Raw genomic sequence first — 57,671 nt, 5'->3', positions numbered from 1 at the left:
CCGAAATATGTCTGACCTGGCACAGGATGTGCACGACTGCCAGACACGGAAGATCGATTCGCTTTCCATGGGAACGAAGGAGTATGTGGATCCTGAACCGGTGTCTTTCCGGGTGGATGACTACTTGAAGGTGTTGCGTGACCAGAAGGAGAAGGTGGCACCCAGACAAAGGCAGGAGAGTTTCGCCGAGAAACTGGAGCGCATTGCGGCTAACTACACGGAGAACGGACGGATACGGATTCGCGTATATAACACTCAGTCCCGCAATGACGAAAACTGGTTTTATCTCCAGACAAAGAAATATGCGATGGATGCGCTGTCTCCGGAAGAACGCAGGCTGATAGACCGGCTGAAGTTTGATCAGTATGTGCCGCCAGAGAAGAAGGAACAGATTGAATTGGACCGTTTCATAAAGAACTTCAAGCTGCACCATCAGGACATCAGCAGCATGTCCATCGTGGATCAGGCTTACTATAAAAGATTGGCTTTCCAGTTGTCGGCCAACAAGCTGGATTTGGCCGTTTACCGGAAACTGTCTGACGCGGGCGTGGCCTTTGTCGGATATAAGGTTCCCGTAAACTACAAGATAGCCCAAGCCTACAAGCTGGATACACCCGAAGAGGTGATGGCTCAGATGAAGGAGTTGGAACGGGCTAACCGTAAGGTCGTGAAAAGGCAGCCCCGTGTGGTCAAGACCCAGGAAGAGAAGGACCAGAATAAGCTCCGCAAGGTAGTCGCTTCCAAAACTGAAGGGGAGTCATACAAGGTGAACGGGGGTGAGCGTAAGTTCGGCGGGGTGAAGTCACGCGAGGAGATAGAGGCACTAAAACGGAGTGCGGCAACTGCGTTCATGAACAATACGAAAACGGTTTCCCGGCGTATCCATAAATAAGGATTCATTAACTAAAACCAAATATTATGGCATTCAATGACACAGAGAAAACAGATGCGAAAATCGAACAGGCGTATCTAGATTTGCTGGCCAAGACCTTGTCTGCCGCAAAGGAAAAATGGTCTGAACCTTGGCTTAGAAGTATCGTGAACTTTAATCCTCAGGGATTTGACGGTGCACGCTACTCAGGTATGAACAACTTCTTCCTTGCCCTTTCGGATATGGCGAATGGGTATTCTACACCCATCCATGTGACTTTCGCATGTGCACAAAACGAAGGATTCAGAGTGAAAAGGGGAGAGAAGGGTGAACCAATCCTCAAATTTTGCCCGTATTACCTGCCGGATGACGAGGGCAAAAAGAAGGGTATGAAATATGCTTCCGAAGATGATTACCTAAAGATGGATGACGAGACAAAAGCTTATTATCATAAAGTGGCCAAAACGGTGGGGTATACCGTGTTCAATCTGGACCAGACAACTATCCAGGCCGAGAACCCGAAACTCTACAAGAAGATGCTGGACAGATTCTCCAAATTGACCGGCGAACGGGACAACGTTCAGAAAACAGCCATAGCCGGACTGGACGAGACTATCCGAAACAATACGTGGATTTGTCCGATCAAGACGGACTCTATCGGTAAGGCTTACTGGAACTCCAAGGCAAATATCATCAAGGTGCCCGACAAAGCGGATTTCCGATCGGATGTGTCTTTCTATCGTACACTGGTACATGAGATGATTCATTCCACCACGCTGCTGCCTAAACATCCGCTGACTCCCGAAGAACAGGAACTGTTGGCTTCCGAAAATTGCCCGGATGCAAAACGCGAGGCATTGCTCAAAAAGCAAGGCGAGCAGATGCGTACCTATGACTACGGTAACCTGCCTGAACGGGCACGTGAGGAAATGGTAGCGGAACTGGGTTCGGCTATGGTACTGACACAAATCGGCATAGATGCCACGTTCGCTCCGGAGAACAAGGCATATCTCCAGAATTGGGGCGAATACCTGGGAATAAAGGTTGAGACCGGTATGGTCGAGAATCCGGAGTTCAGGGCTTTCGGTTTGATGTTGCAGTCAATGGGTTGGAGAGGAAACTTGCAAGAGTTGATCAAGGATGTCGCTGAAGTGGAAAAAGGGAAGTCTCTCAAAGCTGTGTACAAGTACCACCATATACCTGATAATGCCCTGGCGCATAATTTCCTTGAAATGGTCCGTGACGGGGTAAAGCCTTTGAAGGTGATGGGTGAGAAGTATGTGTCCATGACCGAAGCGGAACGCATGCAGTCAGGCATATCAAAAACGATACTGAGTGACATCGTGAAGGATGCCTGGCAAGCCGCCAAGGTTGTCATGGCTGAAGGGATAAAGATCGATCTGAAAAAGGAACTTGGACAGGCCGAGAATTTCAGCAAGATAAACGACAAGCGCCGGACGGAACCGGAGAAGAAGGGTAAGTCAAAATCCGGCGGCTACAAAAAGTCCAACACGGCAGTTGCCAGGAAAACAACAAAGAAGTATGGCAGGTAGATCCAAACGCTCCCCTGATGCGGAACTGCGTAGCCGGACAAGATTTGACGAACCGCAACGAATCAGGCTGTATGTCTTCGAGAGATACGCCATCATTCACAAAGTGATGCTGTCCCGGAGCAATGCGTTTGTCTCTTTCTCGGTAAAGTCGCGCAAGTTCCGTTTCCAGGAGACGGACATCTATTACTATAGGATGTCGCTTGTAATTACCAAGGACGAATTCCTGCAGATGAAGAAGCTTTTGGCCCTGATGGATCCATTAACGGGGCTCTCACAGATTTGGTTCAACTTTGAAAATACTAATAAAATGGGGGAATCTTTGAAATCTAATGGATAATTGGTTACATTTGCGAAAAAGAACGTGACGACACACGTAAAAACGACAGTATATGAAAAAATTAATCGAAAAGGAACCCCTTGTTCCACTGTTTGTGGACATGGGAGAGTCCGTATTATTGGCTGTCTCTATTGGTGACGGTGGCATGCAGCGTTTTATGAAGGATGATGCAGGTCATTTGCTAGCTCCAACAGGAATATTTGGGTTGGCCCAGTTTTCTGTGGATGAGATAGCCTTGAAAATCCGTTTCCTTAAGCAACAGGATGATCCTTGGTTGCTTAAAACCGCTGAGTGTCTACAATTAGCTCTTGACAGCCGTTATCAACTGAATGACTTGCCCACACGAAATGCAGAACTGGTGTTCTGTCTCATTTACCGTAACTCTCCCGAGTGTGTCCCCCCATGCGGTTTCACGCTTATTCCTATTAACAATTCTGCCCAACTGATGAATCTGGAAGCTGATGCTATCCGTCATGGTGACAGCTATTACTGTTTCCTTCGTAAAATCAATGATCCCGCATCGTTCTCGCTGACGGATGTACGCCGGTTTCTGATTGAGACGGAGGAGGGGAGCTATTTGCGGGATGTCAATGGTGGAACTGTCCATTGGACTAACCGGAGGAATAAGGCGGCACGACTTTCCAAACCTCGCTCGAAATTACTTTTGAAAAGGCTCAATGGAATGTACCCGGATCTGAAATTGCATATAGTAAAGTTTAGTACAAAACCTTATAAGATATAACTATGGCAAATAAAGTAAAAACAGATGTGCCTAAACACAGAATCAGAAATCCATACGAAGGCTACCCGATAAGTTTTTTCTACCCTGTCACCCAGGATGCAGACAAGGCTGACGATGATGACAGTGACGATATGATCCTTATCCTGCGTAAGTTGAGACAGGCTTTGCGTGAAACCGGATATCATATCGGATGCGAGCTGGGCCAATATGTCCTGCTGGACGAGAACGAATCCAAACTGAAAGACGGAAATCCGAAATCTCTGGCACGCTATTGCCTATTGTCCCAGATAATTGATGCGGATACTTATCATTCCATTATCGCAAATGAATAGCTATGGCTGAACTGTTGGATTTTATGGTGGTACGCTCGGACAGGTCTGAAGCTGTAGCCAAATATACCGTTCTATACAGACCGGCTGATTATTTCTGCAAAAGGCTGAACTTTGAGTTCGACAACTCGGAAGAAGCCGAAGCGGTGGCCTTCTATTTCCAGTACTGGATGAATGCCGGAGGGCGGGTCAGATATACGGGAGCTCCGGATATACCCGGAGTGTTGATGTCCATGGACGGTTCGGACATGACGGACTGTCCCATGGACCTATCCAAACAGTTGTACTGTCTGTTCAGCTCAGGAGGATACTGCCCGTTACCACTGGTCGAATACCTGCTCAATCTTCAACCGAGATGTCTCGATTATCTGTTTACACAACATGCCATATCGTTCAAGGCGGCTGGAAAAATCAAACTGGTGCGCTTGAGTGATATCAATTCCCTATTCCGGTTTTCTGAGACGAAAAAGCGGTATAAAGAGGATTTGGCGGTTTTTCATGAAAAGGTTGTAGGACTCAGATGTGAGTATAACAGGATGTCACTGTTATTGCCGGCTCTTCGTCAAATCGGTGAATTGGCAAATGCTCATGCCAAAGACGAACGTAACAACCGGATTCTGTTGGATTATATCGAAGGCAAGGAGAATGCAGAGTTGGCGGCAAACTGGAACCTTTCTCCGGAACGCATCAGGCAGATTCTGGTCGAGCAGGTGAATGCACTCTGCTATCAGATCTCACAAATAATGGTTGTCCATAGCTCTATTCTGGAAGAACGGGCTCGTAACATACGGATGGAGCACGAATTGGTCAGACTGCGGGCAGAAGCCAAACTGACTTTAGCGGGGAATCTGTTCAATGTAAAGCCAGACAAGAAAAAGTGGGAATGGATTAAGGATATCTGCCGGTTGTACTCGACTCCTATATCCGAAATGGGTTTCTCTACCCGAACATACAATGTGCTTACCCATCTGGGCGTACAGGATATATTCGGATTAAGCAAGTTGGACGAAACAACACTGCATCATGCGCAAAACTCCGGCAAAAAGACCGTTCATGAGGTGATGGAGTTTAAGGAACAGTTCAACCTGAAGATGCTATCTGACCCGATATACATGCAGTATGTCGAATGGCTGGCACACAAGTTGTCGGAACAGGAACGTGACTGCTTGGGCGAATGGATTGTAAGTATGGACAGTGAGGGGAATGTCTGGACCAAGAACAGCCGGTCGGAACTGGATCTCTCTAAAGTGGATCTGTTCATTCATCCGGATGTTGTGGAGACAAGCATACTCCATATCTGCTTCCCGGAACTGGGGAATTTCAGACAGACGGGTACCACAGAAGTACAAACCCCGAACTCGAATAAACGCAAATAAGGATATCTTTAACTATGAAGTAGGAGGGGTGTCACCCGGTCAAGGTTTTCCACACATTTATTTCATACCAAAACCAGCCTTGCAAAGACTTCCCGGACTGCCCAGATGGACGGTTCCGGGTTATTAATTTCGGGTAAGTGGTTTGACACTGACCACACTGTCCCCGACTGGGAGGATGATGCCGCTCTTGGGCTTGGGTACTTGGGGTATCTCATCCGTCTTATCTGACTCGCCTGTCTTTGACGGTTTTGTCATGGTTACACTTTGTTGCGCTTTCCCTGAATAATGGATGATTCCTCCTGTCTCCGGAACTGGGTTCAGATCCGTTTCCTCTTTCTTCTTATCGATATAGTGGATTCTGGGGTCTCCATCATTACCACGGCCAGAATTTCCGGACTGTACGTTCTGTCCTTGGATGTGTATTTCCCCCTCTGTGTTCTCCTTTTCGTCTTCAGCGACTAGCATCATGCCGGAAGTACGCTTGGATGGAACTGTATCCTGTGACATGGTGGCTTCCTTTGGGGTATTCACCATATCCTTCACCACTGGTTTTTCTTTATCTGATCCTCCATCCTTCAATTCCTGATAGCTGGGCAGGAAGAACTCTTCATCCGTGGGTTGCTCTTCTGCCAGGATACTGGAGAGGTAATCCAGCATCGGTACCGGGTCAATGTATTTGCCTTTGTTCATGATACTGAAGTGCAGGTGCTCGCCGGTGGAACGTCCGGTAGTGCCGGATATGCCGATAGGCTCCCCGGCTGGGACAGGCTGGTTACGCTTGACGAGGATATAGCTCAAGTGGGCGTACAAGGTATGGATGTCACCATGTTTCAGCTCGACACAATAACCGTAACCGCCACGATAACCCGCATAGACCACGAGCCCGGGAAGGACAGCGTAGACGAAATTGTCATGGGCGGCAAAGTCTATTCCGTTGTGGAACTTCATGGCTTTGGTGAACGGATCTTTACGGTAACCGAAGTAGGAGGTCGCCTTCAGCTGGTCCATTGGCATGCTGACCATCGACTTACGCTTGAGGACCTGATACCTTCGCTTAATCAGTTCGTATTTGATGGAGTCCAGATACTTTCGTTCGTCAGCTTCCGTAAAGATAAACGATCCGTTCCCCTCGACTTTATCGTAGGAAAATTGAGTAGGATCGATTGGGACGGTATCTTTCACTGCTTCGTCTTTTTTCAGACCTATCCATTTGCCAATCCGGTCGAATAGCCGGCCGATGCCTTTGCGCCGTTTTTTTTTGACAGTATCGTCTTCATCATCATCTTCTTCATCAAAATCATACTGATCAGTGGGATTGAAATCTGTGCTGACGGTATCATTGACTACCGTTTCGGTTTCTCCCATAATCGTTACAAACTGTGCTTGGACCGTGATGGCAAGCATACAGAATAATTCGGCTAGTAATATTTTTCTCATAGGGTATTGAAAGTTTTGGTACAAGGCAAGAAAGTCCTAATCTTAATACTTGCTCAGCTGGGTTTCTTTCAGGATGACTTTCCCGTTCTCCCGAACTTCCAGCACGTTCTTCGTTTTATCACAATGGATGATGTACTTATACCTTCCATTCTCAAACACATAGCTACCGTTAGCCAATTTCCCACCTTTAAGAATCAATTCGGGTTTCTCGGACATTGGAACGCCTCTTTCCCAAGATGCATATCTGAACATGCTGTCCTTCATCTTGTCTATGCGGACCCGATAGTGCTTGGTCTCGAACAACAGGCACAGTTCGTCAAATTCCCGCAGTCCGGGATAAATCCAAAAGGGACCACTCTGCCCGCACAATGTGAATTGCTTTCCGTCAAAATGCCAGACCTGATATTGATCCGTGAAACTCTGCATGTCATTGGTAACAGGCATATATAAATCTTGGTTGGCGGTATCATAGCGGTTCAGCCAGTCCCAACCTTCTCCCAGATTCGTGCTGAAGTACCAGTCGGATATGGTATGCTCGGTTCCTATGGAGGCAATCTTATCGCCATCCTTATTGAAGCACGGGTATTCTTTGAGTTTGCCGTTCTGAATGTTCAGGGCCATCACTCCCGTATATGCCAAGTTACCGCTTTCCCGGAAATATTCATCCACCAGATAAATGGCCTGGCCATTGTCGGTATAGAGGGTTTTTATAGTGTCAATATGGCTGCCAAAATCCATTTCCGAATCACCGGATTCATTGGGATGAAGGACAGCATAAAGGGATTTGTGCTCGGCCTTCACCTTCTTGCCGGAACGGTATTGGATGATGTTCCCCCAACAAATCATGGTGCCGCCATCCCCGGTGTCCCAGGTATAGACCCGTAGATTGCCGTCCGCAGAGGTGGCGATGGTCACATACTCATTTTGGATAGAGGATGTGAAGGGATAGGAGAGGGTAGCCGTGTCCTGCTGTACCCATTCGATCAGAGGGGTTCTGTCTGAACGGTAATAATCCTTGATTGTCTCGCCGTCTTCCTCATACTCTGACGGATTGCTGGCAGCAAGGACTTCCTGCTCTTTTTGGACCGGATCAATCCGAACTGGTTCATTGCAGCCGGTCAGGATATGAAGGAGACAAATGGAATAAATGATAAGTTTCAGTTTCATAATGGGTCGTTTAATTCTTTGCAAAGATAATGCTTTTCAGGGAGATACGGATTTTATCGACCGATTTCTTCCGACGGTTTCAATGATCTGTTTTTATTATTAGCCTCTAATTATAAATGTATATTAAAATAATGTCTTTATAAGTTAATAATCCCTTGTTGGCTTTTCTTAATTTGGCAGGGAAAACGATTTACCGGGCTAAAATTATATATTTGCAATAGTTATAAACCAGAACATTAGACTATGGATAAATTGATTGAGACCATAAACATTAACCAAATACCTTTTGAGGATATTGAGCGCAAAATGGGTGTTCCACCATCAGCTTTTCTGAATGCGCCGGATTCAGAAGATATCATTGATGCATTAACGACATTGACCAACGGACGGAGTTGTCTGACCCCACAGGTTGATTTGGGAGACTACAACTTGGGATTCCGATATGCGAGATTCAGTTTGTATGCAAAAAACGGAAGATATTGCTTCAGAGTCCATCCGGTCCGTGACCAGGAAGAGTTCGTGAATGAGTTCAATTTGGATGCCCGTGAGATAGAACTGCTGTACAAAGGTGAGAAGATAATCAAAATGGCTGATTTGGAACAAACCGGCCAACCGGTTGAGTGCCTGATTCAGCTGATTCCCGGCACCAACGCGCAAGTGGCTTGCCCTCGTTACACGATTGACATCCCTAACCGTATCGGCGGCCAGGAAATCACCCACGAGATGAAGGCCGAACTTACTTCAGGGGCAAAAATGACCATTACGAATAAGGACAATGTGCCTTTTGATATCCAAATTGACCTTGTCAGCCACAATATGCTTAAGATAGCGGAAAATAAAGACCGGTTGTTACGCTCTGCCGGCTCTATCGGACAATCTCAGGAAACGAGGGGCATGAGCTCTGTTCTCGGTGGGGGAAAGAGCACGAAACCGGCCACAAGCAAGTCCAAAGGCAAAGGAAGCCAGGCCGGGAAGAATGTGGCTGCGGAACAGGCATCCGCTCCATCGCAAGGACAGTCACAACAAAGTGAAGGACATCGTGGTGGACTTAAACGCTGATAATTATGGAACTACTGGATATTCAAATAGATTTGTTTCACTTTAAGGGACTGCTGGATTCTATCGGAACGGAGAACCAGGAGAATACGCATGAGCAGCTAAGCGGACGGTTGTTGTATTATATTTCCAAATACAAGAATTCCCCCTCAGTCACGATGCAGCAGGCAAACCTTATGCTTTCCCATGTGGAGAGGCTTTTCAAATTGATGATTGTCTACAAGCCTGAAGAGTTTATGGAATGTCTCTTGAACACCAATGCGGGAAACGAACTGCGCAAGAAAGGGATTGGAGCTGTCTTGGAAAGGAAGTTTGCCACACTGATCCCACTGGACAAGCTGTATCTGCTTTATCTGGAATACTACTGCAGGGAGCTGGTCATACAGGGCAATTTGTCCGAGAGCGTCCGGAGTGACACGGAGAAGGTGCTCAGAACAGTTGACGAAATACGTGAAGCCGAACGTATTTATGCGGAGCAGATGCCCGTTGACACCCTGCTGCTGAAAGTGTTTGACAAAATGTTTGAAGGCAAGATAAAGCTGGAAACGTCGGAACGGATCGATCTGTTGGCCGGACGGGGAAGATTGAGCTTGACAGTAGTGCCGCAATCGGAAAATAACAACAAGCAGTTGGCGCAAATGAAGATCGCCTGCAAGCCGATATCGGAAGGAGTGGCACACCTAAGCAAGATTGGTGTCTATGATAACTTAGGTGTTGATGCCGTTGCCAAGAACGAACGATACATGGTCGCTCGAAAAATACCCTTTGCGGTCAACGAGAAGTCATACCTGATAGGAGACACCAAACGGAATATGTTGATGTCTCTTTCCTACAGGGATCTGACAACCTTATGGCCTTCTGTACGCTATTTCATCGTATCACAATATGCGCATACGGGTGAGGACGAACAGCAGTTCAAGAACAGAAAGGACTTTTGTCATGCGCTGGCACAGGAAGACTGCCTTTCCCCTTTGGGAGGACCTGTCAGTATGGAGGTCAGCATCTGATTATAATATAAACGGAACCAAATAAACGGAATAACTATGGAGAAGAAATCAGTACGTGAGAAAATCGAGGAAATCTGCAATGGCAGACTGCCTTCGCTATATGATGTGGCCACTAAGATAGGGTTCAAAAAGGACCCGATGGAGTGCAGCCAGCGTTCTGTCTGTATGCGTATCGGAGCGGCAGGCGGTGGTGAGAAAATTCTGATTTACGATAACGGACAGAAATATAAGAACTTACGCTCCGGTAAATGCGGGGATGTGGTGGCCATGTCCATCGAGTTCATGGACCGTTTCAGCAACTACTCCCATAACTGGACCTCGTTCTACAAAGAATGGCAGGACTACTACGGTTCAGTCCAGAACATGTTTGTGGAACGGCATGCGGCATCGAACTTCCAGGAAGAGACAAGGGCATACATCCCCTTTACTCCGGAAAGATGGGAAACCAAACCGTTCGGACCGACCTCAAACGTATCCCTGAAATCCTATCTGCAATACATACGGTGCATCGACCGGGATACACTGGCCGAGATGTGCGGATTCTTCAATACAATCAAGGACACCAAGTACGGCACTCATAATGGAAAGGATATCGTGAACATCGGATTCCCGCTATATAGGGTGGGTGAGGATACTCCCTGCGGATTCGAGATCAAGAATGTGGGATACAAACGTACCGCCCCGGGTTCCGATGTATCCATGGGCATGTGGTCAGCAACCCGTGCGAATCTTCAGGATGTCAAGCGCATTTTCTTCTTCGAGTCGGCGATAGACGCTATCTCATACGTGAGCGTTGACCGCATGAAGGCGGCAGAGACCGGGACCCCAAGGAAGATTAATCTCGATACGGATTTGCTGGTGTCATGCGCCGGCGGCCCTAAAATCGGACAGGTTGTGTCATTGAAAAAGGCTTGCCCGCAAGCACAGGTTATCGCAGAGTTCGATTTGGACAGGGCCGGACACAAGCATGATATAATCCTGAATAACATCTGGAGCAACCAGACTATACAGATTAGCAATGTCAACAAGCGTGAAGAAAAGCTGTTTACGGCAGAAAAGGTTTGTACTGAAGAAGGTAAGAAGGAAATACAGGACTTGAAAGATGCCGGATGGAGTTCTTACTTCAGGAAGGACGGTTCCACACTGATGTACAGAAGTAACTTGGTGGGTCACGAGGTTAAGTTCAACGGACAGACCGTAAATCTCGGACTGGATGAGCTGACCCTGCCCAAACTGGCCAATTCGTTCCGGGATTACCGTATCATGATAGATCGCGAAAAACCGATTCGTGGCAACTACATCAAAGTGGTAAATGACCAGCAGGTGTCTGTGGCTGTCAAGGACTGGAACGACCGGGCCATTGCCGACAAACAGCAACGTCGGGCGGGTTTGCAACGCTCTGTTGAGAAGATTGGTGTCATCAAGCAGCACCAACAGGAGAAGGAGGCGGTCGAACAGGCACAGCGTGACGCTCAGATCGCCAAGGCAAACGAGCGTATACAGAACAAGAGTGGCAGAAAAATCTAAAGAGTGAGATATGGGTGCAATGTTTGACAGTTACAAGTTAAGGATTCCAATTACACGGGCAGCCGAGTATATTGGTTATGTGCTTCGTGCCGACAAGGGACAGGGACGCTCGGTTACTATGGGTATCCACGACGGGCACGGCAGATGGGGTGACCAGATTGTGATTGTCAACCACAGAAATCCTGGCACCAACTACTACTTCAACCGGAACGAGGACAGCCGGGACAAGGGGGATCTGATATCTTTCATCAACAATCACATGGCTGATTTCCGTGAGGTGTTGGGGCTGACCGGAAATTCCTCCAGGGGTAATTATGACATGGAGGGGATCAAGGCTGTCCTCGAAGCATTGTCGGGTATCCAGTTCTCGGAACCTCTGAAGTCCGTAAACGGTTCTTTTTCCGCTAACAGGACGGATTCGGAATTCCGGTTGTCGGACTACGAGATATGCCCGCTGAATGAGAAATGCCGGGATTTTCTGATTACCGGGCGCAAACTCTCCCCGTCAACGGTGGACCTGTTCAGCCCGTTCATTAACTCCGTAGCGTATATAGCTGACGGGAAACGGTATTACAATACGTCATTTCCTTACAGGGTGCCGGGAAACACCGACATATGCAACTTCGAGGTGCGGAATTACAGGTATAAGGGACACAGTGCTGGAGGAAACAAGGTGGATGCGTGCTGGGTGGTGTCTTTCAATAGGGAGCCGTGGGACATCGAGTTCGTATATCTCTTTGAGTCGGCCATAGATGCCATGAGTTTTTATGAGCTGAATAGTTCAATCCTGTTAAGCAGATTGCCGCACGTGGCGTTCGTATCTACCGGAGGCAGCGTGTCGCGAGCCCAAATCAGTGCGATACACAATTACTTTGAAATGGCCAGACTGGTATGCTGCTATGACAATGACGAGAGCGGTGTACGCTATGACATATCCACGGCATGCTGTCTGTGGAATGTAACCTTACAGCGTTCGGTGCGTGAGGATTTGGTGGAGTTCATCTGTAACGGGCGCAAGTTTGCAATCCCCCGCGACAAGCTGACCTTTACCGCATTTAAGAATGCAGCCGGACTCAGACAGAATATCCTAGTCAAAAAGCCTCGATTCACTGACAAATCACTGGATGCGGACGGACTGACGGAAACGGTCTGGTTCAAGGATTGGAACGACTGCCTGAAATATAGGAAGACCCCGAAAAAAGAATATATCCTTTACCGGGGCAGAGGACGTGATTATAACAATGTTTGATAGATGACTATGAGAGAATACGGTTCTGACAGGGAGTACCCTGCAAATGATTGCCTCTCCAAACAAGAGCAGGTGATGGATATACACATAAAGCCGAAAATGAGATATTTGGTCGTTTCGGCATTCATACCCGTGGTTGTGTACCTGGGGGCTTTCTTCCTTTCATTTTATCTGCCGCCCGGATACCATTGGGCGTTACAGGTGCTGGTGGGTATCATGGTATTGACGGCGCTTGCAGTATTCTGGTCTGTGTTGTCGCTGATATGCACGAGCTGGACACTGACTCCCGACCAAATCCGCTTCAAACGAGGGGTTATCGCCCGAAGGACAGATTATCTGGAACTGTACCGCGTGACGGACTACATGGTAAAGGAGTCTGTGGTGGAGCGTGCGCTGGGAATATGTTCGTTCTATGTGGTATCGACGGACGCAACCTCTCCAGTCATGCATATCTATGGCATCCCGAACTTAAGGGAATTGCAGATTGAACTTCGGACCCGCGTCGAACGCCAGCGCCAGCTCAAACGGATTTACGAAATTGGAAACCATAACTGATAGACAAATAGGATATGAAAACTGCTGACAATATACGATGGTTGGGGCCGCTGCTGCTTTTCTTCTGTCTGCTGCCGGTAACGGCAATGGGACAGTTTGTAATCTATATTGACCCGACTCACAAGGCCGGTGAGAAGGATTATATATCAACCACCAAAAAATTGATAACCGAGATAAATAAGTCAGCTACAGCGACAGCTGCTTTATATACGACCGCTTCCGAAGAGATGAAAAAGCTGGAACGGCTCAAGAGGGAACAGTATAACGCCCTGACAACCGCATACGCCTTTTATACGGATGAATTGCGAATCAAGCGTTTCAACGAGACACTAGGTACCGTAAAGCGGAACCTTCAGATGGGGTTTTCTGTCATCGAGGCGAACCCGCAAGCCTCCTTTTTCTTCAGGGACAGGCTTATCGAACTGATAGCGGAAGTGAACGACGCCGAACGGGTGTTCAAACAGGCGACGGTCATCGAGGGAGAGGATAACCAGATGAGCAATGCGGACCGGAATGCACTGCTGTTCAAGGCCGAGGAGATGATTGCGGAAATCGCCAAGGAGGGACAGAATATCGTGAATGTGGGCAAGATGATCACGCTGGATCCCGAGAGAATGGAAGAATTGGCCAAAAAGAAATATCATAAACAATGAGAATGTCTATTCATAACAGATCAACGAGAGGTATGCTGATGGTATTCCTGCTCTCGCTTTTCACACTGGAAGCGGCTTCCCAGGTGGTGATTGTGATGGTGGATCCTGTCAATACCAAAACCATGTATGAAGGGAACAGTATTCACGAAGCCGGATTCAATATGCTTAGGGAGAACCAGTCACGAATCTTACAGCTACAGACGCATATCTCCTATTTCTCAACGATGATGGTGAAACGGGAAACGGAGAAGATGAACACGTTGCTGAATATCGACGATTTTTTCTCTGATAATATTCCCTGGCAGGAACATTTCTTAGGACGTATGGATACGGTACGGATGAACCTGAACACTATCGGCAGACTGATAGCGAGCTATCCGAAGACAAGCAAGCTGGCCATTGTTCATAAACGCTTGACTGAGGATCTGGACGATGCTTTCGCCAAGTATAACCAAGCCATCAACAAGAGGGGGAGCGAGAACATGATGCGTAACGACGAACGGAACCACTTGGCAATATTGGCAGAAGACCAACTCGAAAAGGTGGCCAAGCTGGTACGTGAGATGTTTCGCTCCATTCCTCATGCGAGGGAGCAAATTATGGAAGAACATATATCTGGATTTTAACTCTTTACAGAACAGCGTTATTATAAAGATGATGAAATTGGGCAACATATTGGATAAAATGAAAGGAAGCCGCAATCCTGCTTGGCTGTTCCTTTCTTACGACCTTGACAACAGCAGGATAACGGCGGTGCGAAGGGTGGCACAGGATGCCCCGGTCTGGGCAGACTGGAATCAGTTTGTCAAAGAACAGGTAGAACGGTGCTTCAAAGACATCAGCAACATCCCCAACGAACGGGTGTACGCATTCAGATTTGACAATCTGGAAAGCATTCCGTATCTGCAGGGCGAGAACAACAATCATTATATCGAGTTTGTCAGCAGGACGGTTCCTAGCTATCAGCTGGGAATTCTTGAGTGCGCCTTTGCCCTGGAAAAGGGGATTCTGCCCACCGAGCTTCGCAAGAATCCAGAGAATTATGACACCTATACTGAGTATGTCGCCAACCTTCAGATGGATCAGGACATGGAGCTGTTCAAGCGTACAGTCCGTAATGATTCAGAGAACTACGAGCTGTTGTATGACCTGGTCGCACGATATACGGATGTACCTGAGATAACCCAAGAACAAATCGGCATACTGAATGACTCTCCATGCGGATTGCGGGTGTTCTCTGTGCTGGAAGAATTGCTCAAATCATCTGAATATGTGCAGAACACCCTGGACTTTGACAGTTACGAGTCACTAATCTACACCCCAGTGGCAGAGCGCAATGGACTTCATTATCTGAAAGCTGAGCTGGACAAGTTCGACTACGCTTCCGGACGAAAAGGGGAGGGTGACCCCGAGAAAAGGAAGAAGATACTTGAGCTGACCTTATTCATCCGACGCTTTGAGATAACAAGGAACTGGGAAGACCATAACATTGACCGTGAATGGTTTTCCGCGTGCATTGCGCGTATGTCGGATGCGGAGATGGTAGCACGCGAGTTGCAGAACTTCGCCTATATCCCGGCACTGACACGTGCACAACTGCAGTACCTCATGCGGACGGGTACGACGGCAGAGACTTTGTCCCGTAGCGGGATCATGGGGGATGTCATCATGGAGACGCCGTTTTTCCATGAGTCATTCGGACTAGACCTTTCCCAGGTACAGGGAAGGAAAATAGAGCCGTTGGACCAGATGCTCATCGATGCTACCTGCCTGGTAATAGAGAGTTCGCTGGAATGGTTGAAAGAGGTGGCGGTACACCCGGATGAAACCCAGGAAACACGGCTGATGGCCGAACGGGAGATACCGGAAGTGGAACAGTATCTGAGTAGCGCCAAACAGGTGGCACTGGAACTGGGCCGAACTTTACACGCCAAATCGGAACAGGATATTCTGACAGGGTTTGGCAAGGTGCTGGAATCGGCAGCTTCATTCTATACAAGCCATCTGTATGACGGTGCGGGTGACAACCCACAGATTGATTCGGAGATCATAGAGATTATGTCCTCCAAACCTGCAGATACGGAGCTGTCTGAGAAAATGGCCGCTTTGCTGGTAGAGTATGTGGACAGGTTACCCGTCCATCTGCTGTCCCGTTGTCAGACAGTGTTCTCTTCCCAAGTGTATGGCCAGTTACCCATACATCATGACATGTCTTTGGGCAAGCTGCTACAGAAAACGGAACTGGAATCTTCCCTGCAACGGTTGGGGGTAGGCATCGAATGCAGGAAACTGTCACAGGACCGTGATAGCATGGAGGTTGAACTGAAAGAGAAGAAACGTACTGAAAGGCGTATCCAGAAAGAGATTAATGACTTGTCCGATCGCATCGGTGAGTGCAGCGAAGGTATAAACCGGCTGAAGTCACTGATGAACGGCCAGGAAAAGGAGAATTGATAAATGAAGAACTGGCGAAAGGGATTATTGTTGGGCTGTTTGCTCTCCGCTATGGGAACAATCAGCCTTGCCGCCCAAATGGTAGTTGCGGATTCAGCATCGGTTGGCTTGGAGACCGGAAGCAAATATGGAAACTGTCTGCACACAAAAGCCGCAGAGGAGCTGATACCATATATGTTGGGACCCATGAAGGGGATGCGTGCCCGCCTGCACGAGGCTATCCCCAGAAAAGATATTCCGGAGGTCAACCAAGTATACCAATTAAGAAAGCCCAATACTTTTTTCCCTTCCGGTTTCGTCGGTAGGGTGGTTTCAGTTCGGAAAGTCAAGGGATGCTGCGTTGTCAGTTTCAAGCCATTGAGGAAATATAGAAAAAAGGATTTAATACAAAATTAATATGGCAGAAAAGAACATTGTTGAAAATAGACCTGCTGAAGATATCAAAGAACGTTTTTCAAGCAATGAGACGGTCAATACTGTGATGAACGGTCTTGGGAAAGTGGTGGACTATCCCATGGGGGTGGTGGGTAATCTGACAGTAAAGAACAATGCCGTCGATGCTTCTGTGAAACCCGGTAAAGCATTGGGACAGTCCATGTTGATGGGCATCGTTGCCTTTGGACTTAGTCTGCTGCTTGGTAACGGTTTGCTGGGCTCGCTCGGATTCGGCTTGGGAGCCGGAATCATGGGACAGGAAATTCGCACCATGGGCGGCAATCTGGTAGATACAATCAAAGGCAGAGAGTCTTTTCTTAGCGGAAGATTCCTGAGCACGGCAATTCCACTGTTGGTGTCCATGGTACTATCCAGCAAGTTGGGACCGGGGAAAGCGCTCCTGACAACCGTCCTCGGCGGAGCATTGGGCAGCAAGGTGTCCAATTACTTCATGGGATCCAATGAAGGAGAAAGGTATTACGGTGAAGACTATGTCGGTGTCCGCAAGGTACCTGGGGATCAGAAGAAGCCAGAAGTGAAAGAGAATGAAGTAAGGGATCAGTCCGCAAAGGAAGTGGAAAAAGCCTGGCAGACACGCCCGGAAATTGGGAACGAGAAGCACGGCATAGTCAACGAGGTCAGGAATGACAGCGTGGATCTGAAAGCGGAGATTGCGGCTACCCGTGATTCCCTGCAGACCGGGAAAACATTGGTACCGGCAGACACCATCCAGACACAACAGAGAAATTCATCAGTAAAACTTTGACGATATGGCAACAACTAAAGATCAGGAAAATAAGGCCCGGAACAATGGGCTGGGTGCGGAGAAAACGCCTGCGATGAACATAGGTGCGAACGGAAAGATTTCCATTGACGGGAAAGTGATGCGTGAAAAGCCGGGGTTCTTCAAGAGAATGTGGCATTCGATGAAAAGCGGGAGCATCAGCAAGGCTTCTTTGGCAAATCCGGCTGTGAGCCAGTTCCTTTATGAAACGAAGAATCATATATTTGGTATGGGCTTGACTGAGGACGAAACAAACAAGGTTGCCCAGGAACTGAGAACCATCATAGACAGGGACCAACTGGATATGTCGAGATATAACGAACAGCAGCGTGACGAACTGCTCCGTAACTCCAAGACATTCCGTAGCACCATGGAGGGAAAGATGTATCTGGAGAGCAAATTCGGAGCCCATAGCCAGCGGGAAGAGAAAGCCAGGGAACTGGCTGACAAGATTATTTCCGAGATGCCCCAATTGGATATCAAGAAACCCGGCAAAATGGAATGCGAGCGATTTGATATGGGGTTGGTATTTGGTAATCATACTTCCTGGGAACGTATGGTCATAGACCCGAAGGATTTTGCCCTGCAGCGCGAAGCGGCGAACCTGGCATTCTCCATGGGTATGTCAAAACAAGATTCCCTCAGAGTAGGAGAGGAAGTGTTTGCCCAGGCTGACGCTCTCACCACCAAGGATAGAAACTATAACCTGAATGACTTGCTGGCACAGTCACCGACATTCTCCACCTATGAACAGGGTGTCCAATACCTGCAACGAATGAGATTGGATATGGCCGTCGAGCAGATTCATCAGGAAAATATTTCCGCACAACAGGTAGAGGCAAATTCCATCCGGACAGATGCGGCAAACAAGCTACGTTCCGAATACGGTCTCAACCCGATAGCAAACCCTGTCGGTCAAGGAACGGAAGCCGGACAGCAGTTGCCGGGGCTGGGCTCCATGATGGGGAATGTGATGAATAACGGCATGTCTGGTGTCTCGCAAGAGTCACACAACGGAATAAAGGAATTCTTCGGATCGATTCTGGGACGTGTAGTACTGGCAGTGGCCGGATTCTTCATGTCGAAGTTACTGGGTGGAACGAATATAAGTGGATTGCTGGTCGGTGGTTTGGGTGTTGCGGTTTCCCCGCTTCTCGGAAATCTTTTCGGAAGTTTCTCCAGCAGATCAGATATGACGCAACAAGGCATGAATATACTGAACGATTACGACATGAAGGAACGTGTGGCAGAAAACCGGGAACGCCAGCAGTCCATAGTGAACGGACGGCAGATCGATGACCGGACAACCGAGAAACAGGTGGCCAAAGAAAAGACAAATGCCGAACTTATGAATATAGTGAGAGAGAAGGGAATAGACGGCATACAGGTGTACTTCGGAGCCGATGAAAAGAGACTGAATGAGTTCCTGACACGCAATAACCTGAATGAGGTGGCACGCAACGAGGCTAAGGTGCGGATGGAAGGCGGCGACTGGCTGAAGGCGACCCGCGACGCACTTGCTTCTAACACTAACAATGTTTCGGCGAACATTAACGAGGGGTTAAAAAAGCATTTGTAATAATTAAAAATATAAGATATTATGGCAATACAGCTGGCAGCGGCAATAGCGCCTGTCGTTAAGAAGGTAGGCATCGAGATTGCAACGGAAGTGGCATATAAGATGTTGCATGAGGAGACCCGACGGAGAAAGGCTAAGATAAAACAGCTGAGAGAAAACGGCGGTCTTGGTACATCCATGGATGCTCCAAAACCCGACATGAAACAACGGGTCAAGAATTTCGGTAACCGGGTGGCTTATGAGGTACTGGACTCAAAGGCTCTGAATACAGGTATCGGAGCTGTAGTGGGCAGCATCTCTACTGCCGTATCCTCCAACATACGTACTCCCGAAGAAGAGGTTCTCTTCAAAAAGAAAGAAGAGGCACAGAAAGCCGAACGGCCGGCGACTTTCCAAAGAGACCGCGAGGCTCAGGAGAACTCCAAAGGAAAGGGTTTACACAGATAACTAGTTTACTCACTAAACCAAAACATATACTATGGCAAAAAAACAGACAACGCAAGACCAGGATTCCATTCGGGAGGAACGGGCATATAACCGTGAACGGACCCGGATAGAAAGTTACGAGAACAGTTCCAAAAACCGGGCACGGAGAAGAGTGCTGGACGGCATCGGGAAAATTGTAACAGGACGCAGACGTGAAGGAGTACGTGAAATACGCGAGGCCGCAAGACAAAGAACGGAGGAAAGTGTACGGAACAGAGTCATGGGCGCAACCAATGAGGCTATTCATCAGGCAGAGAAACAACGCCAGGGTTTGCCGGGCGACACAACAAGGACTGAAAACGGGCAACAGATACCCCCTCAGAACAGAGAAGAGCAGACAAATGGAACTCCCCGCCAGATGGACACAAGCAGGCAAATCCCTGAAAGACGGGAAGGGGCCAACGGCATGACCGTCGAACAACTGACTCAGCTGAATGAGCTGAAGAAATCTAACCCTCAGAAATACAAGGAAGAGATGCAGCGCATATTCGGTACTTCACCGGCAGCCGGGAAGGGAACCGGTGAACAGGTAAAGTTAACTAATAACGAAAAACACGGTTTGAAATTATGATAAAAGATTTGATAAAGGAGTGTGTGGTAAACTCTCAGCTGGGAGTGAGTGATTTGGTGGAATACTGCGACGTTACAAAAGAAGATGTGCAGAATATTCTGAATGACGGGGACTATAGCATTGATGTAGCTGACAAGATAGTCTGCCGGCTGGCTATGTTCTCCAACAAGAAGGACAGGCTTATGGAAGATCCGATCCCACATATAGAACTTGAGAACGGTATGGTACTTTTCCGAAAGGACACTGAAAAACAGTGCCGGCTTCTGGTGGTGTCTCCCGGCATCAATACTATAGATAAACTGACTTCAAACTGTTATAAAATATCACTGAAATGAGAAAGTTCCTTGAGTCTCTGTTTGGTACCTCGAAAGGACAGGCTAACATGCAGGATATCCGTGTAAGCAAGGAGTGCAGGCTTTTCGTCTCTGTCGAAAGTGCGTCCAATATCGTATGCTATGCCGCCAAAGGGCTGGTGCAGGATGACATGAAGAGGGGGGCGCTGGAATACCACTTGAAAACACGGTATGATCAGATAAAGAACAGCTTTAACTTCATTCCCGACGAGGTGGTGTCCTGCTGGCGTTTTGCCAACATCGACAAGACTCCAATCATGGACGAAAAGTACCAGGCTTTCGTCAATTTCCTGCGTGGCAAGAAAGCAGAGAAATCCGTCTCGTTACGCGAATACTCGTTCCGGAAAGAGAACAAGTTGGACGAAAAGACACCGATTGACGAAAGCTCGTTCAAGAACTGGTGCAGGATTCAGGACTCAAGACTACTCGACAATTCATTCAAAGGAGATGCGGTCAGACTAAAAGAACTGATGGATGCCGACGAATATGACGAAAAGGCAAAGACCGGTATTGCCGAAATCATGAAGCGGTATCTGCCGAGCGACCAGCTGCTTGCCAGACTGCTAAAGGTAATCGAGGAAAAGGATGATCTGGAGAAGAGGGTGACGGTGTACAAGGACGTGGAGGAAATCATCGAGGGATCCAACTACTACGAAATCACCAGTATCAATGACATCGAGATGCTGTTCAATATGCCGGTTGATGACATGCGATCCATCCATATACTGACATTTGAACTCCTGCGTGACGAACTGGAGAACAACAAGGCGAACAAGCATTTCAAATTCATTTCTTCCCTCAAGGAGGAATACGACCTGGGCAGAATCAAGAAACAAATCCTGGAATATCACAGCATGCATGGAGGACTTACCGCCGAAGAGGAAAGGTTCAAAATGAACCTCGACGAAAAAGGACTTAAAGCGGACCTCAAAGAGAAGCTGATGCTTCAGGGACGTTACGTGGATGATGATACTCCGGGTGGGTCGGGTAAGTATGCCGTTGTCGGGAAAATGGGGACAGATGATAAGATTGCTGTAGGGCCGGTTCGAACGGAAACAGAGAATCAGGAAGATGGACATTCTTCAAAACCGAATTTTGGTGATATGCTGCGTGAGAAAATGTCATTAGCCAAGACGGTAGGGAGACCGTCCTCCGTACCTGCTGCAGGACCGGCTCCGGAGAAAGAGCCTGACGTATTGCCGGATACCGGCAAAGAGATACGGCATACGCTGGAGCGCCTTTCACGGGGCACGCTTCTGCGTAAGGAGATTGACCGTTACAAGGATTGTCCGGAAATCACACGGGCTCAATTGGAATGGGTATTCGAGCAGCCTTTCATCACGCCGGATTCCTTGATATCGAACGGTACGATGATAGGCTCAATCATGAACACTCGGTTCTTCAAATATTTGGAAAAACGAATCGAGGCATATAATGGTTATGTCAATAATCAATTCTCCACAGTGGATGTCAACCTGATTTCCATTTATGCAACGATATTGTCCAACGATATCAAGTATTACAGCGGAAAAATTGGCAATGGCGACGGAAAGTCGGGGATGGAACCGGAATATGAGGTGGAAATCCAACGGCTGATATTGGAGAACCGGAGCACGCTCATGGTGCTGGAACCGCTGCTGCAACAGATAAAGGAAGAGCGTGAGAACGAACGGCTGATGGCTGCCGTAGACCAGTTGCACCTGTGGACGGAGACAGTCTTTAACCTGGACATCGACGATCAGAAAAGACACGAGGCAGCGGAGAAATGGATTTCTCTGGTGTTCCTCTGGCGTGATTCCCGGAAATTCATACTGGACGTGCTGAAGGAAATCGAGCACTTCAATACTGCCGGCTCTTCAGCATTCCTGTATTCGGAGTTAGCTATCCAGATGGGACTGGCCCAATACAGCTCGGCTGGGGTGAAGTTCAATTCCCCCGAACGGTACGATATTCTGAAAGGCAACAAACTGACTTGGCTGGACTGCATCGTCTGCCAGCTCTTTGTAGGGGTCGCACGGATGGACTATGAATACACCGCAAAAGAGGCACTGGATAAGGTCAAGACTGTCCGTTCCTATTTCGAGGAAAACAGGAAAAAACTGCCCCCTTGGATTGTCAAGGATGAAATGCTGAAGGAGATTGATATACAGCTTGCCACAGAGAAGATAGGCGTGTACCAGGAACTGGCCCGATATACCCAGGACTGGTTTTCAGGGAAAGAGGTCCCTGATATGTTCATGTTGAAAGTAAAGCTGGACGATATTTCACGACATGCAAATGAACAGCGGAAACAATTCCTTGCAGCCAACGAAGCCAAGACTGCCAAGAAGAAAGAGATACCGGCTGAAAAGGTGGAGAATGAACAGAAGAATACTACACAGGAAGGACCTGTCTCACCTTCGAAAAGTAACGAGGAAGAGACACCTCATGCCGATCGGCAGCCGGAAAGGGAAGATGATACTGTCCCCTTCCACTCCGGATGTGAGATTGATTTCGGGTTGGGTGATGAATTCACCGCCGGCGAGGAAAAGGAAATCGACGAATCCATGCTGGAGACAGCGGAGATTTCCGATGATGCGTTGGCACAAGCGATAAATATGGAAGAGGAAGATAACGCAGCCGTTGATTCCCCAAAAGAGAATAAGGATGATACAGGAAAAGATACCAAAAATAGTCTTCCTTCCCCCTTATACTTTGTTCCGGATAGGGACGGACAGGACTTCATGGATCCAACCGATCCGGACTGGACATGGGAGAAGTCTCATTTGTATGCCGCTTTGGATGAAGAAACAAGGACGAAGTTTTGGACAGATAAGCCAGAACGCTATCTGTTGTTATGTATGTCGCCGGATGCGGTTGAAGCATATATTCAATCCTCCATAAGTCCGGATGAAAGAAATTCTTGGGAAAACTTTTATAGAATGCTTAATAATAGGAATAAAAGCTGGGTAAGTGAGAGTAATGAAATGAGAAGGCTAATCTGGGAAACTGTTGAGTCAATCATACAAAAAATAACGTCGCCGGCTAAAGACACATTCTAAGTACAAGCAAGAACTGAATTTAAGAATTGATAATAGAATGATGAGCCATGTCGATGACAGAAAATGGAGAAATACTTGACAGTGCCAAATTCCGACGACCCTTAGTAAAAGACAGTCTTGTGAAATTTTGATCATAGCAAGACAATCCGGATATGATACGAAACCAACCTAATAAACAGGGACTTATATTTGTAAGTGTGAAATATAAATCGTAAATTTGCAGTAACCAAAACAAATAGACACTATGAATACGTTTGCAAGTTTTTTTAAAAAGAAACCTTCCCAGGAAGAAATGGAAACAATGATAGCCGGTGGCATGACCGCTTCTTCAGCGGAGCAACCTGCCGGACAGGACTCGATATGCTTTTTCGCTTATATAATTGAACCGGACAGGGAGTATAGCGAAATGAGAACTTGCTCCGGTTGGAAAGCGTTCCCGCAACTCATACATGATTTTGCACGTTTGGCTGCAGATTTAGTAACGAACGCGCATGGCTCTGAAAAATACGGATGCGAAACGAGGTTCGTCGTTACGACTGAGGGTAACGGTCCCATGGTATTTCCTGAGTTTAAATATCACACGGATTTTATGGGGAGTAAGTATATAGATGTTCCAATAGGTGTGCTGGTGTACTTGTATTTCAATGGGCTGGATACGGTTGAATATTTGATGTATTGGCAAAATAAAGAGTGGAATAAATTCTCGACCAATTTTCTGAATGCAATGGGATTCCCCGATTCAGAAGGCACCTTTTGGCCATCAGGAGCTCCGATACATTTCTATTGCAGGTATTACAACCATGTTGTCAACAAACAGGGGATACCGGACTTGTTGTCCCGGATTACCGACCCGAATTGCGATGAATTAGAGGGTATAGTGGAATATCTGGTTGTGTATGCTAAAAAATTCCCTTATCCTTCCTCAATTTTGGTCAATGCGCTGGCAAATTCTCCGGCTTTCAAACCTGAACTGGGGAACAAGGATAGTTTGACCGATAGGGTTGAGTACTTATCCCAAATCCAATTGCATGATATTACAGATTTCCAAAATGTGTTCCTCTTTGTGAATTGGTGGTATATCAAAGATGTACGGTTAAATGAAATTGCTACCGAAATTAAAAGTATAAGGGAAGCCCATGCGTATATCTCACTCTCTCCGTCTAAAGAAAAGAAAATCATGGATTTGACAAAAGAAGAGAATATTCTTGTGGCTCTTGAAAGGAGATTGTCGGAAATATGCGGTAAGATTGAAGATTTATGCTCAAAAGCCGAAAACGAAAAAACTTTATCTGAACTGAAAGAGTATCTGTCACCAAAAGAGGGTAAATATAGCAAAAGTGAAATACTTCATGGAATTAAAGAGGGATTTAACGGTGCGTCATCATCCTGCTTGAATGAAGCGGCGGGCTTAATTATTCAATCAGAATTGTTATGGAAAGAACCTGAATTCGTTTGGGAATTGGAGGGGATATTGATCAATCACTATAAATCGATGCCTAATTGTAAAGATACTATTTTTGATGCTATTTTTATTAAAGAACGAATGCCATTATTGGACAATATCTCTAAATTGTATGTCCTGACAGAAAAGAATTTAATTGTCGAAAAGATAAACATGGCTGCAAAAGCGCTGGATGAAATATCTGCTGAAGAGCAGCGATTGGAAAAAGCCGGTAGAGAAGCTGACGATCTTCGTCCGGATAGAGTATTAGCCGAAGTAAAACTTCACTATCTGAAAGAAATGGAAGTCCTTTTGTATGAGATGGTTGAGATGTTGGAGAAAAAGCCGGAAAAGAAAGACTTGCACGATATAGACATTATCCGAAAACTGTCAGATTCCATTGGATGTGAAGGTGTGGAGTTTGACGATGCAGAGTTGGAAGTGCTGAAATTGTTCGGACTATCAGATTGGACAGCAAATGCTGGAAAAGATAAAGAGAGTGTGGATTATTTTAGGGGGTTCCTGAAGAAGTTTGCGACCATTACGGAAGTATATTACAAGGCCGGATTCAGCTTCCACGGTTGGGGCATTATTTCAGAACAATACTTCACCCCGTCACTCGGGTGTGAAAATTACAAAGAATTCCTTCCCAGTTTGTCGGCTAATGAAGGTGTATGCGAAGAAGTACATCCGGTCTATGTGGATTACAACTCAAGATATGGCAATGAATATAACTATATCCGTAGCATATGGCCTTGCGAGGATGATTATAAGGATAATAAGGAAGATTATCTGAAGATTCTGGATCGCATGGCAAACGAGAATGAATTCTCAGAACTGGAGAAACTATTTGACAGCCGAGAGTCATTCCGTAACTTATGCGGCGGCAGCTTGATAAACGATGGCTTTGAAGATCGGTTGACGAAGTTTATCCGGATGAAGAAAGCCCTGCCGAACTGTCACAGCCTTATCGAACGGAAGATGCTGCAAAATTCAATAGACAGAGTACGAAAGGAGTTGTCAAATCGGGCAGCTGTGATAAAAGGCAGTTACGAAGCAGCCAACAGCGTAGAGAAATAGGAATATAAAACTAAAACCATAAAGAACTATGCAACAAGTATTGGCAAAAATGGTGGACACGGTCGCCGCCTTACTGGAAACATTCTTCGGTTCCCAAAACAACTTGTCCGTGCAAGGGCTGGGTGCCGGAGGACTAGGTGTCCCGGCTGAGATACTACGCCGGATGCTGGTCTCTCCTGAAACGGAAAGGGCCATGATGGAGATCCTTCCGCAAGGACGGGACCGTGAGCTGAGACAAAAAATCAAGATTGACGGGAAAGGAATGTACCAACCCAATGAATCGGATTTCAGGGGGTGGCGCAATGAGATTAACCTGAAAATGGACCGAACACTGAACGAAATGGGACTGGACAAAAACGCGGCAAGGCTGTTCAAACAGCGGACAGCAAACATGGCGTATCAGATTGACCGGTTATGCCGGAAGTACACTGATCCCATCGAACGGAACCAGAAAGTAAGTGCCCTCATTGACAGGGAAATCAATATGGCTGTCCAACTAACACAGAAAGAAGAGGTTATCTGGATACAGGACAAGGATTCCACGAAACAGGAATTGGGAAACATTACCGGCGGGATAAAAGAAAAAACGGCGTTCTTCAATGGGTTCACATCGTCCCAGGCTATCCCTGTATGGGTACCGGACATGGCTGTTGACCGGCTGCATGAAGCGGGGCCCGAAATGGAACGGATGCATCAGTTACAGATGGCGACCTTAGAAAAGGCTGAGATGCGTGCAACGGATAAACTTTCCCTTCAGAGCATCGAGGAAGGTGTGAAGAAAGGAGTGTTTACCGCTGATGACCTGTTGCGCAAAAGCGTGGACATGTACGCTTCCGGAGATAACATCATGCTTGCACGGTTGGGGCTGATAACCAAATATGAAGAATATAAGTCTTCATTGCTACTGGAGAATACAACAAGGGCTGACCGTATCTGGAATGATATGAAACATGACGTACAAGAATACATTCAGAAAACTCAAGGAACAAATGGACAAATCTTGGGACAGGAACTGGTGCACACTGAAAGGATAGGCAATCAAATGAGTATGGGATTCGGATTAAAACTTTAACGATATGAATGAAGAAAAATTACTGGAACTTCTGAAAGATCTGGTCGGTGGTGACAGAGCTTTCCAATGGGTAGGCGAACAAATGGGTAAAGGCATCCACAAGAGTTATGATAAGACCCACAAAGCCGCACACGCTGTGATAGGCGGCATGGCACTGGTATGCAGGGGAGGACACAATCCCGCTGCTCCCGTTCCTGAAGAGATGAAAAGGGACGGTTCAGAGTTTGGTAAAGGACAAACTGCCGCCGAAGGCCAGACTAAGGGACTGGACGAAAAGGTGGATTCTGTATTGAAGGGCTATGGACTGAATGAGGAAGAGAAACGCTATTGCAAAGGAACCTTCGATGATATTGCCAGCGAAGCCAAACAAGCGTTCGAGAACGAACAGGATCCGAAGCTGAAAGCTGCTGCAGGTGTACATGCATTGGATAAGGGCATCAAATCCAGTGTCGAGTTCTTCGGTGCCGCCCATTCATTAGGCATGAAAGGCGAACAGGGCCTTGACGAGTATTTCAAGAATGATGAAGAAAAGAAGGAATCATTCTTGAAAATGACAGGAATGGGCAGGGAATACGAGAAACTGCAGGCTGCCAAATTAGAAGGAAATGAAGCGAAGCTGAAGGCTGCCGAAAAACAGTTGATGCAAAAAGCTAATTCAATTCTTCAAAGTAATGGATATAGTCATAGGCACACGGAAACTGAGCAGCAGGTCCAAAAACATCAAGCGAAACTTAAGATGTAATAGCTATGGGACAGATATTGATGAATTCCTTTCATGTGCTTTTAGCACTGCTGTTTATCGTATCGCCGGTATGCGCCGGCATATTTGCGGCCATCGGCTATATGCGGAAGAAGGAACTGAAAAAGTTGCATAAAACGCTGGAAGAACTACGGGCTGAGAACCAGGCATTGCTTAATAGTTTTGCAGCAGAGCAGCAGGCTGGAAAAACTTCCGAAAGACCGGCTGCGTCTGGCAACCGTTACAGACGGAAGAAAAGACGCAGCAAATTCCGCAACAGGCAGGAAGATGCCGGGAACAACGGCGACGGACAAACGGATAATAATGGCTAAACGGTTCGACTATGAATAAAAATGAGTCTTACTATCGGTTGCTTCTGGGAGCGGGCGTATTTCTTACGGCCCTCTCACTGACATCAACCTTGATACTGTCGCAACACCACGTTGCATACGCCATCGCGGTAGTGACATCGGGCATGACGGTTTTCGGTGCATGGAAGCTGTGGGTGATTAAAGAGAAGAAAGCGGACGAACAGATGCCTGACAAAGAAAACATCTATAAGGACGCCCAGTTACGCTCTTTGGCATCGACATTGGCTTTTTCCTACCTTCGGGGGCTAAACGACCTCTCGGACAACGAGCTGTATTTTGTGTCCGGATACTTGACACTGGCTATCTTGCACACACTAAACAAGAATCTGGTATTCAACAAGACGGTATGTTGGGATTTAATAGCTCAAGGAAGCGCGGAAGCTTTAATGGAAATGCAGAAATCCTCCAGTGAACCCCTTCAATTGGTTTGGGACATGAAACCTGTTCCGGTTGAAGCGATTCTAAATGAGCCGGGAATGCTGGAATTATTGGACAATTCCGTCGAGAATGTTTTCACAAAAATGAAAATTTGTGAATAATTACACTACTAAAAGATTGATTTTTGGTAGTTTGGTTGTAAAAGGTTTATTTTGCTGTAAAAGATTAAATGTATGAGACACCGAAACTTTACTATTGATGAAGCAACTGAGCTGAACAGGCTGGTAACCGAGCTGCTTCCAAAGATTCAGGCAATGCCATTTGGCAAACGGATTAAGGATATGACATGCCAGGTGGATGATGATGCGGATCCTAACACCGGATTCCCGGAGATCCGGGTGAAGGTGGACGGAAAGCTGTCCGACTCGCATCTGAAGGTGCTGTGTGGACTGGCCGGTCAATTCCCACAGGAGGATGTTCCGGGAAGTACCTGCAAAGAACGTCTGGGCGTTTGTACGATGGACTCCCACAAGGTCACTTCCTCTATGGTAACCTTCAAGTGGTGTGGTCTGCGCAAGATCGATTCCATAAATCTCTTGGATTATTTCTATGCAGACGGGACATTCAGCCCGACCTTTTTGGCGACGAAGAAGGTCGAAGGAATCGTTTATTTTGTCGATGCCGAACGGGTGAGAATCATGTCGGTCAACAATGGCACGAAACTTCCTTGGTGTACGGCTGATGCGGTCCGGGTGGGAGAGAGCCTTCCGGTCATCAATCCCTTCGGAATCTTTGAAGCGGATCAACCGCTGGAAGATCTGAAACAGGCGACGAACAGGCTGTTGAAAGGTATTGAGAATACCAAGCTGAAGAAAAAGGATTTCCCGGCACTTGCCTATGTGCTGTCCTATGAGACGGAGCGTATCAAGAAAGGGAACTGGCATATGGTTCTTCCCGGCGATGCTGTCCATCTGTATTCAAGGAAACAACGTGGCGAACTGTCCAGGAATGTGAAGCGGTGCGGAGGAAAGGGACTGTGCAAGAACGCATGGTTGGGAAAAGAGTTTGATGACGACCTCGCATACATGGTTCAAGTCACATCTGTCAACTCCATGATAAAGCCGGAGAGCAAGAAAACCAGCCAGATGGTGATACCCGTCGCCGAGTTGGATTGGGAAACGATCGAGAATTTTTAATTATGGAAATATAATAATTTACGTTTATGAAAATACAGAGAATAATCACTTGGAGTAAACTGATGGCATTGCCGCTCTTGCTGGTTGCATGTACCGAATCTACTGAACTGGACAATATAGAACAGACTTCAGAAGAGGTCTATCCTGAACTGGACTTTTCATGCGAGAGCCCTTCACGTGCTGTTGTCTCTTCCTTTGAGCCGGGCGCCAAAATCGGAGTGTTCGTGACTGACAAGGGTACGACAAACGGATACGGGGGAAATGCGTCAAACATGAATATTACCTATACCCTGAATGGGGACTCGTATTGGGAGGCCGGATATAATACGGCATTAACCAACTCCGAGGCGAACGTATACGGGTATTATCCGTATCAGTCAAATGTTTCGACAGGTATGGCCAAACTGGAGAACGGTGTGGACTTCCTGTACACTCCAGTTCCTTCTGTCATCAGCAGGAACAATCCGATGGCCGAAATCGAACTGAACCATGCCATGTCATTGCTGAAGTTCAACTTTGACGCTTCACTTGGCAATATCACACGCATCTCTGTACGCAGTCTGCCTGCTTCAGCGGACTATAACGTGTTCACCGGTAAGGTGATCGCTTCCTCCGGAAGTACATCCGTTGATCTTACCATGAACAGCCCGGAGATTGCAGAAGGTTTTCTGGCAATACCCGGATACAAGATTGACGTAAAGGTGTCCTCGGATAAGGGCAGCTTCGTCTGGAAACCGGGAACGGTGACAGAAAGCGGAAAGAAATACAATATCTCGCTCTCCGCGAAATAAGTATTACAAACTGGCGATAAGCCGCAAATAGATAGAATATGGATACAATGACATTACGAAGAATCCTGCAAGCGCAGTACCGCTTTGGTGAATTTCCTTGTGATAATATCGACCCGGCAAACAAGGAATACTTTGAGAGTATGTTCCGCATGGAGCCCATGGAACGGATCGATGCTTATATGGCCATGACACCGGAGGTACGTTCCCAGTATTGGTCTTATTGGACCGATGTAAGACATCGGTTATAATGTCATGAACTTGCTATGGGGATCCGCTCGGCATACAGCAGGTATAAGAACAGAATCGTCCGGAATGTTCTTGTCGGGACAATCGGGACATTGTTCGTTATGGGCATAGGCTATACCACATATCGGATTGTTCCGGCATTGGTTCCGGAACCGAAATTTGACCTGCCGGATTGGATTGGTATGGAACGCAGGACTTACGAAAAGAAATGGATGGGCCGTGCTGTCATCCATGGGCACGACACGGTCAGTGTCCGGATGTTCTATAAAGGAGACGGACCGGAAGCCTTGCCCGTGGAAATTCACGGAGTTTCTACTGCACGCGCCGTACAGTCCATTCAAGGGATGATTGCCCGTACAAGCGGTTTCGACTTGTATGAACGTTTTGGGAAGACATACGTCTTCACGGATTCTGGTATGGTGATTTTCAGTCCTACGGAATTCCATTATTATCGAGCGATTGATAAATGACATACTATGGAACTACTGAAAAATTTTACGTTAACTGAAGGTTCTCATAAATTCGTGTTCATTCCGTATCAGGAGAATATGGACATCCGACAGGTGCTCGCTCAAACCAAAAAACAGAAGCCCCACCGGATTGTATGGCTGAAAAACCTGTTTACCCAATCCGGGTGCGAATGGCTGGATTATCTGGCCGAACACATAAACTTGCGTGTAGCCGACCTGCGAAACGGGGACGGGTACATAACAGCTGTTGCAACTGTCAAGGAATTACGCTCAATCATTCAGAACGCTTACAAGCAGCAACTGCTAAGACAGCGTGAGACGGAAAACATCGTCGAAGAGCTGAAGGCAATTCCGACTGAAAAGGTTCTGATACTGATAACAACCGGACGGCTGGACTATACGACTCTTGAAGAGACGGTTTTACGGGAACAATTTGATAATACACTCCGCAAACTGGATGATGATATCCCCGAAACAGGTTTTGTGGAATATAATCAGGGTTACCTACGGAGAGGTTCGGTATTCCAACTCTCGGACGGCAAACGTGCGGTGGCGTTCAACGGTTTCCATCTTGGTGGGGAGACGGTAGAACAATCAACTGCCATACAGGCTATTGTCATGGGCAAGGACTGTATAACTGATGTAAGCGAAAGTTTCTTATGGGTAATCTCTGATACAGGCATGCAGGCCAACCAGAACACCGTGAAAATCCATCCGGAATATGTGTGCAAACCGGCTTTGGTGGACGAGCTGTTTGTCTTTTACAACTGTTTCGTCCTCATGGGAATGAACAAGGCGTACGAGGAATCATTTGATTTGGATGATGCCGTGGCTCTGAGCGCAAAGCTGTACAAGGGGGTCAAGGACATTTACGGTGAACCGTACATCCTGCATGCGTTCCGGGTGCTGAAAAAAATGAAGACTCCCATGGAACAGATTTGTGCGCTGCTGCATGACACTCTTACGGTAAGGGAGGATGTGTCAGTCAATATGATGTTCGCAGAAGGGGTACCGCTGATAGTCCTAAGGACGGTGGTGGCATTGACACGTAATCCCGATGAATCACTGGCTGAGTATATCCGTCGGGTCAGGACTGACCCGCTGGCAACGGCAGTCAAGAAGAGCTGCCTGCTGCACGATATGGATATGTCACGCATCAAGGGGAAGCCCTCAGAAAGTGATTTTGAACGTAAATATGCGCTCCAGAAAGCGTACACACTATTGACAACGAAGAATGAAGAAACACTATTTGTCTGATAAATGCTTAGAAACGAACTATGTGCGATTTGACACAATCCATTGACATTATAGACCGTCTATTGTCCGTATTGGGCGATCGGAAGAATTTTCAAAAAATCTATTCGGAAGCCCTGGGCGGTTCGGTATCCGGCGACATCAGCATGATACGCTCAGATCTGTTCAACAAACCCAACTACCTGGGAGCGCTGCTGTTCGAGGATACGGCCTCAGTGCTCCTGCTGTTGCAACAGACCGGACTTGTACATTACGAAAACCTGACGGGGACACTCAGCGAGCGTGAGCAGCTGCAGGAAACCGAACTTTGGTCACCCGGCTACAATGACAAAGAGGACTGCATCATAAAGTTTCTCGACTATACAAACAACCACCATGCAGACTCCATGAGGATACCGTTTCCCACATGCCACAAAGGGGATGCCGATGCCGATTGGGTCGAAGAATGCCACACCGAAAAATATGTGTCCGTTTGGAACAGCCTGTCGCTTATTCAAAAGGCACAACTGCTGTCATTCATTCAACACACGTGAGTGACAGTGGCTTCAGTTTGAATATTTTTTGTACTTGCTTGGATATTAGAGAGAGATCCTGTAATTTCACCTAAAAATTTGAACGTCAAACACCTGAATGGTGTTTACGCGGACTAAAATCAAAACTATGTGCCAAAATCTTAACAGGACTATCAAAACAGGGCTGTTTCTCATTGCCTGGCTACCGACCCTATTGTTCGGTCAGGATCTTGTCATGAGGGATTTTTCTTATCGCCTCGGACAGGTTACCTATATCGGGAAGGTGCGATGTATGGGCTCAAGAGTGATTATCCGCTCCAGCCTGCAGGTCACTACCCCCAAAGGGGCGGCCTTGGATCGCTATGTCGAACCGGTGACCCTGACTGTCATGGAATCTTTCTCCATCCCTGACGGACTGGATGAAGTGTTCTTGTGGGATGCCATGCTCGCAAAACAATACCTGACAATCGCGCAAGGTTATTTTCAGACAGGAACCCGCTATTGCGCAGTCAACACTGCCGCACACGGTCGTATGCTGGATGAATCAAAAAAGTACTACCAAAAAGGGAAAGAACTGTTCCTGAAGTTGGGTAATGATGCGTCGGCTTCAGAAGTGGACCGCCTGCTGACCCTCATTGAAGCTATCAGGACGAACGCAGACTACGGACTCGCCAAGTTACAGTTCGACGAATACTACTCCATCAACTACAAAATCATGAAATCATGCATCTGCCTGGAAGACGGCTTTGATGATCAATATAAATGTGTCACTCTAAAATAAGAAATCATGCACAGGATACTCAAACTGATATTGCCTGCTTTCCTAACAGCGGCTTTTCATACAGCAAATGCGCAGTACCGCACCTATAGGGTAGTGGATAACGGCATCGAGACAATCGGCTATTGCAAGCTGTCCAACGGGGCGGTAATACACAAATACTCCTCATTGCCCGAATCCGGTGCATCGGTTTCCGAATCCGAGAACGGTTCTTTCACTATCGAGATACCGGAGTTCACCAATACGGAGGAAAGGTTCAATGTAGGCAACGGGGTTTCCTTCGAGCAGGTGTTCAACAGCATCAATGCCCGCTACTGTGTCCGGCAGGGGTATCTCAATTTTCAGGAATCAATCAAGGAAAAGGACAAGATTGCCTACCAACGGAAGATAAAGGCGATTCTGGGGTATTATGACAATGCTATCCGGGCCCTTGAAAAAGACAACCGAGAAAAGGCTGTCGATAAAGTCAAGCGCCTGATCCGATACACTGAAGAAATCCCGTTCATGCGGGGTAAAATGGAGAAGGGCTATCTGCCTGAATATGTACGGCTCGTTGAAAACGCAATGAAGTCCATGCTGGAATTTGACTCGGATATCCAACCGGGATACAGTGTTGTCGTGCATAAGTCACAGCTGCCTGCCAAGCCAAATAAGAAGGCACGGAAACGGCGCAGATAACGGTATACGGGCATTTTATCGGAAATTTTATTGAGATTGCTTGTAAATCAACGGATAATAGGTTATTTTTGTATTATTAAACTTTTAACCAAAACAGACAATGCCAACCGGAATACCCATGTTGTCACGCGCTTTCAAGAAAAGTGCCGACAAACCCATTACGAACAATACGGCCAACGGCCTTGACCAACAAGTTCCACAGAACAAGGAACAGGAACCGATTTCCTTTCAGTTCAAACCTGCCCGTGTGGAAGATTCCGTAAAGAAACAATATACAGATGCTCCTGTCCCAACGGTAGCAGGTGACCAAAGGGCTACATTGAATCCTTCCCGCTTGAATGGATGGATTAACGGTACAAAATAACGGGTATGGGAACCATTTGTATATATGCACTTTTCTTCATTGCCGCATGGGGTTCCATTCACGGCATTACCGGTGCTGTCCTTAAACGTAAAAGCGAGGCTTACACCGGATGGGGACTGTTGGGGCTGGTTTCCGGTATATTGGTCATGGTGTTCTCTTGCTTGCAGACAGGAACCGTCAACACAACCTATTCCCTTCTGGCCACTTTGTTTCTGCTGGGTTCAGTCTCCAATATGATTGCGGCATCACTGTTGCAAAGGACCGTCTTGCTGTACGGGTACGAGCAGTGCAACCTGAAGAGAATAGCGGCCGACTGGCTGCAGGCCAGGGGCAGGGGAGAGTATCACTTGTTTTTGGCCGACATGAAGAATTCAGAATACCTGAGAATCATATCCGACGCCTTGCGTATCGTTCACTCAGTGGCGGTGTCCCTGCCCCGAGACTATACTTTCCAAGTAACGGATTACGGTTTTTTAGTGGATGCCTTCTCGTTAATAGACAACAGCCGGTACAAGATTCTGGTGGCTTACCCTTCCTTGTCCAAGGAGAAACTGCAGAATTTGGAGCTGGAAACTGCAATGGAGAAGGAACAAGTCATCTATGTCGTGTCTGATAACTATGGTATCAAGGTGACCGAACTGCTGGATACTATGTCCAAGCAATTGCTTTTTGGAAACAATAAATGTGTAACAACTAATAAAAAATGACTATGAACATAAATTTCATTATGCAATCAATGTTTATCACACCGAAACAGGCTGTGGAGTTGTTTAATCTGAATATCGACCAAAACGTGTCCATGTTCTTCTGGGGTGAAATCCTTCATGAGGGACAACAGTGCTGGGGTCTCTTCTTGATAGCGGACGAGGATACCGATCCCCAATATCTGACAGGAGACGAGCGGGCAGAAGCGCTGCATAATTCAGGTGTCGATGTCGAGCAACTGGTAGAGAACATGTATGCGGCATTCGAACTGTCACAGCTTATGCAGATACTCCAAAACGAAATCATGAACATGAACCTGACCGATGATGATACGGTCAATATGTCGTTCTGCCCCAGAGACTACAACTATCACGAACTTGCGGAAGGTTGCGCCGACTTCCTGATTGGACTGCTGAGAGAGGGCCAGTTTAACGACGATCAGTGTAATGGGGCGCTTGAGATTTCAGATAACAGTATAGCAAGATATGAAAATACTTTCTAATTACATCAAGACAGCCGGCGTTTTGCTTGCCGTAATTCTAGCCGGCTCATGCACGGACCATGACGAGGTACGTGAAAAGACCAACACGCTCAAATTACTGGTCAGCAGCCATTCGTTCCTGGCTCCGGACCAACCGGACAAATATCCTTCTACGCACGCCGTCGGGTTGTTCTCCTTAGACAAGAACATGAACCAGACAAATCTGTTGAATAACCAAAAGGCGATATCCAACGGTTCCAAATGGTATCTGGACAAGAACTGTGAGGTAAGGCTTGGAGAGGACAGTGTCAACGCATATGCTTATTATCCGTACGACCCGAACATGCAGTCGGACGAATGGCTCCGTATCAATACCGGCAAGACGGACTACATGTATGGGCTCCATGATATCGAAGAATACGGATACATCAACTACGCCCAGCCTATTGCAGACATCAAGATGCGGCATGCGATGTGTATGCTGAAACTGGACATACGGCCCATTCTGGAACAGGGATGCACCGTATCTCACATCTATATAGAGGGAGCCGATCCCGTGCATCCGATTTACTCTACTGGACAAATCAATATGTTCACCGATGAAACGGGTTCCTTGCAGGTCCTGGACGGAGAAATGGAATGCGAGATTGACGAGACAGGACAAAAAGCCTTATTGTACATGATTCCCTGCAAAGGGGTGGCCATCAACATTACAGTCATCGTAAATGGCAGGACCTATACATTACCTGTCAAGGATCTGAATTTTGGCCAGGGCATGGTACAGAACTTCTGGTTGGGATTTGATGTGGCAGAAGAAAACCTGTACCTGAAGGGAGTCAATATCGTCCCTTGGGAGGACGGGGCAGAATCAGACTTGAGCACATCGTATAAATAACAAATACAAAATCAAAATTTTCTTTACTATGAAAATAAAACTGATAGTTACAGCTTTGCTGTTGGGCGGGCACTTGTATGCAAACGCCCAGACGAGTGTGTCTGACACCATCCGTAGCCAACATACATTCCGGCTACATAACAACACAGAGGTGACCGAGAGTAAAACGGTTGTGGTGACTGAGGAACCAGCACAGAAAAAGAAAAAAAACAAGGTAAAGGTCCGCAAGCCCAAAAATATGGAATACAGACTTGCCTTGCTGGAAGTCGAATTTGAGATGGAGAATTATCGGAAGAAAATCAAATCCTCCGGAGAGGAAACCAAAAAATTACTGCTGCAGGAATTAATAAACAAGTTGGCGTCCATCACGAATGTCAAAACAGCAGATTACAATCAGGATTACACACAAGTACTGGTCATCTTGCCTGATGACACCGAATACCGGGTGGATTTGTGACGATGAAAGCAAGTATAAGGATTTAGTCAAGGAGGGTATTGTTTATGAATGATAAATTGAAAGTATTGCTACATGCCGTAGCAGAGGTCACCAACATAGATACCGCTACGTTGCGTCAGCATAAATCCAAGACACACAAGATAGCTTTTGCCAAACATGTGTTCTGCTATGTTGGATGTATCAAGCTGAGATTCAAACAACAGGATATAGGGAACTATATCGGATTATCACAAAGCAGGGTGTGCCAGGTTACCTCACGGAGCAACTTCATGAGAGTGAACAATCAGGGGTGCAAGGGCATCTGTGACGAGGTACTGAAAGTCGAGGAAAGATTCGAGGAACTGTCAGATGAAGTCAGATTGGGAAAGGTTACACTTTGAAAATCAGATAAAATCACGGCTCTTTCATTTAAAAATACTTTGAAGAGGCTGTAAATAAAACTGTGTCAGCAAAGAATAAAATATTAATTTTGCTAACACAGTTTATTTTACGCCCCCTACTTTGAATATCTAATGTTTGTGGCAGATAGACATTTAGAACAGCTCAACGCAACTTTTGACATAATATTGACTTAATGGTACATTTTGGAACTAAGGTAAACTCAACATAATCAGTGGTTGTCAGTCTATTCCAAGTTTAAATGAAAGAGCCGTGCTCGACATAGCCCAAATCGCTGCTGAATATATCCATGTTGTAGTTGATGCGCAGCTGCATCACCAGGTCACTCTGCCGTAACGAGTAACCGCCACGGTTCAATGCCAACCGAGAAGTGTTCAATGCCGATTGCAAGGCCATGTTCAGATTGGCTGCGCCTACAACGCCTTTCTGTATGGGAGTGATTAATTGTATGTTGCTCACCTTTTGACCGTATGCTTTGGGCAGATGGTTCTTTACCAAAAATCGTTATCTTTTCACTCCTTCGCCTTGAAATTGAACACCGGTTTGATAACCGTTTCAATCGTTACCGTCTCTTGGATCAGCCGCATGATCGCTGGCCGGTTCAAGAAATCTATCAGACTATCAAGAGCCGTGAGCCGCAATGTCAGATAGGCATAAATTGGACCATTGGAGAGGATGCTAATCCTAATGACCCCAACGCGCCTGAAAAATCCTATAAAATCATTCCTGAAAAGCAGAAGGAGGGTGACCCCATACGTTATTTCCCCAGTGATTTCCGTTTGGGTGATCCGCTCTTGCCTGCCAATCCCGACCCTAAAGTATTTATTCATCAAGGCAAACGCTATTATATGCCGTTTGAATCGACTGTATGTTTTTTTAAAAGGTGGTTCTATCATACAACGGATAAGGAATATAAATCCATTGATGAATTGTTCAAGTTCTACCAACGCGCCACGGCTCAAGACAATATCCTGATTCTGAATTTGCCTCCTAATCGTGAAGGCAGAATGCGTCAGGAAGATGTGGACTTATTGCTTGAACTCCGCAAGAGAATATAATGCTGTCCTATGAAAAAAGTAATGTTATATTTGTTATGCTTGGTTCTTATGGCAGAGGTACATGCTTCCTTCTACTGATGAGTTGGATAGTTTGCGCATAATATCCTACAATGTCCATAATGGGATAGAAAAATAGCACATCAGACCGGGATGAATTATGTATTTGGTCCTGCTATCAAGAAAAAGAACAGGAAATTTACGGTTAAACAGACAAGAATGATAAAAGATTATGTCGCTTCCGATTATTGTCCTGTTTATGTTGATGTACATTACGGGAAATGATATTTCTTTGTACAGCCGAATTGTCAATGAATAAAGAAATACAAGTAAATCGGTTGCCCCAAAATAGACGAAGCCCCGAAGAATCGGAGTTTCGTCTATTTTGGGGCAATTTGTTTTTTATGTATCTTTTATTCAATGTATAGAAAAAATTTGTAATTTTGTTTTTGGGCAAAACTCTAATGTACTTCTTAATCTTTCTCCGAATAAAGAGGGACGTACTCACAGAACGTGATGCCAAAAGACTCATTGAGTTTGGCATCACGAACGCTATGTCTATATGAATGAGAACGATTACCGGCAACTGAAAGAGATGAAGGTAAAGTTTCAGCTGAATCTCTTTTCATTGGTCGATGCTTATGGCATAGAGGCAAGAAAAAAGGCGGAATGGCTGTTGAAAAATAATTTTTATGACTTGGCCGGCAGCGATACACACCGTTTGGGCGTCTGGAAATCTCTTCTTTATGCAAAAGGTAATGCTAAATCTCTTCAACAAGTAGTGTCTCTTGTTTGTTTTTAATTCTAAAAGTAGTAGCTTTGTACTGACTATAGGCAAATTGTAAAAAATATGGGCAAATACATATATAAACTGCTTGGTTATCATGCAGTTAAAGAGGCAAAAATCAAACTGGATGGCATTACGGTGTTATCCGGCATTAACGGATGTGGAAAGAGTACCCTGTCCCGATGGCTGTATTATCTGATTAACGGATCGCGAGACTTTGACATTTTTTTGTTGAGGGATTATAAAGCTAAAATAGATAACTTGATTAATCGGATGCGATTTGCTTGTATGGATTTGGGGCGATTCTCTCAAAAAAGCGGTTTGTTGGAAAAAGGTTCTTTGAATACTTTGCTTGAAGTAACCGAAAAAATGAAGCAGACAAGAGTGCACTCGTATGAACAAATTGAGATTGTTCAAGATTTGTTTCTGCAAGCCTTGTATGCCACAGAGAATTTTCTATCGGAAGCCTTGACGGAAAATCTTTCTGAAGCACGTAAAGTCAGAATCTTGAATTATTTGAGTGTTCATAACAAACAAGAAGATGTTCGTCAGTCTATTGAAAATTTTGTTGGGCAGAATAATCGTTTGATTACTCAACTGACTAATCAATTGGTTAAAAATATGAATGAACGTCCGCGTTCTACCTATTTAAAGTTGATTGAGAAGTATTTCGATATACAGCATGATTTCCCTTTGGGGATTCAGTTGGAGGAAGATGAGGTTAATCTTCTCGAAGATACCCATGTCTCCACGTTGTTCAATTTGCAGCGAGCCATTTATATTGACACTCCCATGGCAGTTGAAGTGGAAGATACGGAAAACATTTTTTGGAATGATTTGCGTGAGATGATGTTAGATGATAAATCGGGTAAGAATTTATCTATGGGAGAACGAAAATTTTTGGTACGGGTCAAAGATTTATTGAATGGTGAAACGGTATTGGAAGAGGATGATGTCTTTGATGAAAAAAGTTTGCGTTATATTTCCAAAGATAAGAAAGTAAATATCTCCTTGAAAGATGCAGCCACAGGATTCAAGGCTTTTTCTTATCTTCAACGTCTGTTGGAGAATGGTAATCTGAATCAAGAAACATTGCTGATGATAGACGAGCCGGAGGCACATCTTCATCCGCAATGGATAGTAGAATTTGCTCGGCTTCTAGTTTTATTGAACAAGGAACTGGGATTGAAAATTATGATAGCCAGTCACAATCCGGATATGGTGGCTGCCATTCACGATATAGCTCACAAAGAGGGTGTGTTATCGGACACTCGTTTCTATGTAGCACAGCCGGATGAAGAAAATCCACACCAGTATGTTTATAAGGATTTGGAACATGAAATAGGAGAAATCTTCGATTCATTCAATATTGCTTTGGACAGAATCAATATATATGGGAATGGGGGAATGGATTTATAATAATGAGGTCGTAAGGGGACATTCTATTTATCCGGTATGTCATTCTACGTTGAATGCAGTGTCTCGTCGCGATTATGGAAATACATATTCCTTTCGTCCGGATATTGAATGTCTGGATATGGATACATACGAAAAAAATGTATTGAGAAAGGGACAGCCTGATTGTACGGTGGATGCGGTAATTGGCATTTCTACTTATGAAAATAATCGAGTTTCCAGTCCGCGTTTGTTGCTTGTAGAACTTAGAATGGATTATGATAATATTAAAAATCTTTCTAAGACAGCTATGGAAAACAAGGTGATTTACACCAAGAAATTGCTTGGCAGGAAAGTCGCAATTGAGTTGAAAAGCATTTTCCTGTTTAAGGAAAAGCTTGCTTCACAAGCTAAAAGTTGGTTTAATAGACAAAGTCGGACAGGAGGCGAACTAAACAATTGTAGAGCATGCTCTGTTTCAGAATTTCATAACATTATTAAATCGCCTTCTGATTTTCCTTATACACCGATACATTCGGAAGAAAATATAAGAACTGATTTAAAGAAACATGAAAATACTGCTGATTGGAAACTGTTTCTTGGACAAATAAAATATTGGCGTGAAATAGCTGAAAAATATAGATATTCCAACAAATCAGAATTTGAGCATATTTCGAATGTCATAAAGACAATATGGGAGGAATTTAAAAAGAAGAATTATTCTTTTAGTGATGATGAATTGTTGGAAATCTGGTGTGAAGAAGAAAAAATAAATTTGTTATGAATGCGGTAATGTATAAGATGACAAACATAGTAAATAGCATATGTCATGCAAACATATACATTTGGCATGTATAACCATCTGGAAACCATACAGGAAGAGAGCCGAACAGGATTTTGCAATCAAAATGTGGTGGTGGCAGGCGACCCGGCACAGCAAGGCCATAAAAAAGGAAAAGCATGTGCTCTTCCCGATACTTTGTTTATAAAAAAGTTGATGCTTTCTTTAACCTATAGAGAGGGAGTTTTTAAGGTATTCTTTTCATCCGACAGATTTCTTTATCACTTCCTGTAATTGGAGGAATAGGTATGGAGCAAATGTTCCATATTCAATGGATAATGAGGTTGCAGGTAAACTCCTTACATTTATTCATAAGATGCTACTAAATAAATAATGGATGTTTTGTACATTTTAATCAGTAAGCACTTAAAAAAGGAACGAAACAGAAATGTTTATCTTTGTTGCTAGTCAAAATAGAAAAATGTGTATAGCAGCGAAAAATTAGAAAGGTTTTACTTTTTCAGTACTAGGTCGAATTTTGCCTTATGGTGAGTCTTTATACTTCTTTTGTATGAGAATAAAATTCTTTATAACATCTTTCGTAAGTGGTATAAGGATATGCGTAATTAAATAGTTAAAGAGCAGGTTGACGGTATTCAGACAATGAAGAGATGCATAATGTAACATCAGCAGTTGAGCATTACTGGACAGTATCAATAAATCGTAAGCATCCGATAAAGTACACATTGCAGACCTAAAAACTCTTCTATTACTTTGCGATCAAAAACGTAGTTATGAAACGATCAATGAGTAAAGAAAAGTTTTTAGCGCTATATCAGCGCCAACAGTCCAGCGGACTAACCATAAAGGATTTCCGGCTAACTCTTCGTTTGAAAGTTGTACATCCTCTTTAAGGACAACTTCTTTGGCAAGTTGTTTTTCCCACTCGTTGTCTAAATGGCAGACCTTAATCCACGGTTCTTCACCCTCTTCCGTCTTGCTCCATTGGATCACGACTTTTCCTTTAAAATCCTGATCCGGTTCCATCATTCGTAGAAGATCGAACGCTTCACGGAAAGAACAAATACTGTTTTGGGTATTCTCATCCTGTTCTAATAAAGAGGGTATCAAATCATCGAATCGGACTTGCATAAATAAGTCTTTGAGTGTCATATTGTGCTGTTTATATTGTTAATTCTGTTTGATGCAGCATAATGCCCATTATAAGGTGTTAATGATAGGCATTATGGTTTTTTGATATTTACAGCAAGATTGTACTTTAAAAGGAACTCATTCCCGCTGCTCAATTCGTTATATGTATCATATTCCACAGCATATATGGTATTTTCCCATCCCCATATATCACCGTCATATTCTTGGGTGAAGAAAACGGTGTACATGGTTCCGCTGACGATCGGGCATTGGGCGACAATCACATCCGAGGACATAACGGATTGAAACCGGCAACGGGCAATTAATCGACGTGGATTGGCTTTCACGCCAAACGGATGTTCGGAAACGATTGCCCCACCGCATCGGATGATTTCTTCTTGTAAAGGGCGGTTTGTCTTCGGATGCGTGATGTCTAATCCAGAACCGACAAAGGCGATGGTCTTCCCTCCGGCACCCAGACAACCCCGATGAGCCGCCGTGTCACAACCTGCGGCCAGACCACTTACAATAACGTGTCCTTCCAGCGTAAATTTCCGGGCCAATGAATAGGCGGCTTCCCGTCCTGCCTGATCGGCACATCGGGAACCGATAATGGTAACGCAATCGGTACGCAACAATAATTTTCTATCGCCTAATATATGGAGCAAGGGAGGAGCGTCCGGTATTAAATTATTGAATGCGAACCAAGGGTATTCATCCGAATAAAAGGAAATGGTGGCGACTCCCGCTTCTGTCTGTTTCTTCAATATCTGTTTTGCTTTTTCATGTTGTTTAGGCGAGTTGGCAATTGTTTTTTGCAAAGCCTCTTTTTCTTGCGGGGAATAAAAACTATGGCATATGTCTGCATCGGAATATCCTATGAGCTGCAGGCAGAGAAGTTCATCTATCGCGAAGAAGTCTTTGAATCGTTCTTTATAATACATCATAAGGTACTGTTGTTTTTATCTAAATGTTGCAAAGATGTGGATGAAGGTGTGCCAAAGTGAAGCATAGATAAAAAGAATTTCATTAAAGGTATTTGAACTAACGTTTTTCGGAAGCATATCCTCCAATCATCGAATCGCCCCATGATTTATGAACCGTGCGAGCAAAAAGCGCCCTCACCATCCAAGGAAATACCCCTATAATATAACAACATTTTTGAGTGAACAACGAAATCTTAAATGAAAAAGCCGGGAGACAAAATGAATATTTTCACAATTATTTACACAAGTTACGAGAATTAGAATTACCTTTGTAGCACAATTTGTAATTACCAAAACACTTGATTATGAAGAAGTATTTGTATTTGGCTGCTTTCTGCCTGTTATTGGGGCCGACCGTATCGGCCCAGAACGATGCCGACAAAGGCATAGAATTTCCCCATCGTGTAGTGACTAATGGATTTTGGGACAACTGGTTTGTAGGAGTAGGCGCCGGTGTAAACGTCTATGGTGGGCAGCATGACCAACACATGTCCCTGGGCAAACGCTTCGCACCCGCTGTGAACGCTTATGTAGGGAAATGGTTTACTCCGGGCCTGGGAGTCCGCGCCAATTACTCCGGTTTGTACTGGAATGGCGTCGCAATTTCTCCGGAAACGGGATTTGTACGCAAAGGCTTGGGTGACGGATACCATAAGCAAAAAGGAAATTTCGTCAACATGCATGCGGATGTGATGCTGAACCTCTCGGAAATGTTCTGTGGACATAACCCTCAGAGAGCTTACTCATTCATCCCTTATGCCGGTGCTGGTATCATCCATTCAACCAGCCAACCGAAGAATGACGAACTGACCTGGCACGCCGGTATCATCAACCGCTTCCGCATAACAGACCGCCTGGCTGTCAATGTAGAACTGGCTACCGCGTTCTTCAAGGACAAGTTTGACGGTGAACTCAGCCACAAAAGAGCGGAAGGCATGTACAGTGCGTTGGTAGGCATGTCTTACCGTATCGGCAAGAAAAACTTCGACCGGAATATCATCAAATATACCGGAATCGACCAAAGCGAGTTGGACAATGCCAACGAGAGAGCCAACAACCTCCGTGCTGAGAACGAGAAGCTGAAAGAGGAAATCCGTAAAGAGAAAGAAATGAAGGCCGAACCTGCGGTTCAAGTGATAACCACCAAGACCATGGCACCGGTGTATGTGCTCTTTGATCTGGGCAAGTCGGCTTTGTCAAAAGCCCAGCGAATCAACTTGCAATATGCTGCCGCTTCCATCAAGTCTTGCACGGATCAGGTATTCACCATCGAGGCATACGCTGACAACAAGACCGGCTCAGCCGAGACAAACAAACGTCTGTCTTCGCAACGTGCTGAAACCGTTAAGAAATGCCTGGTTGAAGAGTTCGGTGTACCCGCAACCATGCTGCGTGTTGACGTGAAGGGTGGCGTGGACAATATGTTCTACAATGACCCGGCATTGAGCCGGGCGGTAATCATCAAGTAATGAAATGAGTCGTAAATATCATTATACATGATTGTTTGATTCTATGTGAAGAATCACAAAACCCGTGAATTATAAATTAGTTATTTTGTTGATCCGCCGTGCGTGAGCATAGCGGATTTTTTAATGACATCTTCAATAACCGGGGATACTTGGTAACAAAGTCTTCGGGCAGCTCTTCCGCAAGAATGCGCTGGCCCTTCTGATGCTTTTCCATGATCAACAGTATATGGTCATAGAGATAGGAAAGCTTGGAATGCTCTATGCAGGCTATCAGCTTGATGAACTGATAGAAGGAATAACGCTTCCTGTCCGTACCGGCAAAGTCCGCAATGCGGTCGAGCGAGAACATAAGTTCCGTAGCGAAGACACGGGAGATCCGTGAATAGGGACATCTGGCATGTTTCTCCAGGAAATTCTTGATCATCTGGTTGTTCACTTCCAGCGCGTCAAACGGCTGATAATCCTCTCCCAAAATATCCCCGTCAATATCCGGTGCGGTGAACAGGTTCCTGTGTGGGACAATCACCTGATAGTACTTACCGACAACCCAACTGTCGGCATCAGGACAGGAACATAGCACTCCGTTGTTTCCATATAGATAGAACCTACCGTCCTTTCTCTCCAGACCTTTGGCAATGAACACATCGCCGGCCTCTATCTGGCTGGCCAGATTGTGCTGTATCTGGTTGCGCAAGTCTATCTGGTAACCGCTGAACTCTTCACAAGAGAACACTTGGGCGGTGATTTCATCACCGATAGTGAACAGACCTTCCAAAGTACCACCGGGAACCTGAAATATACGGTTTGTATGAAGCACGCAATGTTGCGGTTCGTCAACCCCTTTGTCCGTATAGATAAAGTAGCCTAACCGGTTGCTGGTTTTTGACAGCCCTTTATATGTCAGCCTATAAAAACCGTCCGGCAAGGTCAATTTTCGTTTTTCCCGCTGTTCATCCCGTCTCCAGAAAAGCTTCTTCCATGCGGCACCGGCACCAGCCATGTCCGGAAGGTTCAGGCCATCAATACCACGGACAATCTGGCTGCACAGATTGACCTTGACTTTCAAAATTGAGTACAAGGTGTTGCAATCCGAAAGATTACTGCCAGGTAACAAATGGGCCTTGGGATAAAGATGGACGCCTTGAGCGTCAAACAGAATGGCGCCTTTGTCCAGATAGACAAATTCCTTTTTCAACGGCTGCATCCGGGTGCTGGCCAGCTTGATGATGAATCCGGACAGATCATCAGACTCCAAATCTCGTTGCCCAAAATTGACAGCCGAAATGCCGCAAAGCAAGTCCAATGACTTGTATGCGATGCTTCTGGACAGCGGATAGGAACGGTAATAGTCCGCACCGGCACTATGATAACTGGCAAACCGGGCTATCTGGGCCAACTTCAGGATTTGTGTGGGAGGTGTCATAATCCCTTTCGTCAGCACTTGGACACCTATCAGCCTTTCCAGTATTTCCAGTTCATCGTCCGGCACAGGAATCGCTTCCAGATTCAATTTCCCGTTCATTTTCATCACCCTGAGGTTGACATGGGCATCTATTATGCTGTTCAAGGTCTGCAACGACGGGATGTCCACACGTGGGATACGACTGCCCCAAAAGGCAATCCAGGCAATCGTCAGTATATTCGCTTCCAGTAGTTCCGGTTTGTTATTGCATGCTTCCACAATGATTCCGAACATTTCCGGAGAGACCGGCTCGCCTGATTGCAACTTTTTCAAGACCTCCTGGCAGAATCTGTCGAATGTATTGTCACGGATAAGCGCCATAGCCCCAAGCAGGCTCTTGCAATAGACAATCTCAAAGGCTGCCTTACGGAGAAATTCGGCTTTTCTATCTTCATTGAACGATGACAGATAAATGGTGTTTGACCGAAGTTCTTCCTCCAACTGCAGATAACCGTTGCAAAGTTCATAGATATACGGCCAGTCCTTTTCTTCCAACGATTCATCAAGCAGCTTGCGGACACCGTTCGCAAAGGTAAACACCCACAAATTGTTTTTGGTAACAATCTGATGGCTCATTTTTATCTTGGGGTTTTCTCCCACCGCATTACGCAACCGGAAGAAGCAGCTCTTCAACAAGGAATTGTGGCCGCAAAGCGCTAACAGGTTGCGGGGCGACACAAAGTTCATGTTTTCCATCCCAACCGACGGTTGAAGTTTCAGTACACCGTCGTATTCCTTGCTACGGACCAATCGGTATCTGCAGTCTATACCTTGGCCAAACACCACCTGGCAGCTTCCCTTGCGGATCATCAGTGTGTGAAGCAAACCGTATTCGTCTTTCACGGTTACCTGCACGGCCACAAACTGGGGATCGTCATCAATCTTATGGACCGTAAACCGGGCAAATCCCTCCAACCCGTAAAACTGTTTGAGCAGGAAAAATCGGTCCTGCCTGATTTCTTCAATCCCAGTATCGGTCTTCATGATGACACAATGAACGATGTCCGGTAACGGCTTGCACAACTGTGAGGGAGCCAGAGGAACCTGATAACGGTCTCCTGCCAATTCCACAACATAGCGATGTATACCTATGGAGTCAATGGTTATTTCTAAAGGTTTCAATGCGATAAATTCTTTCATGATCCATTCAATTCAAGGTTAACTATAGCGGATGATTTGCCCTTTCCGCAGTTTGCTGTTTCTTTCAAGATGATTGTATCTGCATAATTCGTCAACCGTAACGGCATACTTTTTGGCAATGGAAAGCAATGTGTCTCCCTTCTGTACCCGATGGCACAGAATCTCCTTCTTTTGATCGGGACGCTTGTTTGGAACGATACGGTTGTTCTTCGTATAATAGAAGGTCGGTTGATGGACTTTCTTTTCCGCAAAATCAATGATTCGTCGGGGGTCGATGGCTTGGCCCATAAACAGTATCTCAAAATGCAGGTGTGGTCCGGTACTTCTTCCGGTGTTGCCACCCAAGGCAATGGACTGTCCGGACTTGACCTCAGTTCCTTCGTCCAACAAGCATGTTTGCAGGTGTCCATAAACCGTCTCAAGACCGTTCAAATGACGGACTACCATAAACCGGCCATAACCGCCATAGTCGTATCCTGTCTTGCGTACATAACCTTCAAAGGCAGAAGCGATCGTGTCACCGACCTCCAAGGCAAGATCTATGCCACGATGCATCTTTTTACAACGCATACCATAAACCGATGTGACCAGCACATCAGCCAGCGGCATTACAAAGCCGGAAACATGAATGGGATAGCGGTCAGGAATATCTGAGACCGGTATATACGCATGAACACGATCCTCCCGATAACCATCGTAAAGTGAAGATGGAGGCTTCGGTTTGGAACGGCTGCCGTCAGCTAATGCTTGGGCCGAAATAGGAGAGCACACAAACAAACAGAAAATCAGAAGGATGACTATCCGTAGCATATCAATCAGGTTTTGGTTTTCAGATGCAAAAATAGAGGATGACAGTCTAACAACCTAACTTTTAGCGGTTTTATTAGTATATTTTTTGAGCCGTTAAATAGGAGCCACAAAATCTGCTGCACAACATGACCGCTAATTTCGACATCTCACGAATAATGCCGTGCTTTGTATATAAATACAAGAACAATTAAACATTATCTGACTATGAAAACGTTTTTAAGGATTCTCGGGACAGGCGCATCAGCCAGCAGTTCCAAACATGTTCCATCAGCACAAGTGTTCAATATCGGCAACAACTACTATATGGTTGATTGCGGCGAGACAGCATCATTTTGGCTGTCACGTTTTAACATCAACGTATGCCGCCTGCGGAAGGTTTTCATTACACATATGCATGCAGATCATTATCTTGGATTGCCGGGCATCATCTATTTAATGGATTTGATGGGAGCAAAGCATTTACAAGTATATGGGCCTGTCGGATTGAAAGAGGCTATTGAACCTATGCTTAAACTGTATGGTCACAAGCTTCGTATGGATTTGGAGTTGATAGAACTTACTGACGGTGTATCAGAAGTTATCAGCTCGGATGATCGGCTGACTGTGTACAGCCTCCCTCTGGAACATTCCGTACCGTGTATAGGATACAAATTCGTTCAGACAGACAAGGGGCTGGAAGTTCCTGATGAGATTATCAAAGAACATAATCTTGATGATTTTGACATTGAGCAGCTGGAGAAGGGAAGACTTGTCAGAGGGCTCATTCCAACAGAGGTCTGTAACACTCACCACCGTTTTTCATATGCCTACCTCAGTGACACGCAATACTGCCCGGCAATCGTTCCGCTTATTGAACGGTGCGATGTCATCTACCATGAAACCAGTTTCTTGCACGAAAATGCATTGAGGGCGAAAAAATGCCTGCATTCAACTACCTGGAATGCGGCAGAGATAGCTAAAGCAGCCGATGCAGGACAACTGCTGATTGGACATTATTCCAGAAGATATTGCTTTAGGAAGCATATACAAAAATTTCAGGATGAAACGAAGTCTGTGTTCCCCTACACCCTAGCCGCCAACGAAGGGATGGAACTTGACTTGCGCAAAGGAAGAGAAATGCGTTTTACCTTTACCAACAAAATGCGGGAGTTACTTGAAAGTTAACATTAGGGAGCAGTAAGGAGCATGAAGGTTTTAAGTCTTCATTCTGAATGTAGATGAAGCCTTGAAAACTTCATGTAAATTGTAGAATAGCGTATTGGGTTATTAGTTTTTTAGGTTGCACTCTGTAGTTCTAAAAATTAATAAGGTGTGTAATGCTTTAAAATGAGGTGTAAACTGACGGATTCTTAATTTATCTTTAAACAATTGAGTATATTTTGCATTTAAAGAATGTTTGTGTAATTTTGTATAAGGAATTGTGACTGTAATGTGTTCGTTGCCGTACCGAAAGTACTTATACATAGTGATGTTTGACTTATTTATTTTATATCATATCTAATTCGATGCCAGATACCGGGCTTCCTAACAAAACGCAAAAAGGGATTCAAAGCTTAGGTATTAGATGGCATCTTCCCACCGGTTTTATTGCGTTATGGAAGTAAAACACCGGTATTATTATCTGATTCTTGCATACCTAATGCAAACCTTTATCTCAATATTTCGTAACTAATTGATTTTCAGCACAACCTAAAGATAGGGGTGTTAATTATGTCAGTGGTAACTATTTTATAAATAGTTGTATTTTAGGCATTAATGGCGACATTGCTGTCTAAAAAAAGAATTTCTACTATGATATTGTAGATGAAGCAGTTGATACCGAATTTTGCGCGGTCTAAAAAACTAATTTCTACTATGGAATGTAGATATGATATGGTCTGTAATGCTTATCTGTCAGTCTAAAAAATAATTTCTACTATTAAATTGTAGATCTAATTTCTGCTCAATAGCCTCCAAACGTGTCTAAAAAACTAATTTCTACTGATATATTGTAGATCAACTGGATACGCCAAGCTTAATAATTGCGTAATGAAATAATTTCTATTTGAGTTTGTAGATGCTTGTGAATGCCATTCATTTTGCTGATTTCTTTCAAATTCGACAACTAAAAAATCATTATAGTATAATCTTTACTAAAAGTGTAAATTATTCAATCCTCGCTGTAAACTATAGACAATGTTATATTTATCAATTAAAATATATTCTATAATTACCGTTATGTTTAATTATAAATTCCAAACCCAAAAATCGACACGCATTCTGAATATTATATATAGCCAAACACTATCCATTTCATTACCGACATCCTATGACGGCAATTGCGTAGAATATATGGTACATCAGGCTATACAATAAATCCTCGGGATGTTGAAAAGATAACACATTCTTCTATCTTTTTTGGAAATAATATAAATAAATATCGACCTCATTCATACATTTATATACCAATATCAGATAAATATTGTTAAACATCCTCTCTTATTACTGATAATCAAAAATATTAAATGTATTTTCGTAATTGAAATAATCAAAATATAACTATGAGCATAATAGACACCTTAATCAATTTCATTAAGCCAAAGAAACACATTAGCGGGGATATACTGACTGTTGAAACTAACAACGGAGAAATTTTGAATTCTTTCATCTGCCCTGCCGATAGCAACAACAAGAACAATGTGTACATGATGTTTTATAACGAATATCATAACGACATTGACAAGCTACATACTCTTAACGGTTGCTACGTGTACAAATACTCCGATATTAATTATTTGAGCAAAAAGGACCTTGAAGAAATGATTAAAAATGTCAAGCCCTCCATGGCAATGTACGCGCCCGAAGCAGTGTATGTGACAGAAAAGTCGTTCAATGCAGCCCAGTCGCGACTATATCAGAATGACCAGGATGTATATAATCATGTCAAACAAGAACTGGAACAGTATAGTCCCGATATGCTCACTTATGCGTATGATAATTATGCCAAGTTCATTGAGAAGCACGGCTATCATGATATTCCCCGTAGCGAAGACTTCTTCATAAAGGCCATCGAACACGGAACGAACATTGAAAATATCCCTGAAAAATCCCGTTCTCCCCATGTAACCGAAGTGTACAGCATGCACGTTCTCAAGCAAGGGCAACAGAAAGCACAAATTAATTATGAGCAGAAAGATTGGATAGCTATCATGAAGGACTTCATGGCAATACGCTTTGAAAAAGATTATGATTATGATATGAGCATTTACGGAATACCCGGCAGATTCGAATACTATAAGAATCATGGTGTAAAGAATCCTTTGAAGATATACCCTGACATGAACTTATCCGTACAAGACTGGCACTACCTCTGTCCCATCAGTACCGAACTAATTTCAAACGGGTATGTACCTAAGGAGGTGCTCGATAATCCTTCTTTCTGGGAAAATTATACGGATCTGATAGGGAAAGGCGATTTTCTTGACAATCCAGATAAGACACGATACCAAACGTTCGATGAATCGGAAGTGTTTGTACACATGCCTGAGTCCATGAAAAAGGATCCAGAGGTACAGAAAATATTGCTGGCCCAAGGAACTATATCCACGAACTTCTTCGGCAAGAAAATGTCACCGGATACTTGGAAATGCGCTTCTCCCGAAGAATATATGAATATCCCAGTAGAAATAAGGCAACAACCAGACTTTAGAGAGATCGGGATAAAAGCGGTACGTGCTTATATCAATAATCTACGCTATATTCCCTCTGGTTACATAGAAAATTGGATGGTCGAAAAGGCTATAAAGCACGACATGTCACTTCTTTATCACATACCCGATGAAGTCATCACAAGTATTCCGAATATCGAGCAGAAATTATTGGATGGTATAAACAACTACCGGCAACAGGACATATTCTATGCAGAGGACTTACCTGGTGAATATGGATTGGTGGCATGTGAACAAAAAGAGGCAATGAATATGCTTAGGTATATTCCCCAAGAATTGCGCACAAAAAACATCTGCCAAGTAGCTGTCAGAATCAGCCAAGAGAACGAAAAATATGTTCCGAATTCCTTGAGAATCAAAACCGAGGATAACGAAAAAAATAAATCCCATAAGATTCGACGATGAATTTTAAAAATATAAATCATGAGCAGATTATTCAGAATATTAAACGATAATGAAACTATCGGTGTCGTTTACGACAGCAAGGAACATACAAGTCCGAGAAAGCAAGAAATCATACGTCTCTAGGACACGCTAAAAGCTGTGTGCAGATTTTCCAAGGAGACCGGAATCTCACTCCAGACAGCATACAATACAGGCATGAAGATAATGGATGGCACTGAAAGATTATCTGACGATCAAGGGGACGTAATTATCTCAAATTACCCGAACCATGGGAAACGGTTCTATACCGAAATGAAACGATTCAACCGAATCCATGATATTCGCCTAGAACAAGAGAAAATTGAATATCTATGGGAGGTGGTATGGGAAACCGTTCGTTTGGAATTATACCGGAATCTACCAAGCAGACTGCATTCCATCAGCTATTATCAGGATATCGGGAACGCCATGCGATATTGCCAATTTGGTAGAGATAATACACATATAGTCCTCTCGGTAACTCCGGACAAACAATGCAGACAATTCGATGAGAATTGGTTCAAACAGATAACCACGTCATCCAATTATGACGAGGTAACCGAACTGGCAAAGGGATATTGGTCCGGTAAAATGACTCCCAACAGAATTATCGAGGTGCTGGTGACCGGCAAATATGAGTTCCTACGAAAGGTCTGAATACTAAAAGATTCAGTATATTCAAGAACTTGATTGCTGGAGAGGGCATGATGCTGACAAGCATCGTCGGACCCGGAAAAGTATATCTGAGCAGCTCAAACGCCATGCGAAAACATATATAATACAAGATGCAACATTAAATATAGGACACAGAATAAGCTCAAAATACTAACAACCTGAGGAACTATAATAATTTAATTATTAAGCCATTAGACTCTAATAAACATTTGTTGCAATTTTGCAGAGTTGATTGATTTTATCAAAACCTTCAAATTATGGAAATAAAAAAGAACCCACTACTCATTATGGAGAACAACCGATTCCCACGCTTTCTGATTGGATTGCTGGTTTCGCTTTCAATACTTTTTATAAGCTTTGAGTGGACAAACAGCGATAAGAAGGTGACGGCACCGGAACGCAAAAGTATTATCTGGGAAGATGAAGAACTAGTACCCATCACTACGATGGATGACATCAAACCGAAAGTCCTCCCTCCGGCTCCCCCAAAAGTAATTGAGGAAATCAAAATTGTCGAAAACGACTCCAAGCTGGATGAAGTTCAGGTTGAGACTACAGAGGATCTGGACCAGCTCGTTGCCATCAAGCACGTAGATGTAATCATCAAAGAACCTGAAGAAGAAGAGGTGTTCACTATAGTCGAAACCATGCCAAAGTTCCCCGGTGGGGAGACAGCGTTACGCAAGTTCCTTGCTGACAACATACGCTATCCGACCTTAGCTCAAGAAAACGGTATCCAAGGAAAGGTAGTTATCGAATTCATCATCGGTAAGGATGGAGGTGTTTACGATATCCAGGTTTCACGCTCAGTCGAAGAATCATTGGACAAAGAAGCGCTTCGTGTAGTCAACCTCATGCCTAAATGGATTCCCGGAAAGAAGAATGGCAAGACTGTTAAGGTCAAATATTTCTTGCCTATCATGTTCCGATTCCAGTGAACAAGTAATTGATAAATAAAAAGAAACGAATAATTACGGCAACAATCACATTGCGAATCAGCGAAGAACTAAAATCTCAGTTAGAGAAAATGGTCGATGGCTCGGTGAACAGAGGGAGCATCGCTGCAATGTCGAAACTCAACATTCTAATGGCTTAATTTCTACTATTAAGGTAGATTAAAACACGTTGCCGACCAATTATAGTTATACAATATTTTCAAATAGAAATATATCTCCAGAATTTTTCATCTCCATTTCTTAATTTACCATAAATGTGAATAGTCTGTAAATAACAGTTCAAAATGACGATCATCTTAAGTATTACCGACTATTTTTGCTAAGTTTGTGACAACCAAAAGAAAACAAATGAAAAATTTTATTATTGACCATAAAGATAAGATAGAATTAATCCAACATATAGTGGAAGAATTTACCGATACATGCAAGGGATTGCCGATTTACACAGCCTTAGATAATGTTTTTGCTGGACAATTTTCGTTGAACAAACGTATTATATCCCTTTTGTGGCTGAAAGAGGAAAAACGTACAGAGATATTTGCCAATGAAGAAATAATACGGAACGCTGTTTGTAAAGCAATACGTTCCGGCAACTATATCATTGTTCTAGTTGACCAATCATCAAAAGATTTACTTACATGGTACCGAAAGCAGATAAGCTTTTTCTCTTCACAAGAAAAGACATGCGTCCTATCAGAACAAAACACAATAATTACCTGTGTGAAGAGATTCTTAGACAGGGAAAAACCTTTATGGGGCATGTACTTGCATGCCAATATAATATTGATTGAATATGACTTATACTCGTGCACAGATTGTGGACATCCTTACTATTTTCCAAAATGGATGTACTTTAGCACATCAGAGAATTATGAGAACAATATGCTAAATAAAGGTTCCATAAATCATGAGCAACTGGAACAGAATATCATGATGATAAAACAGCGGCCATCCGTCAAACTGTCCATTACCGAAATGGATGACAAACTGATAACACAATACCGGGCACATCTCAAGGATGCACTAAACAGAGAAAAGGTTTTCAATACATATAAGAGCATGGCACAACCGCTAATCACTAACAATTTTGACAAGACAATACCATTCGTATGCCCACACTGTATATCCAAAATAGGTTCTATTGACAGAATAAAGAAAACAATTACAGTACAAGACGAGCAACAGCTTTTACCACATCCAAGTCTGTTTGAAGCCTTCGAAGTAGACCTGGATCCCCATTTTATCCGTTCCACTCTTGGGCATCATATTTACAGAACAACAAATCAATGAAAATATACAGCAAGCAATATTATTCCTTAGGGCAGAGATTACACAAATCATTCAGAGGTATGATACAGGAAAGAGATTACCAGTTACCACTCTTCAAAGATGACATCGAAGTGAAAAATGACCGGATAAACGATATGCAGAAATTGAGTATTTGAATAGAGATGAACTATGTTTGAAATGAAGATACATACGGTAAGAAAGTATGGACTTACCATTAATGATGAAGACGTATACTTTTCAAGTAAAGGTAAGGCCATCGAAGCTGGGAAAATATCTATCAAGTTAAATCCCAACACCAAATTGTTTGAGGAATACAAGCTATGGGACATCACACACGGCAAACCATGCCTGATAGATAAACAAAGATTTGACCGGACGATTCTTATTCTATGAATGATACGACAGAGTAATTAACATGAGGATAGTATATATCTTAATTTATCTTTAATTACTTGAGCTTATTTTGCATTTTCAAGGTTATTGGCGTACCTTTGCTTAAGGATTTGTAATATACATTGTTACAGCCTACCGAAGGTTTTTCTTATATAGTGATGCTTGACTTCTTTATTTTGTATCATATCTAATTCGACGCCAGATACCGGGCTTCCTAACAAAACGCAAAAAGGGATTCAAAGCTTAGGTATTAGATGGCATCTTCCCATCGGTTTCATTGCGTTATGGAAGTAAAACACCGGTATTGTTATATGATTCTTGCATATTTCGTGCAAACCTTTATCTCAATATTTTGTAACTAATTGATTTTCAACACCGCTTAAAAATAGGGGTGTTAATTATGTCAGTGGTAACTATCTTATAAATAGTTGTATTTTAGGCATTAATGGTGACATTGCTGTCTAAAAAACAAATTTCTTCTATGGTAATGTAGATAGTTCGGCATCGTCCATCCAGTCGGCATGGTCTATAAAAATAATTTCAACTATTATATTGTAAATTTGTATTTTGGTTTTATTGCTTATATTATATCTATTAAACTAATTAAACTGGTATATTGTAAATTATCAACGGACGTAAGGAATACAGCGTATTGTCCATTAAGGACCAAGACAATGATCAACTCATGTTCGCATTCTATCTGGATATTGCAGATTGGCTTCCCTGTAAGAATTTAGCCATCCTGTCTAAAAAAGATTCCCGTATATCAGGTTATAATACCGTTTTCTGCGAAAATATATGGTTTAAGCTCTTGTTTTTCTCGCTAATTTACTGTAAATTAGCGACTGAATTATTCAAAACCAAAACCATGAGCAATTCTATCTCAAACATAAATTCAGGCACATTTTTTGAATGCAAGGTCCGATACAACCGGGTTAGAGAAAACGGCTTAGAGAAAAAAGTAACCGAGCCTTATATAGTAAAGGCATTTTCATTCACAGAAGCAGAGAGCAGGATGATTAAATTCATCGAACCCTTTACATCCGGTGAATTTACGATCTCAGACATCAAGAGGTGTAAATTTTCAGAAATCATTGAAGACAAATCCGGAGATATGTACTATAAATGTATCCTCTGTTTCATAACCTTAGACGAGAAGCCCGGGAAAGAGAAAAAAACAAAAAACCTCATACTGATCCAAGGTAGTTCCGTTGATGACGTAATTGTATCAATCAAAAAATACATGAACGGATCCATGTCCGATTACAAAATTACAAAAATTGAGGAAACGGCCATAATGGATGTATGTAACGAAATAGAT

58 protein-coding genes and 1 pseudogene (2 of these 59 cut by a window edge) are annotated in these 57,671 nt (G+C 44.5%); 52 read left to right on the top strand and 7 right to left on the bottom strand.

Annotated elements, in window-relative coordinates; genetic code table 11:
* The 6 genes in view from BQ9893_RS07595 to BQ9893_RS07570 are tightly spaced (at most 52 nt apart) and all read left to right on the top strand, a layout consistent with a single transcriptional unit that may run on beyond the window.
* A protein-coding gene (locus BQ9893_RS07595) for a DEAD/DEAH box helicase (RefSeq protein ID WP_075965554.1) crosses the window boundary here: on the top strand, window positions 1–892 show its final stretch. The gene continues 1,388 nt to the left of window position 1, outside the view; 892 of the gene's 2,280 nt are visible here — the last part of the coding sequence; the start codon falls outside the window, past its left edge; the stop codon is at window positions 890–892.
* A gap of 26 nt (window positions 893–918) precedes the next feature.
* Entirely contained in the window at window positions 919–2,424 is a 1,506-nt protein-coding gene (locus tag BQ9893_RS07590; protein WP_075965553.1) for a zincin-like metallopeptidase domain-containing protein, read from the top strand.
* On the top strand, window positions 2,414–2,761 hold the full coding sequence (locus tag BQ9893_RS07585; RefSeq protein WP_075965552.1) for a hypothetical protein: 348 nt from the start codon (window positions 2,414–2,416) through the stop codon (window positions 2,759–2,761). Before BQ9893_RS07590 ends, BQ9893_RS07585 begins: the two co-directional genes overlap by 11 nt.
* 52 nt (window positions 2,762–2,813) lie before the next feature.
* Window positions 2,814–3,503: a hypothetical protein gene (locus tag BQ9893_RS07580; protein WP_075965551.1), complete on the top strand. Its 690-nt coding sequence runs from the start codon at window positions 2,814–2,816 to the stop codon at window positions 3,501–3,503.
* A gap of 2 nt (window positions 3,504–3,505) precedes the next feature.
* Window positions 3,506–3,835, top strand: coding sequence for a hypothetical protein (locus BQ9893_RS07575; RefSeq protein ID WP_075965550.1), 330 nt, complete (start codon window positions 3,506–3,508; stop codon window positions 3,833–3,835).
* Window positions 3,836–3,837: 2 nt separating this feature from the next.
* Entirely contained in the window at window positions 3,838–5,208 is a 1,371-nt protein-coding gene (locus BQ9893_RS07570) for a DNA-directed RNA polymerase subunit alpha C-terminal domain-containing protein (RefSeq protein WP_075965549.1), read from the top strand.
* Between the two features lie 123 nt (window positions 5,209–5,331).
* On the opposite strand, the gene BQ9893_RS07565 is transcribed toward BQ9893_RS07570, so the two are convergent.
* Together BQ9893_RS07565 and BQ9893_RS07560 are read right to left on the bottom strand one after the other, a co-directional pair.
* The gene (locus BQ9893_RS07565) at window positions 5,332–6,645 is read right to left on the bottom strand and encodes a M23 family metallopeptidase (RefSeq protein ID WP_081415402.1); all 1,314 of its coding nucleotides are present in this window, start codon (window positions 6,643–6,645) and stop codon (window positions 5,332–5,334) included.
* A 42-nt stretch (window positions 6,646–6,687) separates the two neighbouring features.
* Window positions 6,688–7,812 (bottom strand): hypothetical protein, encoded by a 1,125-nt coding sequence (locus tag BQ9893_RS07560; RefSeq protein WP_075965547.1) that lies wholly within the window; start codon window positions 7,810–7,812, stop codon window positions 6,688–6,690.
* Between the two features lie 243 nt (window positions 7,813–8,055).
* Between BQ9893_RS07560 and BQ9893_RS07555 the strand changes: the two genes are divergently transcribed.
* The 34 genes from BQ9893_RS07555 (at window position 8,056) to BQ9893_RS07390 (ending at window position 37,850) form a co-directional block, all read left to right on the top strand.
* Window positions 8,056–8,871, top strand: coding sequence for a DUF3945 domain-containing protein (locus tag BQ9893_RS07555; RefSeq protein WP_075965546.1), 816 nt, complete (start codon window positions 8,056–8,058; stop codon window positions 8,869–8,871).
* 5 nt (window positions 8,872–8,876) lie between these two features.
* On the top strand, window positions 8,877–9,875 hold the full coding sequence (locus BQ9893_RS07550; RefSeq protein WP_075965545.1) for a hypothetical protein: 999 nt from the start codon (window positions 8,877–8,879) through the stop codon (window positions 9,873–9,875).
* Window positions 9,876–9,911: 36 nt separating this feature from the next.
* On the top strand, window positions 9,912–11,402 hold the full coding sequence (locus tag BQ9893_RS07545) for a toprim domain-containing protein (RefSeq protein ID WP_075965544.1): 1,491 nt from the start codon (window positions 9,912–9,914) through the stop codon (window positions 11,400–11,402).
* Window positions 11,403–11,412: 10 nt separating this feature from the next.
* A complete protein-coding gene (locus tag BQ9893_RS07540) occupies window positions 11,413–12,651 on the top strand; it encodes a toprim domain-containing protein (RefSeq protein WP_075965543.1) in 1,239 nt (412 codons plus the stop codon).
* Window positions 12,652–12,654: 3 nt separating this feature from the next.
* Window positions 12,655–13,206: a PH domain-containing protein gene (locus BQ9893_RS07535; protein ID WP_081415401.1), complete on the top strand. Its 552-nt coding sequence runs from the start codon at window positions 12,655–12,657 to the stop codon at window positions 13,204–13,206.
* Window positions 13,207–13,220: 14 nt separating this feature from the next.
* On the top strand, window positions 13,221–13,859 hold the full coding sequence (locus BQ9893_RS07530; RefSeq protein ID WP_075965541.1) for a hypothetical protein: 639 nt from the start codon (window positions 13,221–13,223) through the stop codon (window positions 13,857–13,859).
* Window positions 13,856–14,485, top strand: coding sequence for a hypothetical protein (locus tag BQ9893_RS07525; protein WP_139322578.1), 630 nt, complete (start codon window positions 13,856–13,858; stop codon window positions 14,483–14,485). Before BQ9893_RS07530 ends, BQ9893_RS07525 begins: the two co-directional genes overlap by 4 nt.
* 28 nt (window positions 14,486–14,513) lie before the next feature.
* Window positions 14,514–16,313, top strand: a complete 1,800-nt coding sequence (locus tag BQ9893_RS07520) for a hypothetical protein (RefSeq protein WP_075965539.1) — start codon at window positions 14,514–14,516, stop codon at window positions 16,311–16,313.
* Window positions 16,314–16,316: 3 nt separating this feature from the next.
* On the top strand, window positions 16,317–16,709 hold the full coding sequence (locus BQ9893_RS07515) for a hypothetical protein (protein WP_075965538.1): 393 nt from the start codon (window positions 16,317–16,319) through the stop codon (window positions 16,707–16,709).
* Window position 16,710: 1 nt separating this feature from the next.
* Window positions 16,711–17,514, top strand: a complete 804-nt coding sequence (locus tag BQ9893_RS07510; RefSeq protein WP_075965537.1) for a hypothetical protein — start codon at window positions 16,711–16,713, stop codon at window positions 17,512–17,514.
* A 4-nt stretch (window positions 17,515–17,518) separates the two neighbouring features.
* Window positions 17,519–19,111, top strand: a complete 1,593-nt coding sequence (locus BQ9893_RS07505; RefSeq protein ID WP_075965536.1) for a hypothetical protein — start codon at window positions 17,519–17,521, stop codon at window positions 19,109–19,111.
* A 21-nt stretch (window positions 19,112–19,132) separates the two neighbouring features.
* The gene (locus BQ9893_RS07500; protein ID WP_075965535.1) at window positions 19,133–19,558 is read left to right on the top strand and encodes a hypothetical protein; all 426 of its coding nucleotides are present in this window, start codon (window positions 19,133–19,135) and stop codon (window positions 19,556–19,558) included.
* A 31-nt stretch (window positions 19,559–19,589) separates the two neighbouring features.
* Window positions 19,590–20,168, top strand: a complete 579-nt coding sequence (locus BQ9893_RS07495) for a hypothetical protein (protein WP_075965534.1) — start codon at window positions 19,590–19,592, stop codon at window positions 20,166–20,168.
* Entirely contained in the window at window positions 20,165–20,503 is a 339-nt protein-coding gene (locus BQ9893_RS07490) for a hypothetical protein (protein WP_075965533.1), read from the top strand. Before BQ9893_RS07495 ends, BQ9893_RS07490 begins: the two co-directional genes overlap by 4 nt.
* Complete coding sequence (locus tag BQ9893_RS07485) at window positions 20,500–23,562, top strand: hypothetical protein (protein WP_075965532.1); 3,063 nt, start codon at window positions 20,500–20,502, stop codon at window positions 23,560–23,562. Before BQ9893_RS07490 ends, BQ9893_RS07485 begins: the two co-directional genes overlap by 4 nt.
* Before the next feature lie 244 nt (window positions 23,563–23,806).
* Window positions 23,807–26,083, top strand: a complete 2,277-nt coding sequence (locus BQ9893_RS07480) for a hypothetical protein (protein ID WP_075965531.1) — start codon at window positions 23,807–23,809, stop codon at window positions 26,081–26,083.
* Window positions 26,084–26,111: 28 nt separating this feature from the next.
* On the top strand, window positions 26,112–27,155 hold the full coding sequence (locus BQ9893_RS07475) for a hypothetical protein (RefSeq protein WP_075965530.1): 1,044 nt from the start codon (window positions 26,112–26,114) through the stop codon (window positions 27,153–27,155).
* 4 nt (window positions 27,156–27,159) lie between these two features.
* Window positions 27,160–27,897, top strand: coding sequence for a BAR domain-containing protein (locus BQ9893_RS07470; RefSeq protein WP_075965529.1), 738 nt, complete (start codon window positions 27,160–27,162; stop codon window positions 27,895–27,897).
* A gap of 5 nt (window positions 27,898–27,902) precedes the next feature.
* Complete coding sequence (locus BQ9893_RS07465) at window positions 27,903–28,226, top strand: LapA family protein (RefSeq protein WP_075965528.1); 324 nt, start codon at window positions 27,903–27,905, stop codon at window positions 28,224–28,226.
* 11 nt (window positions 28,227–28,237) lie between these two features.
* The gene (locus tag BQ9893_RS07460) at window positions 28,238–28,804 is read left to right on the top strand and encodes a hypothetical protein (protein WP_075965527.1); all 567 of its coding nucleotides are present in this window, start codon (window positions 28,238–28,240) and stop codon (window positions 28,802–28,804) included.
* Window positions 28,805–28,876: 72 nt separating this feature from the next.
* Entirely contained in the window at window positions 28,877–29,839 is a 963-nt protein-coding gene (locus BQ9893_RS07455; protein WP_075965526.1) for a hypothetical protein, read from the top strand.
* A 26-nt stretch (window positions 29,840–29,865) separates the two neighbouring features.
* On the top strand, window positions 29,866–30,630 hold the full coding sequence (locus tag BQ9893_RS07450) for a fimbrillin family protein (protein WP_081415400.1): 765 nt from the start codon (window positions 29,866–29,868) through the stop codon (window positions 30,628–30,630).
* A 47-nt stretch (window positions 30,631–30,677) separates the two neighbouring features.
* Entirely contained in the window at window positions 30,678–30,878 is a 201-nt protein-coding gene (locus BQ9893_RS07445; RefSeq protein WP_147379060.1) for a hypothetical protein, read from the top strand.
* Window positions 30,879–30,893: 15 nt separating this feature from the next.
* Window positions 30,894–31,346 (top strand): hypothetical protein, encoded by a 453-nt coding sequence (locus BQ9893_RS07440; RefSeq protein WP_075965523.1) that lies wholly within the window; start codon window positions 30,894–30,896, stop codon window positions 31,344–31,346.
* A gap of 6 nt (window positions 31,347–31,352) precedes the next feature.
* On the top strand, window positions 31,353–32,603 hold the full coding sequence (locus BQ9893_RS07435; RefSeq protein ID WP_075965522.1) for an HD domain-containing protein: 1,251 nt from the start codon (window positions 31,353–31,355) through the stop codon (window positions 32,601–32,603).
* A 20-nt stretch (window positions 32,604–32,623) separates the two neighbouring features.
* The gene (locus BQ9893_RS07430) at window positions 32,624–33,133 is read left to right on the top strand and encodes a hypothetical protein (RefSeq protein ID WP_075965521.1); all 510 of its coding nucleotides are present in this window, start codon (window positions 32,624–32,626) and stop codon (window positions 33,131–33,133) included.
* A 127-nt stretch (window positions 33,134–33,260) separates the two neighbouring features.
* On the top strand, window positions 33,261–33,893 hold the full coding sequence (locus BQ9893_RS07425; RefSeq protein WP_139322577.1) for a hypothetical protein: 633 nt from the start codon (window positions 33,261–33,263) through the stop codon (window positions 33,891–33,893).
* A 6-nt stretch (window positions 33,894–33,899) separates the two neighbouring features.
* Entirely contained in the window at window positions 33,900–34,568 is a 669-nt protein-coding gene (locus BQ9893_RS07420) for a hypothetical protein (protein WP_075965519.1), read from the top strand.
* 100 nt (window positions 34,569–34,668) lie between these two features.
* The gene (locus tag BQ9893_RS07415) at window positions 34,669–34,932 is read left to right on the top strand and encodes a hypothetical protein (protein WP_122298295.1); all 264 of its coding nucleotides are present in this window, start codon (window positions 34,669–34,671) and stop codon (window positions 34,930–34,932) included.
* Between the two features lie 5 nt (window positions 34,933–34,937).
* Window positions 34,938–35,639, top strand: a complete 702-nt coding sequence (locus BQ9893_RS07410; protein ID WP_075965517.1) for a hypothetical protein — start codon at window positions 34,938–34,940, stop codon at window positions 35,637–35,639.
* Window positions 35,640–35,641: 2 nt separating this feature from the next.
* Window positions 35,642–36,139, top strand: a complete 498-nt coding sequence (locus BQ9893_RS07405) for a hypothetical protein (protein ID WP_122338939.1) — start codon at window positions 35,642–35,644, stop codon at window positions 36,137–36,139.
* Window positions 36,123–37,013, top strand: coding sequence for a fimbrillin family protein (locus BQ9893_RS07400; RefSeq protein WP_075965515.1), 891 nt, complete (start codon window positions 36,123–36,125; stop codon window positions 37,011–37,013). Before BQ9893_RS07405 ends, BQ9893_RS07400 begins: the two co-directional genes overlap by 17 nt.
* Window positions 37,014–37,041: 28 nt before the next feature.
* Complete coding sequence (locus BQ9893_RS07395; protein WP_075965514.1) at window positions 37,042–37,470, top strand: hypothetical protein; 429 nt, start codon at window positions 37,042–37,044, stop codon at window positions 37,468–37,470.
* A gap of 44 nt (window positions 37,471–37,514) precedes the next feature.
* A complete protein-coding gene (locus tag BQ9893_RS07390; RefSeq protein ID WP_075965513.1) occupies window positions 37,515–37,850 on the top strand; it encodes a hypothetical protein in 336 nt (111 codons plus the stop codon).
* Between the two features lie 256 nt (window positions 37,851–38,106).
* Here BQ9893_RS07390 and BQ9893_RS07385 read toward each other — a convergent pair whose 3' ends face one another.
* Entirely contained in the window at window positions 38,107–38,367 is a 261-nt protein-coding gene (locus BQ9893_RS07385; protein WP_227226147.1) for a hypothetical protein, read from the bottom strand.
* Here BQ9893_RS07385 and BQ9893_RS07380 point away from each other — a divergent pair.
* The 5 genes and pseudogenes from BQ9893_RS07380 to BQ9893_RS07360 all read left to right on the top strand — a co-directional run bounded on the left by BQ9893_RS07380 (window position 38,340) and on the right by BQ9893_RS07360 (window position 42,181).
* Entirely contained in the window at window positions 38,340–38,927 is a 588-nt protein-coding gene (locus BQ9893_RS07380) for an alpha-L-fucosidase (protein ID WP_229101574.1), read from the top strand. The two genes, BQ9893_RS07385 and BQ9893_RS07380, sit on opposite strands and share 28 nt — an antisense overlap.
* Before the next feature lie 550 nt (window positions 38,928–39,477).
* Window positions 39,478–39,726: pseudogene (locus tag BQ9893_RS07375) on the top strand (tyrosine-protein phosphatase); the annotation flags it as partial.
* A 48-nt stretch (window positions 39,727–39,774) separates the two neighbouring features.
* Complete coding sequence (locus BQ9893_RS07370; RefSeq protein WP_075965511.1) at window positions 39,775–41,130, top strand: AAA family ATPase; 1,356 nt, start codon at window positions 39,775–39,777, stop codon at window positions 41,128–41,130.
* Window positions 41,105–41,890: a hypothetical protein gene (locus tag BQ9893_RS07365; RefSeq protein ID WP_122334172.1), complete on the top strand. Its 786-nt coding sequence runs from the start codon at window positions 41,105–41,107 to the stop codon at window positions 41,888–41,890. Before BQ9893_RS07370 ends, BQ9893_RS07365 begins: the two co-directional genes overlap by 26 nt.
* Before the next feature lie 66 nt (window positions 41,891–41,956).
* Window positions 41,957–42,181, top strand: a complete 225-nt coding sequence (locus tag BQ9893_RS07360; protein ID WP_122298292.1) for a hypothetical protein — start codon at window positions 41,957–41,959, stop codon at window positions 42,179–42,181.
* Between the two features lie 498 nt (window positions 42,182–42,679).
* On the opposite strand, the gene BQ9893_RS21885 is transcribed toward BQ9893_RS07360, so the two are convergent.
* Together BQ9893_RS21885 and BQ9893_RS07350 are read right to left on the bottom strand one after the other, a co-directional pair.
* The gene (locus BQ9893_RS21885) at window positions 42,680–43,060 is read right to left on the bottom strand and encodes a hypothetical protein (protein ID WP_208610806.1); all 381 of its coding nucleotides are present in this window, start codon (window positions 43,058–43,060) and stop codon (window positions 42,680–42,682) included.
* A gap of 71 nt (window positions 43,061–43,131) precedes the next feature.
* The gene (locus tag BQ9893_RS07350) at window positions 43,132–43,986 is read right to left on the bottom strand and encodes a DNA-processing protein DprA (protein ID WP_075965508.1); all 855 of its coding nucleotides are present in this window, start codon (window positions 43,984–43,986) and stop codon (window positions 43,132–43,134) included.
* 344 nt (window positions 43,987–44,330) lie between these two features.
* Here BQ9893_RS07350 and BQ9893_RS07345 point away from each other — a divergent pair, with 344 nt between their 5' ends.
* Window positions 44,331–45,494 carry an OmpA family protein gene (locus tag BQ9893_RS07345; protein ID WP_075965507.1) on the top strand — a complete coding sequence of 388 codons (1,164 nt, stop codon included), beginning with the start codon at window positions 44,331–44,333 and terminating at the stop codon, window positions 45,492–45,494.
* Between the two features lie 76 nt (window positions 45,495–45,570).
* On the opposite strand, the gene BQ9893_RS07340 is transcribed toward BQ9893_RS07345, so the two are convergent.
* Both BQ9893_RS07340 and BQ9893_RS07335 read right to left on the bottom strand, forming a co-directional pair.
* Window positions 45,571–48,096, bottom strand: a complete 2,526-nt coding sequence (locus tag BQ9893_RS07340) for a hypothetical protein (RefSeq protein WP_075965506.1) — start codon at window positions 48,094–48,096, stop codon at window positions 45,571–45,573.
* A gap of 18 nt (window positions 48,097–48,114) precedes the next feature.
* Complete coding sequence (locus tag BQ9893_RS07335) at window positions 48,115–48,906, bottom strand: M23 family metallopeptidase (protein ID WP_075965505.1); 792 nt, start codon at window positions 48,904–48,906, stop codon at window positions 48,115–48,117.
* A gap of 204 nt (window positions 48,907–49,110) precedes the next feature.
* Between BQ9893_RS07335 and BQ9893_RS07330 the strand changes: the two genes are divergently transcribed.
* From BQ9893_RS07330 to BQ9893_RS07300, 6 genes are all read left to right on the top strand, one after another.
* Window positions 49,111–50,070, top strand: a complete 960-nt coding sequence (locus BQ9893_RS07330) for a ribonuclease Z (RefSeq protein WP_075965504.1) — start codon at window positions 49,111–49,113, stop codon at window positions 50,068–50,070.
* 1,658 nt (window positions 50,071–51,728) lie between these two features.
* Window positions 51,729–53,018, top strand: coding sequence for a hypothetical protein (locus BQ9893_RS07325; protein WP_139322576.1), 1,290 nt, complete (start codon window positions 51,729–51,731; stop codon window positions 53,016–53,018).
* Window positions 53,019–53,309: 291 nt separating this feature from the next.
* Window positions 53,310–53,693, top strand: coding sequence for a hypothetical protein (locus BQ9893_RS07320; RefSeq protein ID WP_139322575.1), 384 nt, complete (start codon window positions 53,310–53,312; stop codon window positions 53,691–53,693).
* 401 nt (window positions 53,694–54,094) lie between these two features.
* The gene (locus BQ9893_RS07315) at window positions 54,095–54,649 is read left to right on the top strand and encodes an energy transducer TonB (protein WP_167369854.1); all 555 of its coding nucleotides are present in this window, start codon (window positions 54,095–54,097) and stop codon (window positions 54,647–54,649) included.
* A gap of 366 nt (window positions 54,650–55,015) precedes the next feature.
* Entirely contained in the window at window positions 55,016–55,957 is a 942-nt protein-coding gene (locus tag BQ9893_RS07310) for a hypothetical protein (RefSeq protein ID WP_075965500.1), read from the top strand.
* Window positions 55,958–57,218: 1,261 nt separating this feature from the next.
* Window positions 57,219–57,671, top strand: partial view of a DUF4494 domain-containing protein gene (locus tag BQ9893_RS07300; protein WP_075966077.1) — the 5' portion only. Its footprint extends 3 nt past the window's final position; 453 of the gene's 456 nt are visible here — the first part of the coding sequence; its start codon is at window positions 57,219–57,221; its stop codon lies beyond the right edge, outside the window.

It is taken from the genome of Parabacteroides massiliensis (genome assembly GCF_900155425.1).
Lineage (GTDB): Bacteria > Bacteroidota > Bacteroidia > Bacteroidales > Tannerellaceae > Parabacteroides > Parabacteroides massiliensis.
Note: the sequence above shows the minus strand (reverse complement) of the source record. Positions and strands in the feature narration are given on the sequence as shown.

Coding starts and splice junctions, on each gene's coding strand:
- BQ9893_RS07590 (WP_075965553.1), top strand. CDS start 919: ATGGCATTCAATGACACAGAGAAAACAGATGCGAAAATCGAACAGGCG.
- BQ9893_RS07585 (WP_075965552.1), top strand. CDS start 2,414: ATGGCAGGTAGATCCAAACGCTCCCCTGATGCGGAACTGCGTAGCCGG.
- BQ9893_RS07580 (WP_075965551.1), top strand. CDS start 2,814: ATGAAAAAATTAATCGAAAAGGAACCCCTTGTTCCACTGTTTGTGGAC.
- BQ9893_RS07575 (WP_075965550.1), top strand. CDS start 3,506: ATGGCAAATAAAGTAAAAACAGATGTGCCTAAACACAGAATCAGAAAT.
- BQ9893_RS07570 (WP_075965549.1), top strand. CDS start 3,838: ATGGCTGAACTGTTGGATTTTATGGTGGTACGCTCGGACAGGTCTGAA.
- BQ9893_RS07565 (WP_081415402.1), bottom strand. CDS start 6,645: ATGAGAAAAATATTACTAGCCGAATTATTCTGTATGCTTGCCATCACG.
- BQ9893_RS07560 (WP_075965547.1), bottom strand. CDS start 7,812: ATGAAACTGAAACTTATCATTTATTCCATTTGTCTCCTTCATATCCTG.
- BQ9893_RS07555 (WP_075965546.1), top strand. CDS start 8,056: ATGGATAAATTGATTGAGACCATAAACATTAACCAAATACCTTTTGAG.
- BQ9893_RS07550 (WP_075965545.1), top strand. CDS start 8,877: ATGGAACTACTGGATATTCAAATAGATTTGTTTCACTTTAAGGGACTG.
- BQ9893_RS07545 (WP_075965544.1), top strand. CDS start 9,912: ATGGAGAAGAAATCAGTACGTGAGAAAATCGAGGAAATCTGCAATGGC.
- BQ9893_RS07540 (WP_075965543.1), top strand. CDS start 11,413: ATGGGTGCAATGTTTGACAGTTACAAGTTAAGGATTCCAATTACACGG.
- BQ9893_RS07535 (WP_081415401.1), top strand. CDS start 12,655: ATGACTATGAGAGAATACGGTTCTGACAGGGAGTACCCTGCAAATGAT.
- BQ9893_RS07530 (WP_075965541.1), top strand. CDS start 13,221: ATGAAAACTGCTGACAATATACGATGGTTGGGGCCGCTGCTGCTTTTC.
- BQ9893_RS07525 (WP_139322578.1), top strand. CDS start 13,856: ATGAGAATGTCTATTCATAACAGATCAACGAGAGGTATGCTGATGGTA.
- BQ9893_RS07520 (WP_075965539.1), top strand. CDS start 14,514: ATGATGAAATTGGGCAACATATTGGATAAAATGAAAGGAAGCCGCAAT.
- BQ9893_RS07515 (WP_075965538.1), top strand. CDS start 16,317: ATGAAGAACTGGCGAAAGGGATTATTGTTGGGCTGTTTGCTCTCCGCT.
- BQ9893_RS07510 (WP_075965537.1), top strand. CDS start 16,711: ATGGCAGAAAAGAACATTGTTGAAAATAGACCTGCTGAAGATATCAAA.
- BQ9893_RS07505 (WP_075965536.1), top strand. CDS start 17,519: ATGGCAACAACTAAAGATCAGGAAAATAAGGCCCGGAACAATGGGCTG.
- BQ9893_RS07500 (WP_075965535.1), top strand. CDS start 19,133: ATGGCAATACAGCTGGCAGCGGCAATAGCGCCTGTCGTTAAGAAGGTA.
- BQ9893_RS07495 (WP_075965534.1), top strand. CDS start 19,590: ATGGCAAAAAAACAGACAACGCAAGACCAGGATTCCATTCGGGAGGAA.
- BQ9893_RS07490 (WP_075965533.1), top strand. CDS start 20,165: ATGATAAAAGATTTGATAAAGGAGTGTGTGGTAAACTCTCAGCTGGGA.
- BQ9893_RS07485 (WP_075965532.1), top strand. CDS start 20,500: ATGAGAAAGTTCCTTGAGTCTCTGTTTGGTACCTCGAAAGGACAGGCT.
- BQ9893_RS07480 (WP_075965531.1), top strand. CDS start 23,807: ATGAATACGTTTGCAAGTTTTTTTAAAAAGAAACCTTCCCAGGAAGAA.
- BQ9893_RS07475 (WP_075965530.1), top strand. CDS start 26,112: ATGCAACAAGTATTGGCAAAAATGGTGGACACGGTCGCCGCCTTACTG.
- BQ9893_RS07470 (WP_075965529.1), top strand. CDS start 27,160: ATGAATGAAGAAAAATTACTGGAACTTCTGAAAGATCTGGTCGGTGGT.
- BQ9893_RS07465 (WP_075965528.1), top strand. CDS start 27,903: ATGGGACAGATATTGATGAATTCCTTTCATGTGCTTTTAGCACTGCTG.
- BQ9893_RS07460 (WP_075965527.1), top strand. CDS start 28,238: ATGAATAAAAATGAGTCTTACTATCGGTTGCTTCTGGGAGCGGGCGTA.
- BQ9893_RS07455 (WP_075965526.1), top strand. CDS start 28,877: ATGAGACACCGAAACTTTACTATTGATGAAGCAACTGAGCTGAACAGG.
- BQ9893_RS07450 (WP_081415400.1), top strand. CDS start 29,866: ATGAAAATACAGAGAATAATCACTTGGAGTAAACTGATGGCATTGCCG.
- BQ9893_RS07445 (WP_147379060.1), top strand. CDS start 30,678: ATGACATTACGAAGAATCCTGCAAGCGCAGTACCGCTTTGGTGAATTT.
- BQ9893_RS07440 (WP_075965523.1), top strand. CDS start 30,894: ATGGGGATCCGCTCGGCATACAGCAGGTATAAGAACAGAATCGTCCGG.
- BQ9893_RS07435 (WP_075965522.1), top strand. CDS start 31,353: ATGGAACTACTGAAAAATTTTACGTTAACTGAAGGTTCTCATAAATTC.
- BQ9893_RS07430 (WP_075965521.1), top strand. CDS start 32,624: ATGTGCGATTTGACACAATCCATTGACATTATAGACCGTCTATTGTCC.
- BQ9893_RS07425 (WP_139322577.1), top strand. CDS start 33,261: ATGTGCCAAAATCTTAACAGGACTATCAAAACAGGGCTGTTTCTCATT.
- BQ9893_RS07420 (WP_075965519.1), top strand. CDS start 33,900: ATGCACAGGATACTCAAACTGATATTGCCTGCTTTCCTAACAGCGGCT.
- BQ9893_RS07415 (WP_122298295.1), top strand. CDS start 34,669: ATGCCAACCGGAATACCCATGTTGTCACGCGCTTTCAAGAAAAGTGCC.
- BQ9893_RS07410 (WP_075965517.1), top strand. CDS start 34,938: ATGGGAACCATTTGTATATATGCACTTTTCTTCATTGCCGCATGGGGT.
- BQ9893_RS07405 (WP_122338939.1), top strand. CDS start 35,642: ATGAACATAAATTTCATTATGCAATCAATGTTTATCACACCGAAACAG.
- BQ9893_RS07400 (WP_075965515.1), top strand. CDS start 36,123: ATGAAAATACTTTCTAATTACATCAAGACAGCCGGCGTTTTGCTTGCC.
- BQ9893_RS07395 (WP_075965514.1), top strand. CDS start 37,042: ATGAAAATAAAACTGATAGTTACAGCTTTGCTGTTGGGCGGGCACTTG.
- BQ9893_RS07390 (WP_075965513.1), top strand. CDS start 37,515: ATGAATGATAAATTGAAAGTATTGCTACATGCCGTAGCAGAGGTCACC.
- BQ9893_RS07380 (WP_229101574.1), top strand. CDS start 38,340: ATGCTTTGGGCAGATGGTTCTTTACCAAAAATCGTTATCTTTTCACTC.
- BQ9893_RS07370 (WP_075965511.1), top strand. CDS start 39,775: ATGGGCAAATACATATATAAACTGCTTGGTTATCATGCAGTTAAAGAG.
- BQ9893_RS07365 (WP_122334172.1), top strand. CDS start 41,105: ATGGGAATGGGGGAATGGATTTATAATAATGAGGTCGTAAGGGGACAT.
- BQ9893_RS07360 (WP_122298292.1), top strand. CDS start 41,957: ATGTATAACCATCTGGAAACCATACAGGAAGAGAGCCGAACAGGATTT.
- BQ9893_RS21885 (WP_208610806.1), bottom strand. CDS start 43,060: ATGACACTCAAAGACTTATTTATGCAAGTCCGATTCGATGATTTGATA.
- BQ9893_RS07350 (WP_075965508.1), bottom strand. CDS start 43,986: ATGATGTATTATAAAGAACGATTCAAAGACTTCTTCGCGATAGATGAA.
- BQ9893_RS07345 (WP_075965507.1), top strand. CDS start 44,331: ATGAAGAAGTATTTGTATTTGGCTGCTTTCTGCCTGTTATTGGGGCCG.
- BQ9893_RS07340 (WP_075965506.1), bottom strand. CDS start 48,096: ATGAAAGAATTTATCGCATTGAAACCTTTAGAAATAACCATTGACTCC.
- BQ9893_RS07335 (WP_075965505.1), bottom strand. CDS start 48,906: ATGCTACGGATAGTCATCCTTCTGATTTTCTGTTTGTTTGTGTGCTCT.
- BQ9893_RS07330 (WP_075965504.1), top strand. CDS start 49,111: ATGAAAACGTTTTTAAGGATTCTCGGGACAGGCGCATCAGCCAGCAGT.
- BQ9893_RS07325 (WP_139322576.1), top strand. CDS start 51,729: ATGGCAATGTACGCGCCCGAAGCAGTGTATGTGACAGAAAAGTCGTTC.
- BQ9893_RS07320 (WP_139322575.1), top strand. CDS start 53,310: ATGAAACGATTCAACCGAATCCATGATATTCGCCTAGAACAAGAGAAA.
- BQ9893_RS07310 (WP_075965500.1), top strand. CDS start 55,016: ATGAAAAATTTTATTATTGACCATAAAGATAAGATAGAATTAATCCAA.